54 protein-coding genes, 3 pseudogenes and 1 riboswitch (1 of these 58 running past the window's edge) are annotated in these 57,671 nt (G+C 39.6%); of the genes and pseudogenes, 39 read left to right on the top strand and 18 right to left on the bottom strand.

Translation table 11 applies throughout. From position 1 onward, the window contains the following. From ACQKMR_RS21430 to ACQKMR_RS21345, 18 genes and pseudogenes are all read left to right on the top strand, one after another. Window positions 1-1,048: the 3' portion of an adenine deaminase C-terminal domain-containing protein gene (locus tag ACQKMR_RS21430; protein WP_427699138.1), read on the top strand. It extends 698 nt beyond the left edge of the window; 1,048 of the gene's 1,746 nt are visible here — the last part of the coding sequence; its start codon lies beyond the left edge, outside the window; it ends in the stop codon at window positions 1,046-1,048. A 43-nt stretch (window positions 1,049-1,091) separates the two neighbouring features. After that, a complete protein-coding gene (locus tag ACQKMR_RS21425; RefSeq protein WP_427699137.1) occupies window positions 1,092-2,129 on the top strand; it encodes a DUF3048 domain-containing protein in 1,038 nt (345 codons plus the stop codon). Between the two features lie 27 nt (window positions 2,130-2,156). Continuing rightward, on the top strand, window positions 2,157-2,471 hold the full coding sequence (locus ACQKMR_RS21420) for a YerC/YecD family TrpR-related protein (protein ID WP_053344215.1): 315 nt from the start codon (window positions 2,157-2,159) through the stop codon (window positions 2,469-2,471). A gap of 234 nt (window positions 2,472-2,705) precedes the next feature. Next, window positions 2,706-3,389, top strand: a complete 684-nt coding sequence (locus ACQKMR_RS21415; protein ID WP_427699136.1) for a heptaprenylglyceryl phosphate synthase — start codon at window positions 2,706-2,708, stop codon at window positions 3,387-3,389. Window positions 3,390-3,466: 77 nt separating this feature from the next. After that, entirely contained in the window at window positions 3,467-5,716 is a 2,250-nt protein-coding gene (gene pcrA / locus ACQKMR_RS21410) for a DNA helicase PcrA (RefSeq protein WP_427699135.1), read from the top strand. 102 nt (window positions 5,717-5,818) lie between these two features. Beyond that, on the top strand, window positions 5,819-7,825 hold the full coding sequence (gene ligA, locus ACQKMR_RS21405; protein WP_427699134.1) for an NAD-dependent DNA ligase LigA: 2,007 nt from the start codon (window positions 5,819-5,821) through the stop codon (window positions 7,823-7,825). A gap of 11 nt (window positions 7,826-7,836) precedes the next feature. Next, window positions 7,837-9,006 (top strand): CamS family sex pheromone protein, encoded by a 1,170-nt coding sequence (locus tag ACQKMR_RS21400; RefSeq protein ID WP_427699133.1) that lies wholly within the window; start codon window positions 7,837-7,839, stop codon window positions 9,004-9,006. A 310-nt stretch (window positions 9,007-9,316) separates the two neighbouring features. After that, window positions 9,317-10,354, top strand: a pseudogene (locus tag ACQKMR_RS21395) (transposase). Window positions 10,355-10,549: 195 nt separating this feature from the next. Then, window positions 10,550-12,097, top strand: coding sequence for an L-glutamate gamma-semialdehyde dehydrogenase (gene pruA / locus ACQKMR_RS21390; RefSeq protein WP_427699132.1), 1,548 nt, complete (start codon window positions 10,550-10,552; stop codon window positions 12,095-12,097). 273 nt (window positions 12,098-12,370) lie between these two features. Beyond that, window positions 12,371-12,661, top strand: coding sequence for an Asp-tRNA(Asn)/Glu-tRNA(Gln) amidotransferase subunit GatC (gene gatC, locus ACQKMR_RS21385; protein ID WP_053344220.1), 291 nt, complete (start codon window positions 12,371-12,373; stop codon window positions 12,659-12,661). A gap of 12 nt (window positions 12,662-12,673) precedes the next feature. Then, on the top strand, window positions 12,674-14,134 hold the full coding sequence (gene gatA, locus ACQKMR_RS21380) for an Asp-tRNA(Asn)/Glu-tRNA(Gln) amidotransferase subunit GatA (protein WP_427699131.1): 1,461 nt from the start codon (window positions 12,674-12,676) through the stop codon (window positions 14,132-14,134). Between the two features lie 12 nt (window positions 14,135-14,146). After that, window positions 14,147-15,574, top strand: coding sequence for an Asp-tRNA(Asn)/Glu-tRNA(Gln) amidotransferase subunit GatB (gene gatB / locus ACQKMR_RS21375; RefSeq protein WP_427699130.1), 1,428 nt, complete (start codon window positions 14,147-14,149; stop codon window positions 15,572-15,574). A 182-nt stretch (window positions 15,575-15,756) separates the two neighbouring features. Further along, window positions 15,757-16,299, top strand: coding sequence for a sigma-70 family RNA polymerase sigma factor (locus ACQKMR_RS21370; protein WP_427699129.1), 543 nt, complete (start codon window positions 15,757-15,759; stop codon window positions 16,297-16,299). Then, the gene (locus tag ACQKMR_RS21365) at window positions 16,296-16,763 is read left to right on the top strand and encodes a hypothetical protein (protein ID WP_427699128.1); all 468 of its coding nucleotides are present in this window, start codon (window positions 16,296-16,298) and stop codon (window positions 16,761-16,763) included. Before ACQKMR_RS21370 ends, ACQKMR_RS21365 begins: the two co-directional genes overlap by 4 nt. Then, window positions 16,756-17,826: a hypothetical protein gene (locus ACQKMR_RS21360; RefSeq protein ID WP_427699127.1), complete on the top strand. Its 1,071-nt coding sequence runs from the start codon at window positions 16,756-16,758 to the stop codon at window positions 17,824-17,826. Before ACQKMR_RS21365 ends, ACQKMR_RS21360 begins: the two co-directional genes overlap by 8 nt. Next, a complete protein-coding gene (locus ACQKMR_RS21355) occupies window positions 17,823-18,752 on the top strand; it encodes a LiaF transmembrane domain-containing protein (protein WP_427699126.1) in 930 nt (309 codons plus the stop codon). Before ACQKMR_RS21360 ends, ACQKMR_RS21355 begins: the two co-directional genes overlap by 4 nt. Before the next feature lie 184 nt (window positions 18,753-18,936). Continuing rightward, window positions 18,937-19,851, top strand: coding sequence for a diacylglycerol kinase (locus ACQKMR_RS21350; protein ID WP_427699125.1), 915 nt, complete (start codon window positions 18,937-18,939; stop codon window positions 19,849-19,851). Window positions 19,852-19,914: 63 nt separating this feature from the next. Next, on the top strand, window positions 19,915-20,490 hold the full coding sequence (locus ACQKMR_RS21345) for a GNAT family N-acetyltransferase (protein WP_427699124.1): 576 nt from the start codon (window positions 19,915-19,917) through the stop codon (window positions 20,488-20,490). A gap of 75 nt (window positions 20,491-20,565) precedes the next feature. Here ACQKMR_RS21345 and ACQKMR_RS21340 read toward each other — a convergent pair whose 3' ends face one another. Beyond that, window positions 20,566-20,784: a methionine aminopeptidase gene (locus ACQKMR_RS21340; RefSeq protein WP_427699123.1), complete on the bottom strand. Its 219-nt coding sequence runs from the start codon at window positions 20,782-20,784 to the stop codon at window positions 20,566-20,568. 188 nt (window positions 20,785-20,972) lie between these two features. On the opposite strand from ACQKMR_RS21340, the gene rlmD reads away from it, so the two are divergent. After that, window positions 20,973-22,343: a 23S rRNA (uracil(1939)-C(5))-methyltransferase RlmD gene (rlmD, locus tag ACQKMR_RS21335; RefSeq protein WP_427699122.1), complete on the top strand. Its 1,371-nt coding sequence runs from the start codon at window positions 20,973-20,975 to the stop codon at window positions 22,341-22,343. Window positions 22,344-22,590: 247 nt separating this feature from the next. Then, window positions 22,591-23,148 (top strand): YitT family protein, encoded by a 558-nt coding sequence (locus ACQKMR_RS21330; RefSeq protein ID WP_427699121.1) that lies wholly within the window; start codon window positions 22,591-22,593, stop codon window positions 23,146-23,148. Window positions 23,149-23,158: 10 nt separating this feature from the next. On the opposite strand, the gene ACQKMR_RS21325 is transcribed toward ACQKMR_RS21330, so the two are convergent. The 7 genes from ACQKMR_RS21325 to ACQKMR_RS21295 all read right to left on the bottom strand — a co-directional run bounded on the left by ACQKMR_RS21325 (window position 23,159) and on the right by ACQKMR_RS21295 (window position 26,878). Beyond that, entirely contained in the window at window positions 23,159-24,019 is an 861-nt protein-coding gene (locus tag ACQKMR_RS21325; RefSeq protein ID WP_427699120.1) for a DUF421 domain-containing protein, read from the bottom strand. 30 nt (window positions 24,020-24,049) lie between these two features. Continuing rightward, window positions 24,050-24,256 (bottom strand): DUF1657 domain-containing protein, encoded by a 207-nt coding sequence (locus ACQKMR_RS21320; RefSeq protein ID WP_427699119.1) that lies wholly within the window; start codon window positions 24,254-24,256, stop codon window positions 24,050-24,052. Between the two features lie 12 nt (window positions 24,257-24,268). Continuing rightward, window positions 24,269-24,619, bottom strand: a complete 351-nt coding sequence (gene spoVAE, locus ACQKMR_RS21315; RefSeq protein WP_427699118.1) for a stage V sporulation protein AE — start codon at window positions 24,617-24,619, stop codon at window positions 24,269-24,271. Continuing rightward, on the bottom strand, window positions 24,616-25,635 hold the full coding sequence (gene spoVAD, locus ACQKMR_RS21310) for a stage V sporulation protein AD (RefSeq protein ID WP_427699117.1): 1,020 nt from the start codon (window positions 25,633-25,635) through the stop codon (window positions 24,616-24,618). The genes spoVAE and spoVAD overlap by 4 nt, the downstream gene beginning before the upstream one ends. After that, window positions 25,635-26,114, bottom strand: coding sequence for a stage V sporulation protein AC (gene spoVAC, locus ACQKMR_RS21305; RefSeq protein WP_427699116.1), 480 nt, complete (start codon window positions 26,112-26,114; stop codon window positions 25,635-25,637). The genes spoVAD and spoVAC overlap by 1 nt, the downstream gene beginning before the upstream one ends. 19 nt (window positions 26,115-26,133) lie before the next feature. Then, window positions 26,134-26,604: a YhcN/YlaJ family sporulation lipoprotein gene (locus ACQKMR_RS21300; protein ID WP_427699115.1), complete on the bottom strand. Its 471-nt coding sequence runs from the start codon at window positions 26,602-26,604 to the stop codon at window positions 26,134-26,136. A 70-nt stretch (window positions 26,605-26,674) separates the two neighbouring features. Beyond that, window positions 26,675-26,878: a DUF1657 domain-containing protein gene (locus ACQKMR_RS21295; RefSeq protein WP_340455010.1), complete on the bottom strand. Its 204-nt coding sequence runs from the start codon at window positions 26,876-26,878 to the stop codon at window positions 26,675-26,677. Between the two features lie 998 nt (window positions 26,879-27,876). Between ACQKMR_RS21295 and ACQKMR_RS21290 the strand changes: the two genes are divergently transcribed. The 3 genes from ACQKMR_RS21290 to ACQKMR_RS21280 all read left to right on the top strand — a co-directional run bounded on the left by ACQKMR_RS21290 (window position 27,877) and on the right by ACQKMR_RS21280 (window position 30,692). Beyond that, a complete protein-coding gene (locus tag ACQKMR_RS21290) occupies window positions 27,877-28,104 on the top strand; it encodes a hypothetical protein (RefSeq protein ID WP_427699114.1) in 228 nt (75 codons plus the stop codon). A 497-nt stretch (window positions 28,105-28,601) separates the two neighbouring features. Further along, entirely contained in the window at window positions 28,602-30,464 is a 1,863-nt protein-coding gene (locus tag ACQKMR_RS21285) for a hypothetical protein (protein ID WP_427699113.1), read from the top strand. 87 nt (window positions 30,465-30,551) lie between these two features. Then, window positions 30,552-30,692, top strand: a complete 141-nt coding sequence (locus tag ACQKMR_RS21280; protein ID WP_427699112.1) for a hypothetical protein — start codon at window positions 30,552-30,554, stop codon at window positions 30,690-30,692. 461 nt (window positions 30,693-31,153) lie between these two features. On the opposite strand, the gene ACQKMR_RS21275 is transcribed toward ACQKMR_RS21280, so the two are convergent. Next, the gene (locus tag ACQKMR_RS21275; RefSeq protein ID WP_427699111.1) at window positions 31,154-31,582 is read right to left on the bottom strand and encodes a hypothetical protein; all 429 of its coding nucleotides are present in this window, start codon (window positions 31,580-31,582) and stop codon (window positions 31,154-31,156) included. Between the two features lie 255 nt (window positions 31,583-31,837). On the opposite strand from ACQKMR_RS21275, the gene ACQKMR_RS21270 reads away from it, so the two are divergent. From ACQKMR_RS21270 to ACQKMR_RS21250, 5 genes and pseudogenes are all read left to right on the top strand, one after another. Beyond that, the gene (locus tag ACQKMR_RS21270) at window positions 31,838-32,494 is read left to right on the top strand and encodes a 5-bromo-4-chloroindolyl phosphate hydrolysis family protein (RefSeq protein ID WP_427699110.1); all 657 of its coding nucleotides are present in this window, start codon (window positions 31,838-31,840) and stop codon (window positions 32,492-32,494) included. Beyond that, on the top strand, window positions 32,491-33,663 hold the full coding sequence (locus ACQKMR_RS21265) for a toxic anion resistance protein (protein ID WP_427699109.1): 1,173 nt from the start codon (window positions 32,491-32,493) through the stop codon (window positions 33,661-33,663). Before ACQKMR_RS21270 ends, ACQKMR_RS21265 begins: the two co-directional genes overlap by 4 nt. Before the next feature lie 11 nt (window positions 33,664-33,674). Then, a complete protein-coding gene (locus tag ACQKMR_RS21260) occupies window positions 33,675-34,244 on the top strand; it encodes a nitroreductase family protein (protein WP_427699108.1) in 570 nt (189 codons plus the stop codon). A gap of 635 nt (window positions 34,245-34,879) precedes the next feature. After that, window positions 34,880-34,957 (top strand): annotated as a pseudogene (locus tag ACQKMR_RS21255) (SEC-C metal-binding domain-containing protein); the annotation flags it as partial. Between the two features lie 337 nt (window positions 34,958-35,294). Continuing rightward, a complete protein-coding gene (locus ACQKMR_RS21250) occupies window positions 35,295-36,293 on the top strand; it encodes a S8 family peptidase (protein WP_427699107.1) in 999 nt (332 codons plus the stop codon). A 47-nt stretch (window positions 36,294-36,340) separates the two neighbouring features. Here ACQKMR_RS21250 and ACQKMR_RS21245 read toward each other — a convergent pair whose 3' ends face one another. Together ACQKMR_RS21245 and ACQKMR_RS21240 are read right to left on the bottom strand one after the other, a co-directional pair. Next, window positions 36,341-37,003, bottom strand: coding sequence for a YcnI family protein (locus tag ACQKMR_RS21245; RefSeq protein WP_427699106.1), 663 nt, complete (start codon window positions 37,001-37,003; stop codon window positions 36,341-36,343). Between the two features lie 18 nt (window positions 37,004-37,021). Continuing rightward, window positions 37,022-38,653 carry a copper resistance protein CopC gene (locus ACQKMR_RS21240; protein WP_427699105.1) on the bottom strand — a complete coding sequence of 544 codons (1,632 nt, stop codon included), beginning with the start codon at window positions 38,651-38,653 and terminating at the stop codon, window positions 37,022-37,024. A 178-nt stretch (window positions 38,654-38,831) separates the two neighbouring features. Between ACQKMR_RS21240 and ACQKMR_RS21235 the strand changes: the two genes are divergently transcribed. Together ACQKMR_RS21235 and ACQKMR_RS21230 are read left to right on the top strand one after the other, a co-directional pair. Next, a complete protein-coding gene (locus tag ACQKMR_RS21235) occupies window positions 38,832-39,701 on the top strand; it encodes a VOC family protein (protein WP_427699104.1) in 870 nt (289 codons plus the stop codon). 116 nt (window positions 39,702-39,817) lie between these two features. Next, a complete protein-coding gene (locus tag ACQKMR_RS21230; RefSeq protein ID WP_427699103.1) occupies window positions 39,818-40,087 on the top strand; it encodes a hypothetical protein in 270 nt (89 codons plus the stop codon). A 17-nt stretch (window positions 40,088-40,104) separates the two neighbouring features. On the opposite strand, the gene ACQKMR_RS21225 is transcribed toward ACQKMR_RS21230, so the two are convergent. The 3 genes from ACQKMR_RS21225 to ACQKMR_RS21215 form a co-directional block, all read right to left on the bottom strand. Beyond that, a complete protein-coding gene (locus ACQKMR_RS21225; RefSeq protein ID WP_427699102.1) occupies window positions 40,105-41,730 on the bottom strand; it encodes a PAS domain S-box protein in 1,626 nt (541 codons plus the stop codon). Window positions 41,731-41,845: 115 nt separating this feature from the next. Further along, the gene (locus ACQKMR_RS21220) at window positions 41,846-42,502 is read right to left on the bottom strand and encodes a TVP38/TMEM64 family protein (protein ID WP_427699101.1); all 657 of its coding nucleotides are present in this window, start codon (window positions 42,500-42,502) and stop codon (window positions 41,846-41,848) included. Window positions 42,503-42,622: 120 nt separating this feature from the next. Continuing rightward, the gene (locus ACQKMR_RS21215) at window positions 42,623-43,108 is read right to left on the bottom strand and encodes a QueT transporter family protein (protein WP_427699100.1); all 486 of its coding nucleotides are present in this window, start codon (window positions 43,106-43,108) and stop codon (window positions 42,623-42,625) included. Between the two features lie 6 nt (window positions 43,109-43,114). Further along, window positions 43,115-43,159, bottom strand: a riboswitch (PreQ1 riboswitch). 168 nt (window positions 43,160-43,327) lie between these two features. Here ACQKMR_RS21215 and ACQKMR_RS21210 point away from each other — a divergent pair. Further along, window positions 43,328-43,849 carry a YbaK/EbsC family protein gene (locus tag ACQKMR_RS21210; protein ID WP_427699099.1) on the top strand — a complete coding sequence of 174 codons (522 nt, stop codon included), beginning with the start codon at window positions 43,328-43,330 and terminating at the stop codon, window positions 43,847-43,849. 263 nt (window positions 43,850-44,112) lie between these two features. Next, a complete protein-coding gene (locus ACQKMR_RS21205) occupies window positions 44,113-44,925 on the top strand; it encodes a hypothetical protein (RefSeq protein WP_427699098.1) in 813 nt (270 codons plus the stop codon). Window positions 44,926-45,141: 216 nt separating this feature from the next. On the opposite strand, the gene ACQKMR_RS21200 is transcribed toward ACQKMR_RS21205, so the two are convergent. Then, a complete protein-coding gene (locus tag ACQKMR_RS21200) occupies window positions 45,142-45,438 on the bottom strand; it encodes a DUF3892 domain-containing protein (RefSeq protein WP_427699097.1) in 297 nt (98 codons plus the stop codon). Window positions 45,439-45,716: 278 nt separating this feature from the next. Between ACQKMR_RS21200 and adhP the strand changes: the two genes are divergently transcribed. Then, window positions 45,717-46,730, top strand: a complete 1,014-nt coding sequence (adhP, locus tag ACQKMR_RS21195) for an alcohol dehydrogenase AdhP (RefSeq protein ID WP_053347932.1) — start codon at window positions 45,717-45,719, stop codon at window positions 46,728-46,730. 77 nt (window positions 46,731-46,807) lie between these two features. Here the strand turns inward: adhP and ACQKMR_RS21190 are convergent, their stop codons facing one another. From ACQKMR_RS21190 to ACQKMR_RS21180, 3 genes are read right to left on the bottom strand one after another with little or no spacing between them, the layout of a single operon-like run. Then, the gene (locus ACQKMR_RS21190; RefSeq protein ID WP_427699096.1) at window positions 46,808-48,235 is read right to left on the bottom strand and encodes a sigma-54-dependent transcriptional regulator; all 1,428 of its coding nucleotides are present in this window, start codon (window positions 48,233-48,235) and stop codon (window positions 46,808-46,810) included. Window positions 48,236-48,239: 4 nt separating this feature from the next. Further along, complete coding sequence (locus tag ACQKMR_RS21185) at window positions 48,240-49,856, bottom strand: ATP-binding protein (RefSeq protein WP_427699095.1); 1,617 nt, start codon at window positions 49,854-49,856, stop codon at window positions 48,240-48,242. A gap of 11 nt (window positions 49,857-49,867) precedes the next feature. Then, window positions 49,868-51,016: an iron-containing alcohol dehydrogenase gene (locus tag ACQKMR_RS21180; RefSeq protein WP_427699094.1), complete on the bottom strand. Its 1,149-nt coding sequence runs from the start codon at window positions 51,014-51,016 to the stop codon at window positions 49,868-49,870. A gap of 276 nt (window positions 51,017-51,292) precedes the next feature. On the opposite strand from ACQKMR_RS21180, the gene ACQKMR_RS21175 reads away from it, so the two are divergent. The 6 genes and pseudogenes from ACQKMR_RS21175 to ACQKMR_RS21150 all read left to right on the top strand — a co-directional run. Then, a complete protein-coding gene (locus tag ACQKMR_RS21175; protein ID WP_427699093.1) occupies window positions 51,293-52,699 on the top strand; it encodes a M28 family peptidase in 1,407 nt (468 codons plus the stop codon). 246 nt (window positions 52,700-52,945) lie between these two features. Continuing rightward, window positions 52,946-53,371: a YwqH-like family protein gene (locus ACQKMR_RS21170; protein ID WP_427699092.1), complete on the top strand. Its 426-nt coding sequence runs from the start codon at window positions 52,946-52,948 to the stop codon at window positions 53,369-53,371. Continuing rightward, on the top strand, window positions 53,371-53,661 hold the full coding sequence (locus tag ACQKMR_RS21165) for a YwqI/YxiC family protein (RefSeq protein ID WP_427699091.1): 291 nt from the start codon (window positions 53,371-53,373) through the stop codon (window positions 53,659-53,661). The genes ACQKMR_RS21170 and ACQKMR_RS21165 overlap by 1 nt, the downstream gene beginning before the upstream one ends. Further along, on the top strand, window positions 53,658-55,622 hold the full coding sequence (locus ACQKMR_RS21160) for a ribonuclease YeeF family protein (protein ID WP_427699090.1): 1,965 nt from the start codon (window positions 53,658-53,660) through the stop codon (window positions 55,620-55,622). Before ACQKMR_RS21165 ends, ACQKMR_RS21160 begins: the two co-directional genes overlap by 4 nt. 2 nt (window positions 55,623-55,624) lie before the next feature. Next, window positions 55,625-56,089 (top strand): hypothetical protein, encoded by a 465-nt coding sequence (locus tag ACQKMR_RS21155; RefSeq protein WP_427699149.1) that lies wholly within the window; start codon window positions 55,625-55,627, stop codon window positions 56,087-56,089. A 558-nt stretch (window positions 56,090-56,647) separates the two neighbouring features. Beyond that, window positions 56,648-57,357 (top strand): annotated as a pseudogene (locus ACQKMR_RS21150) (pre-toxin TG domain-containing protein); the annotation flags it as partial. Window positions 57,358-57,671 lie beyond the last annotated feature (314 nt).

The raw sequence follows: 57,671 nt of genomic DNA, 5'->3' as shown, positions 1-57,671 counted from the left end.
AATGACAGGCGATGAGGTCATGTCACGTCTGCTACAGGGTTATTATGTTTCACTAAGGCATTCTTCCATCCGACCGGATCTTCCTAAGATGATACAAGAAATACATGATCTGGGCATCGATCATTATGACAAATTTTTTTATACAACAGATGGATCACCTCCGTCTTTTTATGAGGGTGGTTTTATAGACTGTTTAATCAAAATAGCAATAGAGCAAGGTGTTCCGGTCATTGATGCTTATAATATGGCAACCATCAACATCGCCCGCTATTATAACATTGAATATCTTCATGGAAATATTGCTACTGGAAGGGTTGCCAACATTAATTTTCTAACCGATAAAGAGGAACCCGCACCAGTTTCTGTAATGGCAAAGGGGAAATGGGTAAAACGAGATGGTGAAGTAATTCCCGATTCACAGGAAATCAACTGGAGCGATTTTGATTTTAACCGGCTTGAGCTCGATTGGGATCTCAGTTTAAAGGAAGATTTTGAATTTTCTATGCCGTTTGGAATTGAACTGGTCAATAACGTAATCACGAAGCCATATTCACTTTCTAATGACGTTGGTCATGAAGAACTGACCTTTAAAGATGATGAATGCTTTTTCATGCTCATTGATCGTGAAGGTAAATGGCGTATTAATACGATACTAAAAGGCTTTGCCAATAAACTTTGTGGTTTTGCAGGTTCTTATACAAATACGGGTGACATAATCTTAATTGGTAAACGGAAACAGGATATGCATTTGGCATTTAACCGCCTGAAGGAAATTGGTGGTGGTATCGTTTTGACTGAACACGGCCAGGTGATACATGAACTGCCTTTAAAATTAAAAGGAATCATGTCCAATAAGGAGGTTCCTGAACTAATTAAAGAAGAGAACGAGTTGAAAAAGTTGCTTCGTGAAAGAGGTTATCGCTTCGCTGACCCGGTGTATACCCTTTCATTCTTTTCAACAACTCATCTTCCCTATATAAGGGTAACCCAGCGAGGAGTATATGATGTAATGAATAAAACTATACTCTTTCCTACTATAATGCGTTAAAATATAAGAGAAGAAATGGTTAAAAAATCAGGGGAGTGGAAAGATGAAATTTAAGAGAGTTCTTTTCATCATTATTGCTATTTTTCTGCTAGCAGGCTGTTCGACTAAAGAAGAACCTGTACTAGATGACAGTAAGCCGAAAGATGCAGCTGTCATTAAAAATACAGATGTTAAAAATGAGCCTTCCAACATGTTTCCACTTACTGGTGTAGCCACGAATGAAGATACCGAGCAAAGGGCTGTAGCTGTGATGATTAATAATCATCTAAAAGCGCGTCCACAATCTGGTCTCTCAGATGCAGACATAGTCTATGAATTGCTGGCGGAAGGCGACATAACCAGACTTTTAGCTGTTTATCAAAGTAAAATGCCGAACCAAATCGGACCGGTTCGGAGTGCAAGGGACTATTATATCGAAATGGCCAAAGGTTTGGACTGCATCTATGTGTGTCATGGGAATAGCCCCGAGGCAAAAACCATGCTGGACAAAGGATATATTGATAACTTGAACGGCTTATATTATGATGGTACTTTGTTTCAGCGCTCTACAGATCGAAATGCACCCCATAATTCCTACACTTCTTTTGATAATATTGAAAAGGGCGCGAAGGAAAAAGGATATGAGCTGACCGGTGCACCAGAGCCATTTACCTTCCTTACAGAGGAAGAGGCGGTTGGTCTGCAAGGGGAATCGGCTTTGGAAATTGAGATATCCTACGGATCGGCAGCGTTCAATGTTAAGTATGAATATGAAGGAACAGAAGAGAAATATAAACGTTATTCGAATGGTGAGCAAACAGTCGAGTATAAATCTGGCAAACCGATTTTACTGGATAATATATTCATCATTGAAGCCGATCATCAGATAGTTGACGATAAAGGACGCCGCAAAATTGATTTGAAAAGTGGCGGAAAAGGTTATTTACTTCAAAAGGGGAAGGCCAATGAAGTAGAATGGGTTAATAAGGATGGTCGAATTATACCAGTGAAAAACGATAAAGAAGTAGGGTTGATACCGGGGAAAACTTGGGTCAATATTATTCCGAATCAACCTGGTTTAGTAGAAGCCGTCTCATTTTGATACCCATGAAAATTGAGGGGGAGAAACATGCAAATTGATAAGTTAAGAGGGAAAGAAACGGATCAGCTGTTTAAGTCGATACTTTCCTTGCGCGATTTAGACGAATGCTATCGATTTTTTGATGACTTATGTACTGTCAATGAAATTTCATCATTAGCACAGCGCCTTGAAGTAGCCCGTATGCTTGAAGAAGGTAAAACCTATCATAAAATCGAAAACGAAACAGGAGCTAGCACGGCCACGATTTCTAGGGTTAAACGCTGTTTAAACTACGGAAATGATGCCTACACCATGGCTCTTAACCGTATAAAGGAAAACGTTGAAGAAACAACGGAATCTTAATGAATTCGATTTTTTATATTGTATGAATTAGAAAAAGCCGAGGAATTCGTTTCCTGGCTTTTTATTTTGAGCATAGCGTTTTCTATAGCAGCTGCCTTCCAGGCGTATCCGTGTTATATTGGATTTTAGATTCAGAGGTTTCCTGTTGGTAAACATTTTATCGACACTTCTCTTTTTTAATGAAAAATCTTAATGCTATAATGGTGTAATGGGAAGTGTGAATGGAGGATTATAATGTACGATTTTCGCGAGTGGAAACATGTTTTCAAACTCGATCCAAATAAAGAAATAAGCGATGAGGCGTTAGAAAAAGTCTGTGAATCTGGTACAGATGCAATTATGGTTGGAGGCACAGATGGAATTACGCTTGAGAATGTACTTCATTTAATGGCGCGAGTTAGGAGATATACAGTCCCATGTGTGATGGAGATTTCATCAGTTGAAACAGTGACGCCGGGATTCGATTTATATTTTATTCCGAGTGTCCTAAATAGCACCAATCCGGATTGGATGATGAGACTGCATCAGCAAGCAGTCAAAGAATACGGATACCTTTTGAATTGGGATGAAATTTTCGTAGAAGGATATTGCATCTTAAATCCTGAGTGTAAGGTAGCTCAATTGACGAAAGCCAATACGAATCTGGATATGGATGATGTGGGCGCTTATGCAATGATGTCAGAAAAGATGTTCAAACTTCCGGTTTTTTACCTTGAATACAGCGGTGCTTATGGCGATGTCCAGATGGTGGAAGCCGCGAAAGAGAGTTTGGAGAATACTGTGCTATTCTACGGCGGTGGGATTAAATCAGTAGAGCAGGCCAAAGAGATGTCGGAGTTTGCGGACGTTATCGTTGTTGGTAATGTAATCTATGAAGATTTGAAAACGGCGCTTGCAACAGTTGAGGCAGTAAAATGAAAATTTGACCAAAATGTAAATAGGGAAAAAATATAGTATACTAAAACGAAACGAATGTTCGTATAGGTGGTGTGATAATGCAATATTTAGCGGAAAAATTACTTATAGGTTTGAATGAACAGCAACAAAAAGCAGTAAAAGCAACAGATGGTCCACTCCTAATTATGGCTGGGGCAGGAAGTGGAAAGACGCGTGTGCTGACTCACCGTATTGCTTACTTGATGGTTGAGAAGGAAATAGCACCTTGGAATATCCTTGCAATCACGTTTACTAATAAAGCTGCACGTGAAATGAAAGAAAGAATCCGTACCATTCTGGGCGGTGCATCCGAAGATATCTGGATTTCAACGTTCCACTCGATGTGTGTCCGTATTTTGCGAAGAGATATTGATCGGATTGGATTTAATAGGAATTTCTCAATATTAGATACGACGGATCAGCAATCAGTCATTAAGCAAATTATGAAAGACCGTAATATGGATACAAAGAAATATGATTACCGGGCCATTTTAGGTAGTATCAGTTCAGCAAAAAATGAATTGGTCGGACCAGAAGAATACCTCAAAACTGCGTCAGATTATTTTACAAAAGTAACGGCAGATGTATATACAGAATACCAAAAGCGTTTGCGGAAAAATTCAGCCCTAGATTTTGATGATTTGATCATGATGACGATTCAATTGTTCCAACTTATACCGGAAGTGCTAGAATATTATCAACGAAAGTTTCAATACATTCATGTTGATGAGTATCAAGATACAAACCGGGCTCAATATATGCTTGTTAAACTGCTAGCTTCACGATTCCGTAATCTCTGTGTTGTAGGGGATTCAGATCAGTCGATCTATCGCTGGCGCGGTGCGGATATTGCGAATATCCTTTCATTTGAAAAAGATTATCCGAATGCCAATATGATTTTCCTTGAACAGAATTATCGTTCAACGAAAAAGATTCTTGAAGCGGCAAACAAGGTCATCGATAATAATCGAAACCGGAAGCCAAAGAATCTTTGGACCGAGAATGTAGATGGTAATAAGCTTTTCTATTACCGTGCAGACAATGAACAAGGGGAAGCACAATTTGTAGCTGGAAAGATAAATGAATTAGCTAAGGACGGCAGTAGAAAATATTCCGATATAGCAATCCTTTACAGAACAAATGCGCAATCACGGGTTATGGAGGAAGTGCTGCTTAAATCCAATATAAACTATGCAATCGTCGGCGGCACTAAGTTCTATGATCGTAAAGAGATTAAGGATTTACTTGCCTATCTTCGTCTAATTGCAAACCCTGATGATGACATCAGTCTTCGCCGTGTAATAAATGTACCCAAACGTGGCATTGGTGCAACTTCAATGGACAAAGTGGCAGATTATGCAGATCAATATGATCTTTCCATTTATAAAGCTCTTGAGTCCGTGGAAATGATTGGGATAAGCGGGAAGGCTACCAAAGCAGCAAGGGAATTCCACACGTTAATTACTAACTATACAAATCAGCAGGAGTACTTATCTGTGACGGAACTGGTGGAAGAAGTCATTAAAAAAACCGGTTACCGTGAGATGCTGCAAGCAGAAAAAACAATTGAATCACAAAGCCGTCTTGAAAATATAGATGAGTTTTTATCTGTAACGAAAGCATTCGAAAGTAACAGCGAGGACAAATCATTGATTGGCTTTTTAACTGACCTGGCGTTGGTTGCTGATATTGATCAACTAGATGAGAACTCCGAAGAAGCTACAAATACGGTAACGTTGATGACACTACATTCGGCGAAAGGTCTAGAATATCCGGTAGTCTTTTTACTTGGCCTTGAAGAAGGGGTTTTCCCTCATAGCCGCTCGCTCATGGATGAGGAGGAGATGGAAGAAGAACGCCGTCTTGCTTATGTGGGGATTACAAGGGCTGAAAATGAGTTGTTCATAAGTAATGCCCAAATGCGGACACTGTATGGACGGACGAGCATGAATCCAGTGTCACGTTTCATCGGTGAAATACCAGAGGAACTTCTTGAAGATCTTAAACCGAAACCGGCTCCTAGATCAAAGCAGACTCCATTCAGTTCTCCGGCTAGAACAGGGAACACTGCGATGGCTTCCACAAGAAAAATGCCTACCTTTGGGCGAGCTGTTTCTGCCCCATCTGCAACAGGCGGTGAAGAGATTGGTTGGGCCGTTGGTGACAAGGCTTCCCATAAAAAATGGGGGATTGGAACCGTGGTGAGTGTAAAAGGAGAAGGCGAAGGAAAAGAACTGGATATTGCATTCCCAAGTCCAATCGGCATTAAACGCCTATTGGCCAAATTTGCACCAATAGAAAAAGCCTAAGCTATGAATATGCGTCTACTGGTGAAGAATAGGGATATCTGACTTAGACACCGCTCTTCTAGATGAAGTGTGGTGGAGTCTTCTTTAGAAAGGATTGAACGTATGGACATACAAGCTGCAGAGAAGATTGTTCTTGAGCTGCAAACTTTATTGAACCAATATAGCTATGAATATTATGTGATGGACCAGCCATCCGTACCTGATGCTGAATATGATCGGCTTTTACGTGAATTAATTGAGTATGAAGAGAAATTTCCCGAGCTGAAAACAGCAGATTCTCCAACACAGCGGGTCGGTGGGGCCATCCTGGATATGTTCGAAAAAGTGGAGCATACGACACCGATGCTTAGCCTAGGTAATGCTTTCAATGAAAGTGACTTACGCGATTTCGACAGAAAGGTCCGACAGGCTGTAGGTGACGATTTTTCCTATGTATGTGAATTAAAAATAGATGGACTTGCCGTCACACTTCAATATGAAAATGGATATTTCGTAAGAGGAGCAACCCGAGGAGACGGAACAATTGGTGAAGATATTACAGAAAATCTGAAAACAATCAAGTCAATTCCATTGAAGGTTCGGGAGCCTATTGCCATAGAAGTGCGTGGTGAGGCATTCATGCCAAAAAAATCATTCGAATCTCTAAATAAGGCGAAGGAAGAACGCGGGGAAGAACCTTTTGCAAACCCTCGTAATGCAGCTGCTGGCTCTTTGAGACAACTTGACCCAAAACTTGCCGCGAAACGGAACTTAGATGTATACCTTTATTCGATTGCTGATTTAGGTGAAACAGGGGTCCGTTCTCATAGCGAGGGTCTAGATTTATTGGATGAACTAGGGTTTAAAACAAATAAGGAACGAAAAACCTGTACGAATATAGAAGAAGTTCTTGCCTATATTGAAGAATGGACTGCACAACGTCCAAACTTGGCCTACGATATCGATGGAATTGTCGTAAAAGTGGATTCACTTGAACAGCAGGATGAACTAGGCTTTACGGCAAAAAGTCCGCGATGGGCGATTGCCTACAAATTTCCAGCCGAAGAAGTCATCACAACATTACGAGCTATCGAGCTGAATGTTGGCCGTACGGGAGTGTTGACACCAACGGCTGTTTTGGATCCTGTCCGGGTAGCGGGAACGACTGTGCAACGAGCTTCGCTGCATAACGAAGATTTAATCCGTGAAAAGGACATCCGTATTGGAGATCAAGTGGTCGTGAAAAAAGCCGGCGATATCATTCCAGAGGTCGTCAATGTACTAGCAGAACGTCGAACGGGGGAAGAAGTCGAGTTCCAGATGCCGACTGAGTGCCCAGAATGTGATAGCGAGCTTGTCCGACTGGACGGGGAGGTCGCCTTACGATGCATCAACCCGAAATGTCCGGCACAAATCCGAGAGGGTTTGATTCACTTTGTATCACGGACAGCAATGAATATCGACAGTTTAGGTGAAAAAGTAATTAGCCAGTTATTTAAGGAAGCGCTCATACAGGATGTAGCTGATATTTATAAGCTTACATACGATCAAGTGATAGCATTGGAACGGATGGGAGATAAATCCGTCAATAAACTCCTTCAGGCAATCGAGGCTTCGAAAAGCAATTCGCTAGAAAAATTACTATTCGGGCTTGGTATCCGCCATGTTGGTTCGAAAGCAGCGAAGACCCTTGCGAGGGAATTCGGCACTATGGAAGCCTTAAGCAAGGCGAGCCGTGAAGAACTTACAGCAATTAATGAAATTGGAGAAAAAATGGCTGATTCCATCGTAGCGTATTTTGAATTGGAGGAAGTTCATGCACTGTTGAATGAGTTGGAAACAGCCGGTGTGAACCTTACCTATAAAGGGGCAAGAGCTGTTTCTATAGAAGAAATCGATTCCATTTTCGCTGGAAAAACAGTCGTTTTGACAGGGAAACTGCATCAGCTAACACGTAATGAAGCGAAAGAAAAATTAGAGGCGCTAGGAGCTAACGTTGCTGGAAGTGTCAGCAAGAAAACGGATTTGGTCGTGGCCGGTGAAGATGCTGGTTCCAAACTAGAAAAGGCAGAAAGCCTAGGCGTTCTCGTATGGGATGAAGAGAGACTGATTGAGGAACTAAAAAAATAAGAGGTGTAGTTATGAGGAAACACTCTATTTTGGGGATGATTCTTATACTACTTCTTGCTGGATGTGCACCTAGTTTTGAGGATAAGCAAGAGGTAGTTCAAGACTCCAAAAGTGATAAAGATACAGCAATTATTCCGAAGTATAAAATTTCGGAAGAATATTATCAAACGATTCTTCCGTTTGAGCCATCAAAAGCCCGCGGTTTGGTCGTTTCGAATTTAAATACTCGATATGATATCGAAGAGTTTGAAAATGGACTGATGCGGTTGGCCCAAACTCAATTTGACCCGAAAAATTACCTATTTCAAGAGGGGCAAATGCTCGACAGTTCCACGATATCATCCTGGTTGAACAGAGAATATACCGATAGTCAGTTGAAAGAAAAGGACATGAAAGCCTCAAAGAACCTTGGCTTGAATCCGGTTGATCCAGGTAAAGGTGACATTGCTAAGCGGAATGAAGAAAATCCGATCTATCTTGCCCATATTTTAGAACATAATTACTTGGTAAAAACAAAAGATAATTCAGTGAAGCTTGGCGGAGTTGTAATAGGTCTTGCGCTGAATTCAGTGCATTACTATCAAAAAGAGGCATACGGGGCAACCTATGAAAAGAAAATTGATAGTAAAGAACTAAAACAAGAAGGGGAGAAAATTGCTGCAGAAGTCTTAAAAAGGCTGCGTAAAATGGACAAGCTGAAAAATGTCCCGATTACGATTGCCTTATTCGAGCAAAATGAAAAGTCTTCAGTAGTCCCTGGGAATTTCATTTCCTATACCAATATCGATAAGAACTCTGACAATATTGGAAAATGGACAAACTTAAACGAAGAATACTTCCTATTTCCTTCGGCAAGTGCAGAAAAAAAATATCGGGATGACGTCAACACATTCACAAATTTTAAAGAGGATGTTGAAGAATATTTCCCTAACTTTAATGGAGTTATCGGCAGGGCATTTTATATGGATGACCAATTACAAAGCTTGAACATCGATATCCCTATCCAGTTTTATGGAAACTCGGAAGCGATTGGCTTTACACAATATGTAGCTGGTCTTGTAATGGAACGTTTCCCTAAATATATTGCCGTACAAGTATCGATCACTTCTGTAAATGGACCCGAAGCACTTATTGTTCGAGAGGCAAATCAAGATGAACCAACCGTGCATATATACGAATAAAAAAAGATGAAGCTTAACAAGCTTCATCTCAGACTGTAGACAAACTCGATAATAATTGAGTTTGTCTACAGTTTTTTTAGGTTTTTAAAATTTGACTGTTGATTTCCACTCCAGGCACTCGCTTTCCGCGGGTGGGCCGGGAGCCTCCTCGGCGCCATTGCGCCTGCGGGGTCTCCCTTGGACACACTTTCCCCGCAGGAGTCTCGTACCTTCCGTTCCAATCAACTTTGTTTTAACATTTAGATTGAACTCCTTTTTCCTACAGTCTTTTTAGTTTTAAAATAGAAGTATAAAACTTGAGGTGATAAGGATGCTTTCTAAACATGATTCTATTCAGCGATATCAACTTGAAATGATTGCTTTGGATCAACTGGTGCCAGCGAACCATTTGGTTCGTAAAATGGAGGCAGCCATTGACTTCACTTTCATTTATGATTTGGTGAAAGATATGTATTCAGAGGTAGGTCGCCCAAGTATCGATCCAGTTATTTTAGTTAAACTGACATTCATTCAATATACCTTCGGTATTCGTTCAATGCGTAAAACGATTGAAGAAGTTGAAACAAATATGGCCTACCGTTGGTTCTTAGGTTACGGTTTCTATGATAAAGTGCCGCACTTCTCAACATTCGGCAAAAATTATGAGCGACGCTTTAAAGATCCAGACCTGTTTGAACAGATATTCTATCGCATCTTAATGAAAGCTGCCGATAGAAAGTTAATAAGTGCAGAACACGTATTTGTCGATTCCACACATGTGAAATAGTGCGAATAAGCGGAAATTTGAAAAGAAATTCGTTCGCAAGGAAACACGTGTGGACATCAAGAAGAAATAAATCAAGACCGTGAAAACTATAATAAAAAACCTTTTCCCCCAGATAAACTTAATAAGGAAGAAACCAAAGAAATTAAACAAAGTACAACTGACCGTGAGAGTGGCTACTATGTCAAAGATGAACGAACAAAGCAGTTTGCCTATTCATTTCACGCGGCCACAGACCGCAACGGTTTTGTACTTGGAACGATTGTAACACCTGGAAATACGCATGATAGTCATATATTAGAGCCACTTGTTGAATAAGTGATTGAGAAAGTCGGAAAACCCGAAGCCGTTGCCGCAGATGCAAAAGAAAAGCATGGTATGCGTTGGACTACTTTAAGGGGACTTAAAAAATTGTCGATGCAGGCGATGCTCACTTTCGCTGCCATTAATTTAAAGAAGATGGCCAATTGGACATGGCAAGGTCCAAAAATGGCCAACTCTCTTAACCTTGGGCCAAAATTCAAAGGGAATCTCAAAAGGGGTTCGGAATTTTTTATTTCCGAGCCCCTTTTGTCTACAAACTGAGATGAAGCTTAACAAGCTTCATCTTTTTTATTTGGAACAATCCAGCCATGAGTAACCTTAACAAAATGGCTTTATGCTTGGCTATTATTCCTGAATACAATTATCTTATTTATACATAATTTGAAGAGTTTGACAGTTTTAGTTAGAATAAGATTGATAGTGTTGAAAAGTTATTTAAAACAGGGAGGGATTGTTTTGGTGCAATTGTATAAACATGAACCGTTTACGGATTTTTCTCAAGTGGCAAATAGCGAGGCGTATCAACAGGGGTTAGGCATGGTGAAAACATACTTAGGTCAGAATTATGATTTAGTCATTGGTGGAGAGAAAATCTCTACAGAAAATAAAATTATTTCTATTAATCCAGCTAAAAAAGAAGAAGTGATAGGCTATGTATCGAAAGCCAATCGTGATTTGGCTGAGAAGGCGGTTCAGGCAGCGGATGCGGCCTTTCAGACATGGCGTAAGGTAAAGCCTGAAGTAAGGGCAGATATACTGTTCAAAGCGGCAGCTATTGTCCGACGGAGGAAACATGAATTTTCGGCCTTGCTGACGAAAGAAGCTGGCAAGCCTTGGAATGAGGCAGATGGTGATACGGCTGAGGCTATCGATTTCTTAGAGTTTTATGCAAGGCAGATGCTCAAATTAAAAGACGGAATTCCTGTACAGAGCAGACCGAATGAAAATAATCGCTATGATTATATTCCACTAGGAGTGGGAATTATTATTTCCCCCTGGAATTTTCCTTTTGCTATTATGGCAGGAACGACTGTTGCAGCCATCGTAACGGGGAATACGGTTCTGTTAAAACCGGCTTCGACTACTCCAGTTATCGCAGCTAAATTTGTGGAGGTGATGGAGGAAGCAGGCCTGCCTAAGGGTGTATTGAACTTTGTTCCGGGGAGCGGTTCAGAAGTAGGCGATTATCTTATCGATCACCCCCGCACCCGCTTTGTTTCATTTACAGGATCTCGTGAAGTAGGTACGAGAATTTATGAACGTGCGGCAAAAGTGAATGAAGGCCAAATCTGGCTGAAGCGGGTGATTGCGGAAATGGGTGGCAAAGATACGATTGTTGTCGATAAGGATGCGGACCTTGAATTGGCTGCTCAATCGATCGTGAATTCGGCTTTCGGTTTTTCCGGGCAAAAGTGTTCAGCTTGTTCAAGGGCTGTCATTGTAGCAGAGGCATATGATCAGGTGCTAGAGCGTGCTTTAGAGCTGACAAAGGAATTGTCCGTTGGAAATCCAGAGGATGGTGCAAACTTTATGGGACCGGTCATCGATGATCAAGCTTATAAAAAAATCATGGAATACATTGAAATTGGGAAACAAGAAGGCCGTTTAGCTTTGGGTGGTAAGGGTGATGATACGACTGGTTATTTCATTGAACCAACGATCATTGCCGACCTTGATCCGTATGCCCGGCTCATGCAAGAAGAGGTTTTCGGCCCAGTTGTTGCTTTTTCGAAAGCAAAAGACTTTGATGAAGCGATTGAGATTGCAAATAATACGGATTATGGCCTGACGGGAGCAGTGATTACGAATAATCGTGAACATATGGAAAAAGCACGTGACGATTTTCATGTGGGAAATCTCTACTTCAACCGTGGATGTACAGGCGCAATTGTAGGATATCAGCCGTTTGGAGGCTTTAATATGTCAGGTACAGACTCAAAAGCAGGAGGACCTGATTATCTTGTTCTTCATATGCAAGGAAAAACGACTTCAGAAGCATATTAATGGAAATGTAATCCCTTCCTAGTTAGGAAGGGATTTTTGCAAGAATCGAGAACATTTGACTAATTTGACTCCTTCTTGGAATTCCCCCGGAAATTTCGGCAACTTTCTCATATTTCCCGGAAAATACTTCTTTTTCTTTAAGAAATATTTGAATTTCGACATGGTATCTCTTGTTGCTTTACTGTGCAATAGTTTGATATGATTTAAACGATGATTTTATGGAGAAAAGCGACTATTTTAGTCGATTTGGATATTTTTTCGGAGGTGAAGAGAATGTCACGAATTTCTATGGAACAAGTAAAACACGTTGCCCATTTGGCTCGTTTGGCAATTACGGAAGAAGAAGCAGAACAGTTTCAGAATCAGCTTGAACAAATGATTTCGTTTGCGGAGCAGTTGAATGAACTTGATACGGATCAGGTAAACCCGACTTCTCACGTTTTGGATATGAAAAATGTAATGCGCGAAGATGTTGCAAAACCAGGATTACCAGTAGAAGAAGTAGTTAAGAATGCACCGGATAGCAAAGAAGGATATATCCGTGTGCCAGCCATTATGGAATAAGGAGGGACAATGATGTCGTTGTTCGAACAAAAAGTTTCCGAGCTTCATCAACGTTTACATAATAAAGAGATCAGCGTTACTGATCTTGTTAACGAATCGTATAAGCAAATCGGACAGGTAGAAGACAAGGTGAAGGCATTTTTGACATTAGACGAAGAAAACGCCCGCAACCAAGCAAAACAATTGGATGACCAATTAGTAAAAGGCGAGGGTCGAGGCGCCCTGTTTGGCATGCCAATCGGTGTGAAGGATAATATTGTTACTAAAAATTTACGGACGACTTGTGGGAGCAAAATTTTGGAGAACTTCGATCCAATCTATGATGCAACCGTTGTTCAAAAATTACAGCAGGCAGAAACGGTGACAATTGGAAAATTGAACATGGATGAATTTGCGATGGGTTCTTCAAATGAGAACTCAGCATATCAGGCAACACGCAATCCATGGAATACGGATTATGTACCAGGTGGTTCTTCAGGTGGCTCAGCTGCATCTGTCGCTTCTGGTGAAGTCTTATTCTCATTAGGTTCTGACACAGGTGGATCGATTCGCCAACCAGCTGCATACTGCGGAGTTGTCGGTCTAAAGCCTACATATGGACGGGTTTCCCGTTTCGGACTTGTGGCGTTTGCTTCTTCATTAGACCAAATCGGTCCGGTGACAAGAACGGTTGAAGATAATGCATACCTTCTTGAAGCGATTTCAGGCGTCGATCCAATGGATTCCACATCTGCTAACTTGGACGTACCGAATTTTGTGAATTCATTAACAGGCGATGTTAAAGGGCTGAAAATTGCAGTTCCTAAAGAATACCTTGGTGAAGGTGTTGGGGAAGAAGCACGTAATTCTGTGCTTGAAGCTTTAAAAGTATTAGAAGGACTTGGAGCTGTATGGGAGGAAGTTTCCCTTCCGCATTCTAAATATGCCCTAGCAGCATATTATTTGCTTTCTTCATCAGAAGCATCGGCAAACCTTTCCCGTTTTGACGGCGTTCGCTTCGGTCACCGTACGGATAATGCAGAAACCCTAATTGAAATGTACAAGCAAACTCGTTCGGAAGGATTCGGTGACGAAGTAAAACGCCGTATCATGCTTGGAACTTTCTCCTTAAGCTCTGGTTACTATGATGCTTATTATAAAAAGGCTCAAAAAGTACGTACACTGATCAAAAAAGACTTTGAAGATGTATTTGAAAAATATGATGTAATCGTTGGACCGACAACACCTACACCAGCTTTCAAAATTGGTGAAAAAGTTGCCGATCCATTAACGATGTATGCGAATGATATTTTAACGATTCCAGTCAACCTTGCTGGGGTACCAGGTATTTCTGTACCTTGTGGTTTCGCTGCTAATGGGCTTCCACTTGGTTTGCAAATGATTGGTAAGCATTTTGATGAAAGCACGATTTACCGCGCTGCTCACGCATTTGAGCAAGCAACAGATTTTCATAAACAATTTCCTAAGCTGTAAGGGGTGAAAAAAATGGACTTTGAAACGGTAATTGGTCTAGAAGTACACGTAGAATTAAAAACAGATTCAAAAATTTTCTCATCGAGCCCGAACCAATTCGGTGCCTCTCCAAATAGCAATACGACTGCAATCGATCTTGGCTATCCAGGTGTATTGCCTGTCGTCAATAAAAAGGCTGTTGATTTTGCAATGAAAGCTGCTATCGCGCTAAATTGTGAAGTGGCAGAAATCACGAAATTTGACCGGAAAAACTATTTTTATCCAGACAATCCGAAAGCTTACCAGATTTCTCAATTCGATCAGCCAATCGGTGAACATGGCTGGATTGAAATCGAAGTTGGTGGCAAGAAAAAGAAAATCGGCATTACCCGTATTCATATGGAAGAAGATGCTGGTAAGCTGACACATAAAGGGAACTATTCACTTTGTGACTACAATCGCCAGGGTACGCCGCTTGTTGAGATCGTATCCGAGCCGGATATCACTTCTCCTGAAGAAGCGTATGCTTATCTGGAAAAATTGAAATCCATTATTCAATACACGGGTGTTTCCGATTGTAAAATGGAAGAAGGCTCACTTCGCTGTGATGCTAACATTTCCTTGAAACCAGTTGGGCAAAAAGAATTCGGTACGAAAACTGAATTGAAAAACTTGAACTCATTCAACTTCGTGCGTAAAGGGTTGGAGCATGAAGAAATCCGACAAGCTGAAGTATTGAATGAAGGCGGCGTAATCGAACAGGAAACACGTCGTTTCGATGAAGCTACAGGTAGAACAGTTCTAATGCGTATTAAAGAAGGCTCTGATGATTACCGCTATTTCCCGGAACCAGATTTATTGACAATCCATATCGACGAAGAATGGAAGGCACGCATTACTGCGGAGATTCCAGAACTTCCAGATGCACGAAAAAAACGTTACGTTGAAGAATTTGGTTTACCAGAGTATGATGCTGCTGTTTTAACGGTAACAAAGGAAATGGCTGATTTCTTTGAAGCAACGGTTGCTTCAGGTGCTGACGCTAAACTTGCATCGAACTGGATCATGGGTGAGGTTTCTGCTTTCTTAAATGCAGAAGGGAAAGAGCTTCATGATGTGGCGTTGACTGCTGAATCATTGGCAGGAATGATCAAACTGATTGAAGATGGTACAATTTCTTCTAAAATCGCGAAAAAGGTATTCAAAGAGTTGATCGAAAATGGTGGTAACGCAGAAACGATCGTTAAGGAAAAAGGACTTGTCCAAATTTCTGACGAAGGTGCATTACGAACAGCGGTTGAAGAAGCTTTGAATAATAACCCGCAATCAATTGAAGATTTTAAAGCTGGTAAACAAAAAGCAATCGGCTTCCTTGTCGGACAAATCATGAAAGCGACAAAAGGCCAAGCTAATCCACAACTTGTTAATAAAATTTTGGTTGAAGAAATCAATAAACGTTAATAATTGACCGTATCACTTTTCTAAGTGATGCGGTTTTCACATGGTTATAAAGAATTTTACGAGGAAATACTGGAACTTATGAGTTTGAAATTAATTTTATATTTTTTTTGGAGTTATCTGTAGGGGTAACTCCTTTTTGTGTCGTCTAATATATGAATGTTTAAATGAAAGGAGGGAGAGAAGTGACAGATGAGTTAGTGGAGAAGGTGAGAGGTGGAAATGATCATGCTTTCCGGATATTGATAGAAACGTATAAGGAGACGATTTTTAGAACCGTCTATTCCGTTTTACGCAATCAAAAGGATGCAGATGATGTCACCCAGGAAGTCTTTATCAAAATCTATACTTCTCTTCCTCAATATAAAAATCAAGGTTTTAAAACATGGATTACGCGTATTGCCGTCAATCATGCAATAGATTTGAAGAGAAAGAAAGAAAGGCAAAAGGAAGATTTACATGAAGAACAGCCCTCGGAAGCTCATTTAGGCTTATCAGATGATGTTGAGGCAGTATTTTTTCGAAATGAAAGGCGAAAACAAGTATTACGGAAGCTGAATGACCTTCCGGAGGGGTATCGTGACGTTGTGTATGGCTATTACATAAAAGAAAAAACATTCCAGCAAATTGCAGAGGAACAGCAGATTCAAGTCAAATCTGTTGAGGTAAAGCTATATCGGGCAAGGAATTGGATGAGAAAACATTGGAAAGAGGAGGATTTTTCATGAACCATGTTTCTGAAGCAGAGTGGATTACTTATTTGGCGGATGAGATGCCTGATGCTCTAAAAATAGAATATGAAAATCATTTATACTCCTGTGATGAGTGTTTAGCAGTCTATATGGAGGCTATGGAAAGAGCCGAATCTAGTCTGAACGTTGAAGATCTTGATATTGCAGATTCTGTTATGGACTCGATTGCTCAACTAAATAAAGTATCTTTTGAAGAGGCTAAGCAAATCAGAAAAGAAAAATCTCTTAGAACGATTACAAGGCATTACCTGATTGCTGCTGGTTTTACGATTCTATTAATGGCTGGCGGAGTTTTTCAATCCCTGACTGAATACGTTGATTCTGTGGAATCAAGTACTATAAAGGAAAATCAGACCTTAACTGATGATCTTATTGATAAAACGTTTAATTGGATGGACTCTATTGAAAAGAAAAATAAGGAGGGGTTTAGAAATGAATAAAAGTCCGATAATAGCTTTTTTGTTATCATTTCTGCCAGGTTTTGGTCATTTTTACATAGGTAGGAGATATAAAGGTTTATTTTATTTTCTGGCCACGCTTGGATTAGGGCTGGGAGGCTTTTTTCTTACATTGATTAGTCAAGTGGAAGCGTTTCTTGCCTTTTCTATTATAGGAATGGTGTTTTATTTTATCAGTATATTTGACTTGGTAGTTACCTCTCTAAGAAATCCTAAAAGCGAAACGGATGCAGGGGGAATGGTGGATCAGTCGGAAACAGAAAGATTCTATGTAATTGTCCTTTCATTCGTGCCTGGTCTCGGACATTTTCAGCTCGGCCTCATGAATCGGGGACTCATTTTTCTCATTGGCTTTTTAGGCCTTGGCATTATGGTGATGTTCATCAGTGTGATGACACAAATGGAGGGTCTGTTAATATTCATGGCTCTATTGCCGGTTATCTGGATTTACAGTTTTTTTGATTCTGTTCAACAGCTGAATAAAAAGCAACGGGGTGAGGAGCTTATTGATCGGACCGTGTTGGAAGATTTCGAGGAGAGACGGGAATCCGGGAAGAAGAGTAAATCGGTCGCGACTTTATTCGCCATTTTCCCTGGGGCAGGTCATTTATATTTAGGACTGCAAAAACGCGGAATCCAATTGATGGCCGGCTTTTTATTCGCCATTTATATATTGGATTTATTACGTTTAGGTTTCTTCTTTTTCCTTATTCCGATCATCTGGTTTTACAGTTTTTTCGATGGATTGCAAAAAGCGTCTAAAATGGGGGAAGGACCTGTTGAAGATACGCCTATTATTTCGGGAATTGTCAATCAGCAAAAATGGGTAGGACTTGGTTTGGTGGGTATAGGAATTTATTTCTTGGCAAGTAACATTATCGTTCCGGCAATTGCACCTCATTTAGACGAATGGGTTGGAAGCAACTTAGAATATTGGTTTAGAGATTATTTTCAAAAAGGACTCGTGTGTATCCTTCTTATAGCTGGAGGAATTAAATTGTTAGCTGGAAGTAAAAAAGCGAGAGACAAGGAGGAGACAAAATGAGAACATGGAGAGTCGGAACGATTTCAATGGGAGTCTCTCTGGTTGGTTTAGGTATGATTTTACTGATTTCTCAAATTACAAATATGAATATGACGACGATTCTTCTATCTTGGTGGCCGTTACTTTTTATAATTTTGGGAGTCGAAATTCTCTTCTATATCTATTTTTCCAGAAAAGAAAGTTCCTTTGTAAAATATGATATTCTTAGTGTTTTTTTCGTAGGATTGCTTGGAACGACGGGAATTGGTTTAATTCTGCTGACATCAAGTGGAATAATGGATCAAGTTAGGGCAGCCGTACAAAGCGAAGAAAAAACAGTGAATTTACCTGGGTTCAATGAAAAGGCTGGGAAAGAAATTCAGAGGGTCGTTCTAGATTCTGGATCATACCCATTGACGGTTGAAAGTGGGACCAATGAGGAAGTTTCTATATTCGGGACGTATGATGAACTTGCAACAGCAGATGCTGAATCCCGGTTGAAAAAGACGGAAGATTATTTAATGGTTGAGAGAAACGGTGATACCCTTTATATCAGCTTCAAGGATTTACCGGTTCAAAATGGTCTTTTAGGAGAAGGCAGGACGAATCTCAAGGCTACTCTTATTATCCCAGCAAAATTGAAATTAGAGATTAACGGACAAAGCACAGATCTTGTCTTAAAGCCAAGACAGCTTTTAAGTAATTGGAGTGTAAATGATAGCAGTTACCTTAGTGTATACCTTCAAGAAAATAGTGATATCAAGATTGAAGCAAGAGGTGTCGAGGAGCTCGAGGGACCTGAAAACAGCTGGAAAACGACCAAGGTAAAAGCAGAAGACACAAATGAAGAAGGCACTGAAAAAAAGAATGGTACACTAAAGTCTGGAAAAGGGAATCATATCTTAACGGTCTCCGATACGTATAGCGTGAATGTTCATTACCCATAAATTTAAACCATTTACTAGAATAAAATTGTAAAAAGCTTTATAATTTCCCTGATAAGATTTCTAGAAAAAAAGCCTATAAAGAATTGGGCCGATATGCGGTCCTCTTTTTTTCGAATATTGCTTTTCATGTAGTGAACGATTAATATGTAATTTATGGAATCAATTTGTATAAGGATGATGGGAAATGAAAAGAGCAAGGTTGATTTACAACCCGACATCAGGCCGGGAAGCCATTAAGAAGAGTTTACCAGGGGTGCTTGCAAAGCTTGAAGCAGCCGGATATGAGGCTTCTGCACATGCGACGACCGGTGCTGGTGATGCAACGAATGCAGCTAAAATTGCCATTGAACGCGGCTATGATATTGTCATTGCAGCAGGGGGCGACGGAACGATTTATGAGGTTGTTAATGGACTGGCCACTGCAGAAAAACGCCCAAAACTAGGAATTATTCCGACAGGAACGACGAATGATTTCGCGCGAGCGCTGCATTTACCGAAGTCAATCGAAGGGGCAGCTGAGATAATTGCCAGTGGACATACGATGCCAATCGATATTGGAAAAATGAATGATAAATATTTCATTAATATTGCTGGTGGGGGTCGATTGACGGAGTTGACCTACGACGTGCCAATCAAGCTGAAAACAATGCTTGGGCAGCTAGCTTACTACATTAAAGGGATTGAAATGCTGCCTTCTATCAAACCGACAGAAGTATCGATTGAATATGATGGAAAGCTTTTCGAAGGCGAGATTATGCTATTTTTAGTCGCCAATACAAATTCGGTCGGCGGCTTCGAAAAACTCGCTCCGGACGCATCCCTAAATGACGGCATGTTCACGTTACTTATTTTGAAAAAGGCCAATCTTGCTGATATTGTCCGAGTCGTAACTTTGGCAATGCGCGGCGAACATATACATGATAAAAATGTCATTTATGAAAAAGCAAATCGAATCAAAGTAACTGCAAAAAAAGACATGATGCTTAATTTGGACGGGGAATTTGGTGGCATGGCCCCAGCTGAATTCGTGAACCAGTACCGTCATTTTGATGTATTCATCCCGGAAGGAATATTGCCGGACGATCCAACAAATAAATAATGAAAAGAAGGTCACTAAAGTGGGTGACCTTTTAATTTTAATCTAGCAAGGAGAATGGGTAACGTGTACATTAGAAGAGCAACACCAGAAGACGCAGAAAAGGCAGCATTATTAACAAGGCTTGCAATAAAGGAAATAGCAGAGGCGTTAACCGGCGAAACAGAAGAAGAAACAATACTGGCTGTTCTTGCCGATTTTTTTAGAAAAAGTGGAAATCGAATGAGTTATGAAAATACGTTTGTTAGTGAACATAACGGGGAAGTATCTGGACTGATCATTGCCTATCATGGAAAAGATGCCAAAGGATTAGATGAACCAATAGTTGAAGAATTACGGCGTAAAATGAAAGATTCGAGCATTACACTCGACAAGGAAGCAGAGAGTGATGACTTTTATCTGGATACATTAAGTGTTGACCCGAATTTTCAAGGAAAAGGAATTGGAAGTGCACTGATTCAATATGTTGAGGAGTACGCTAAGGAAAAAGGCTACCCAAGGGTTTCCTTAGTCGTTGAAGATGTGAATGAAGGGGCAAAGCGTCTCTATAACAGGTTAGGATATAAAAAAATAAAAACTATTGAGATAAGTGGCTTTGAATTTGGATATATGGTAAAAAAATTAGAAGAACCCCTTGTTTAACAGGGGGTCCTTTTTTTGTGTTATTGATAGTTCGCTACTTCCACCATTCAATAAACTTTTCTTAATGGAATGTATCTACATTTGCTGTCCGTTCATCGCTGCCCAATCAGTATAAGTGCCGGTACCGTTGCAGCCGGGACAGTCGTGTATATCGGAAAAATGATATTCCGTTGGTACGAAGGAGCTGTATCCTCGCCCATAACAATCCGGACAGAGGCCCTTTTCCTCCATACTTACTCGATGTTTCTCTAGCCTGTTTGCATTCCAGGCCGATATAGAGTTAAACAAACCCATTTCCTCACCTCATCTATTTTTCCTTATTTTTCTTTTTTTACCTCGCTTTTATACATGAACTATGAAAAAAACGTAATTCCTTCTACTATTATTTTATGAAAATCATCGTAAATTGGTGAGTCGTTTTGTGGCAAGGCTCTGATTGTGGTAAAATACAGGCTAGCTTATAAAAGAAAAGAGAAGATGATATGAAAAAAACAGCACCCGTTGCTAAAAATGATATTATAGAGGTTTTATTCGAAGATTTAACGCACGAAGGAGCTGGAGTAGCTAAAGTTGATGGCTATCCGATTTTTGTTCAGAATGCCCTTCCTGGTGAAAAGGCAAAAGTTAAAGTAATGAAGACAAATAAAGGTTATGGCTTCGGACGTTTGATGGAGATTATAGAAAATAGTCCATATCGAGTAGAGGTTACAACTGAAGACTTTCATAAATACGGTGGCTGTCAGCTACAGCATATGAGCTATGAAGGACAGTTGGAATTCAAAGAAAAACAAGTACGTGAAGTGATGACGCGCATTGGAAAACTTGAGAATGCGAAGGTTCATCCGATAATTGGGATGGAGAACCCAACTCATTATCGTAACAAAGCGCAAGTACCTGTTGGTGAAAAGGACGGCAAGCTAATAGCGGGATTCTTTAAACCACGGACACATGAAATTGTAGAAACGAAAGAAAGTATTATCCAAAACGAAGTGATTAGTGAAGCTGTTCAAGTTGTAAAAGAAATCATCAGTAAACTTGGTATCCCTGCTTATAATGAAGAAACGCATAAAGGTGTATTGCGTCACATTATGGCTCGTTATGGCAAGCAAACAGGCGAATTAATGATAGTACTCGTTACAAGAACGAATAGTATCCCTTTCATCGAAACAATCGTGAAGGAAATTGTTGAACGCCTTCCACAGGTGAAATCAATCGTTCAAAACGTAAATTCGAAGAAAACAAATGTTATCTTGGGCGACAACATGACTTTGCTATGGGGAAACGAAGTGATCTATGATATGATCGGTGACGTGAAATTTGCGATTTCCGCAAAATCCTTTTATCAAATTAATCCTGATCAAACGAAGGTCCTTTATGATAAAGCACTTAATTATGCTGGACTAACGGGCGAAGAAACTGTGATTGATGCTTATTGTGGCATTGGTACCATTTCATTATTCTTAGCGCAAAAAGCGAAAAAAGTTATTGGTGTGGAAGTTGTATCAGAAGCGATTGAAGATGCACGCCGCAACGCTGAAATAAATGAAATCACAAATGCAGAATTTATCGTTGGTGATGCAGGAAACGTCATTGCTGAATGGTATCAAAAGGGTAATACGGCAGACGTCATCGTTGTTGATCCGCCTCGTAAAGGTTGTGAAGAATCTCTTTTAAACACAATCATTGAAATGAAACCGAAAAAGGTCGTTTATGTATCTTGTAACCCAGGAACCTTAGCACGGGACCTTCATATTTTAGAAGAAGGCGGATATAGAACAGTTGATATCCAACCTGTCGACATGTTCCCGATGACTACACACGTTGAAAATGTAGTGTTGTTAGAATTGAAATAATGATGAAAGGGCCCAGTCATTGGACTGGGCTTATTTTATATGAATTTATATAATAAGTGTCTTTGTTAGATTGAGAAGATGAAGCAGGACCCATAAAGGGCGCTGCTTTTTTATTGTGATGTCAAGAATTGTAGTAAGAGTACTGAGGGGAAATTTTTTTTTACATGTATATTCTTGACGTTCTAACTTGGACATATATTATGGAATATCGAAAGGGAGGTAAGGTGATTTTATTAATTTCCAAAAAGTGGTGGCCGTAATTGTTGGTAGCTTTTTGATCGGTATTGGAATTAATGGTTTTTTAGTTCCTTATCATTTAATAGATGGCGGTGTTATTGGAATTGCTCTTATTATTCATTATTTTTTGGGTTTTCAAACGGGGTTATCCATGTTAGTTCTTAGTATTCCTTTATTTATATATGCTTGGCACTATGAACGTCACTTTTTCTATAGCAGCATCCATGGATTACTTTTGACTTCTCTTTTTATGGATTGGTTGAGTCCATTAAAAAAGGCATTTTCTATTTCCATTCTCAGTAGTTCGTTAATTGGAGGAGCTATCATTGGGCTGGGCATAGGGCTTATGCTTCGATATGAGACAAGCAGCGGAGGAACAGATTTGTTAGCAAAATTCATTTCCAAATCTTCCTCCATAGATATTGCTATAGTTATTATTGTCATCGATACACTCATTATTACAGCTGCCGTCTTCATCTTAGGTATGAGAATTTTTCTTTTTTCATGTCTAACCATCGTCGTTATTGGAATAGTTACATCAGTTATGAAAGTGCCGAAAAAGATTTAACGCATACACCTTAATTTTTTAAAATATAGGCTACATCATCGATTGCTTGTTGCAGCTTTTCACTATTTTTGCTATACATCTCTTTAGCTGCCGTAGATTCAGTTCCAAGGGCAAATAACTCTAAGTCTGCTTGGCATTTTTTCAAAGTTGCTAGCATCAAAGGCTTTTCTTGTGGAGATGGCACTTTAATTTTATCATCAAAAAGATCCACGTTTAATTCACCATTGGAATTTGCTTGTCCAAGAAAGACATTCTCGATGGTTACGCCTAGCTTATCCAATTCGGTTTTTAACCAATTTCGGTTTAGGCCAATCGTGGAAAGTGGTTCATCAAGGATTTCTCCATCCATAATGACAGTCTGAGCCTCCTTGACTGAAGCAACGGCCAGGTTAAGATCTTTAGCAGTAAGCGGCTGGTTTTGTTTTTTTAACATGACGGAAAAATCACCGTTGGCCTCTAATAAGCCAAACTCGACTTCGGAAACATCAAAGACATCCTTTTTTCGAAGTAATCCCAACAATTCATCAGTTGTATACTTTTCCTTTTTTAAATTGGCCTCCATGACTTTTCCATCTTTAATAAAAATTGTTGCTTTCCCTTCGACTAAATCACGAACAATTTTGCTTTTCATGGAAAGTAATCCTGCAATGAAAGGAGCAAATGCAAAAACGAGAATGGAAAGAACACCATGTACAATATTTCCTTCAACCTTTGTGGCTAACTCTGCGCCAACATTCCCGATGGTTATGCCAGTGACGTATTCAAAAAAGGAAAGCTGAGATATTTGTTTTTTACCTAACCATTTTGTGATTAAAAAAAGAACAATTAAGAAAAATAGTGACCGTAAAACGATTTCTAACCATTCAGGCATTACTTAGCACCCCCTGCAATTCATAGGTATTTAAAACCCCTTATATTGTGGTTCTTCCCGTTCTAACTCACTCACTCGCTTTTGTACATCCTTCATCACATCATTCACGACTAACATTGTTTCATGCAGGGTACGTTTCAATTCATCATCTTGAGTTCGGAGCGCTAAGCTGGATAGTCCAGCTTCCACACCTTTTAGGCTCGCGACACATTGTTTTACTTCAGAAGCTACAGTCATGCTACATTCTCCTTATCCTTTAGGTCTAAAAATAATGGCTCCAATCATACCAAAAATGATCGCTGCTGATATCCCAGCACTAGTTACTTCAAACATTCCTGAGACCACACCAATTATTCCATGTTTTTCCGCTTCGGCCATTGCTCCGTGTACAAGAGAATTCCCGAAACTTGTAATGGGGACCGTTGCACCTGCACCAGCAAAATCAATAAATGGTTCATATAAACCAAAACCATCTAAAAGAGCTCCCACTACAACAAAGGTACTTAAAGTGTGTGCAGGCGTGAGTTTGAATACATCAAACATGATTTGCCCGATTACACAAATGGAGCCCCCGACGACAAAAGCCCAAAAGTAAATCATAATCGTGGTTCACCGCCATATTCAATTGATACGGCATGGGCAATGCATGGAATCGTCTCATTTTGTTGAAAGGAAAGGGGAGATAACAAGGCACCGGTAGCCACAACGAGCATTCGTTTTATTTCACCCTTTTTCATGCGATTCAATAAATGCCCGTATACAACAGTCGCCGAACATCCAGGTCCGCTTGCCCCAGAAAGGACCGGTTGACCATCCCTGTATATCATTAATCCGCAATCCTTATACTGGTCTTCCTGTATTGGGGTCCCGTGTTTTTTTAATATTTCTAATGAAACTTCATGTCCAATCTTTCCTAAATCTCCGGTTACTATTAAGTCATAATAGGAAGGGTCAATGTTTCGTTCTCTTAAATGGGTCTCAATTGTATCGACAGCTGCTGGGGCCATAGCTCCTCCCATATTAAAGGGATCGGTCAATCCCATGTCAATTATCCGGCCGATTGTGGCTGAAGTAACTCGAGGGCCTTCTCCGGAACTACTTAATAAGGCAACTCCTGCACCTGTAACGGTCCATTGGGCAGTGGGAGGTTTTTGACCGCCGTATTCAGTTGGGTAACGAAATTGCTTTTCAACTGCGGTGTTATGACTAGAAGCACCTGTTAACAGATAATCCGCTCCTTTAGTGTTAACAAGGTAAGCGCCGAGAGCCAGTCCCTCCATAGAGGTAGAACACGCTCCAAATAAGCCGAGATACGGTGTACCCAAAGTTCGACAGGCAAAACTTGTAGGCGTAATTTGATTAATGAGGTCTCCACCAAGGAAAAACTGAATCTGATCCTTTTGAAGTCCAGCCTTTTCAATTGCTTTTGTACTTGCTTCTTCTATGAGGACTTTGTGAGCCTTTTCATAGGAATCTTGATTTAGCCATAAATCGGAATGAAGTAGATCAAAATCATCTGCAAGCAATCCTTTAGCTTCAAATGGTCCCCCGACAGTTCCTGTGGAGAGTATGACAGGTTTTTGATCGAAAACCCATGTACGGTGACCCGTCAGCATTATAAACCACCCCATTGAAAAATAATTGTTTTTATCAGAGCAACAATAAATGCGGAAAAAACGCCGAACAAGATGACGGAGCCTGCCAATTTAAACATATTACCACCAACTCCTAAAACAAATCCTTCTGTTCGATGTTCAATAGCAGCTGATATGATAGCATTCCCGAATCCTGTAAGCGGTACTGCAGATCCAGCTCCACCAAATTGAGCGATTCGGTCATATACTCCAAATCCAGTAAGAAGCATAGCGATGAATATTAGCGTTCCTGCAGTGGGATTCCCAGCCGTTTGATCTGTGAAATCAAAGTAATGAATATAAAAATTTTGAATAAACTGCCCAATAAGGCAAATGATTCCACCAGTGATAAAAGCTTTAATGCAATTTAGTAGTACTGGTCTTTTTGTTTCCAATTGGGTTTGAAGTTGCTGATATTCTTGTTGGACAGGGGCTAATTTTTTCTTTTTATTATTGGACATGCTTGTATCACCTCTTCCATCACGCTTGTTCCTTAATTAAACTTTTGATTCTTTTGAAGTCTTTTTTCAGTGAATCCATCTTAGTCTTATCTTTCTCGAGCTTTTGTTCCAACTGGTCAAGTTCTAAAAACATCTTTTGGTCAGTCGAGATAAGAATTTTATAATCTGGGAACATGTTTTCTAAGTCTGATTGTGCTTGCTTTTTAATGTTCTTTAAACGGAAACGATCAAAATTATCTACTTTGACTGCCACTAACAATTCCTTATCGCTATTTACCGCTTTAACATCCGAAACCTCTTCCTCTGCTAATAGCTTATCTTTAGCCTGATTGGCCACGGATTGCTCTATTGGACTGCTAGTATGTACCTTTGAAATATTCAAGTTTTTATTATTATCTATTTGATTCGAATTTCCGGAACATCCTGAGACAAACCCGATAACGGTTATTAAAAAAAGGAATCTTTTTAATGTCTTCATTTTGTATTTCAAGGAATTTCCTCCTCAAATTAAAGATATAAAAAAAGGTTGGTTGCCTCAACCAACCTTTTTATATGATTTCTTATTGCTTATATTGTGGTTCTTCTTGCTCAATCTGATCAATACGAGGAGAAACGCTGTCAACAATTGATTGTGTTTGTTGAGCAGCTTGTTGATAAAGTTGTTTGGCTTGTTCGTTGTCTGTTGAAAGGGCAAAGGTCTCGAAGTTTGCTTGAGCACTTTTTAATCCAGCTAAAGTCGTTTTAACATCACTAATTACTGTCATGGTGTTACCTCCTTGGTTTTTTAACTGCCTTTTTAGAGTATCGAAATATCAATTTTTATATACCTACCAATATTATCTAGATCATGAAAAATAGTGATTTCAATCCCTTGTTAGCTTAAAAATCGAATGGTCTTGAGGATGAAATTTGATAATCATTATAAATAATTTTAATCGGCGTATTTCGAATTCTAATTATTTTATTGAGGAGGAGTATGCTTCTTCAGTATAAAAAGGTAGCAAACTCGACTGGCTAATACTTCAATTGAACAACCCGCTTTACTAAGACCCAGTCATCAGTACACGGCGAATGTGGCTTTAGCGTCTGAGGGAAACAGTTTCCTTTGAAAGGTCACTACCATTGTTTCGTCAAGAGATGGGGGGTATATTTAAATTGATGGTGTGCAGGGGAACTGAGCAGTTTTTTTGTGCAAAAAAGTAAAGGGATTGAGTTTAATTATTTAAGGGTTATTGTGCATATCTATATTTAATCAAACGATTGATTAATAGGGGGAAAAGTAAATAAGTATGGGGAGATAACTGCTTTCTTTCTTGTATGTAAGGGGAGCCAGATAACCAAACAAATAAGTGCATTGTACGATTCAATTAATTCAACTTAAGTTAAAAACTGCTATATTTTTTAAAGGTTTTTTTAAAGTTGACTCGATATAACATGATGGCGATCTTGGACGATTTGTATAATAAAGTGTTTTTTCAAATTTCATTGAAAGAAGTAATGGAAGTTTTGCAAGGAGTCAAGAGCAAACAAGAGTCGGAGATTGAATTAATTAAAACTAGGATACACAGATACGAGCAGAAGCGAAGAGCAGAGGAAGCGTGGTATCAATCGCTATCGCCATTTAAACCTGGATATCAGCTATCATGGTATCATGGCCACTCATACCTCTTCAGAGTTTATTAAGTCAGAGAATTACTTTAGGCAGGAAGAAGAGGTAAAAAGGTAAGATTTATCTTAGAATAAAGTAAGAGGTGATTTATAAATGGGTACATGCAATCTAAATCATTCCCAGCAAGATGTCAGATTGAAATTAGAGAGTCAAATGGGATTTTTACCAAAGGACTTAAGTGAGAAATTGATTCGCTTTCTAGAAAGCGAGAGTTCGCAGGAATCACTGAACGAATTGTTTCATCTTTTAAAGAAGTACGATTTGGCTTCTAAGGAAGAACAAGATGCAAGAAACGAAAAGTTAAATCATTTTATGAAATGATCGAGAAAGAACGGGAGTGCAAGAGTGGCTCCTGTTCTTTTTTGTTTCGATTTAAATATGTAATATTCCCCAAAATAAATAGTTAAACATTCTTTTTGAAAGGAGTGTGAAATGAGGATCTTGGGAGGGACTTTAGTAAAAATTCTTTAGTGATAAATTCATGGAGTATTTACATACTTATACAGAGGGTGCAGGGAAACTTACTCCTAGATATTATTGGACGTGTGTTTCGAGAAGTATTTAGTCAAAACAAGTAAAGGGTGGAGGTGATTAATCAATGGCCATTCATTATATTTGAAGGCAATAGATTTCCGAACATGAATATGAGAATTGTTTTCTAGAAATCTAGAATATTTTGATTCACAAGAATTTAATAAGATGGGTAATGGTGCCTGTTATTTTCCAAAAATATGAAATTATTGACGTGTATTGTTTATGATCTAATTTTTAGGGTTTTATGTGTTAAGTGAGTAGGAAAAGGGAGAGAAACCTAAAAAATGAAAAATTGTAAATCATGTGGTAAGCCAGTGAATGAAGATTCTAAACTTTGCCCATCATGTGGCGCTTCTATAGGTGAAAAACAAATAACAGAAATAGAAATGGCTGCTTCCGAAATGAGGCAAGAGCAAATCGAGGAAAAGTCCTCAAAAAAGCCATTCAAGAAAAAAACGTTAATTATTACGGCAGTATTAGTATGTATCATCATTTCTGTTTCAGTTGCAGCTATTATTCATAAATCCCCGAAAGAGCTGTATCTTCTGGCTGAATACAAAACGTATCAGAATTCCAAAGAGGAATGGGTCAATAGGTATGGCAATTCAATTGAATTCCAAGAGAAAATGATGAAGCAACCTTCAAGTTCAGAAATGACCCTTAGTGGAAATGTCGAAATGGATTCATTAGGAAATGATCCAGACTTTGAAAAGTTTCAAGAATTATTGAGGAAGGTATCTCTTACTGCCAATACTGAACAAGATCCTATAAGCAAACAAGGTCACTACAAATTAGCCTTGAATGTTGAAAAGGAGAATGCGTTGGATATGGAAATGTTCCAATCCAAAGATAAACTCGGTTTGAAGGTTCCGGTGTTATATGAAAAATTCTTTTATTTGAATTTTGATGAATATGGAGAGTTCATGCGTAGGACTGATCCCTCATATGACGGACCTGACAACTTAGAAGTATCTGACCTTGAATGGCAGGACCTGAAATTAACGGAGAAGGAACAGGAATATATTCAAAAACGGTATGGAATATTCTTGATGGACCGATTAGAGGTTGAAAACTTTAAGGTAAAAAAAGGCGTGGAATATAAGCATGAAGGCGAGACGGTGAAGTTAAGGGAAGTGACTCTTAAGCTATCTGCATCGGAAACTAAAAACCTTTTAAATGATTTTATGGATCAATTAATTGAAGATAATAAGCTTCATAACATGATAGTCAATCGGGCACAAAAAGTGGCGAAGGCTTCTGCGATGGCAGAAGACGTAGAGGTGCTTGATACAAAAGAAATGAAACAACAATTAGTTAATGGGTTAAAAGATGCAAAGATAGAAATGAAGGATATCAGTTTTCCAAATGGGTTTTCTTCTACATTACTAATTGACAAAAGTGAGCAAATTATCGACCGTAAAGTAACAATGGATGTAGGCGGCAACTCAAGGGTTAATATAGAAATGAACAGTAAAAATATTCCTTATGGGAATGATCAGATATTTGAATATTTTAGCGTTGCATTATCTCCTGAAAAAGATGAGGATTCCCAGGTTATGTTCCAAGTTACAAATGATGTGGCTGTTAATAAAAATAAGCGTTCTGAAAATCTTATGGCTTCCTTTATGTATGAAGAGTACGGGGAAACTGAGGAAATCAAGTTTACGATGAAGAGTGATATTATCGGAGAAAAAGGTGGTAAGCAGAGCATCACTAGGAATTCTAACCTGAACATCGCTGGTGGTGATTTCTCTGATATGCCATCTGACTTTAAGGGAGCAATTAAACAAATGAGCGATCTTAACCTAAAGAAAGACTATTCCAATGTGAAATTTGAAGTAAAGCTTGGACTAGAGGATGATTTGGATTCAGGAACGGTTACAGTCAAGCTAGATTCTAAGACGAAGCTAAAGGATAAAGTGGATCTGCCAGATTTGGAGCTTGATTCCGGTGAAGGGTTAAGCGTAGTGAACATTTCTGAAAATGAGATGTATAAAATTCAGAAAGAAGTAGGAACAAATTTAATGGAGCTTGGTGTCAAATACGGGCTCATTCCAGAAGATATGTATCAGTTCGATATTTACGATGAAGCTAGTTATGACGGTTATTATGAATTTGAAGACAATCATTCGGATGATAAGTTTTAGGTAGGGTGTGTTTACATGAGAAACAATATGATTTTTACTTCCTTTTATTTAAAGGTACTATAAAAAAATAGGAAGGCAGCCGCAGGAGTGTGGCTGACTCCTATTTTCTTTTTATTGGGCGCAGCAGTCATTGAAAACCACTTACTGAAAGAAGAGAGCCGAGTACATGAATATCCTACTGTCGAAACGAAGTTGGTTATCGAACAGCTTACTTATAACCCACATTAAAATGGGATTATGACAACGTTGGAGGTTGATCAAAAAGAGGCAGAAGAGCTGCTCCAAAGCAACAAGATACCGCAATTATATACATACCGAAGGATTTTATTCATGATGTTACCAAAGGACTCATCACGAAGGTTTTGGTTACTGGGAATAGTCAACGGACGCTTTATCCCAGCTAGTCCGACATCGTAATGGAAAGTGTTGCTGATTTTACCTCTGCCGCGCAGAGTGGAATTAATACCATCAATTATTTCATGGAAACATCAGGATTTTCTGAAAGTGACCAAAAGAAGCAGTTCAAACGGGATATCTTATCTTTTTTGCTGCTGTGCTAGGTTTAAACCTCTTAATCAATCGTTTGATTAATTCACATTGCTGATTATCATGTCCTTTTGATGAAAGAGCACTTAGTGAAAACCTAAAAAATAGCAGAGGCCCATAATGAGCTCCTGCTGTTTTTTTTCCTAAAAGCCATCATCTGTAGCGGAGAATGGTATACTCAAGTTCCTTTCCACGACCCGTAGTCTTTGATTAAGTCTGTTCAATCTGTTCGTATGACGCTGATCATTTTGACTTAGCCTAGTTATTTCCTGGTTAACACGGTTCACTTCTCGATCCACCCGCGTAATCTCTGGGTTAAGTCGAGTGATTTCTCTCGTTTGTTGCTCATTTTGACGCTCAAGCTCCCGAACTCTTCTTTCAAATTGTTGAGTTTGCGGCGGCTGTCTTTCAAAATCAAACTTCTCGGGCAAATGGCTATATGAATCGTCTTGAATCTGTTGAAAATGCCAATCTTGCTGTGGAACATATTCATATCGTTCGGGTTGTTGGAAATATGGGTTGAAATTATTTCCATTTTGTTGTGGAAAAGGATAAAAACCGTGTAAATTCATAGTTAGCTCTCCTTTGTAAATGGGATAGATACCCTATAACTTATGTGAGTTTTAGTAAAGCGATGAGGCAATATCCTAAAAGGAGTATGATGAAGAGGGTCATTTGCCAATGAAAATATAAATTCATCGCTAAATTTGCAGAAACCATCCTGTTCCTATATCGTTTAAGTAGAAGAAAATTTTTTTCCATCTTGAAACCAATCACTGTGATAATCGTATATATAGAAAAGAGTGTAAGTCAGGAGTGTATTGAAAATGAATCGCTTTCTTGCCGATGTTGTTCCAATATTGATTGCAATTCCAATGGTTTTGCCGGTTTGGCTGATTAGCTATTTTGCATTGAATCAATCATTTTTTCTTTCTGTTGTTTTTTCTTTAGTTGGAGGAGGCCTCGCATACTGGTTAAGTTCCGTCTACTTTTCCTCACGATTCCTCAAAAAACATGAATTGACAAGAAAAGAATATCAATATATAAAGAAAAATTTAAGTGAAGCAAAACCGAAAATATGGCGAGTGCAAAAGGCACTAATTTCAGTCAGGCATATCTCTTCTTTTAAACAGAGGAAGGATATGATAAAGATGATCAGGAAAATATATAGTCTTACCAAAAAAGAACCGAAGCGGTTTTACCAGGCGGAACAATTTTATTATTCCCATCTGGATTCAGCTACGGAGTTGGCAGAGAAATATGTTTTTTTATCACAGCAGCCCAGAAAGAATAAGGAGCTCGAACTATCTTTAACAGAAACACGTAAAACTTTAAAGGATCTTACTAAAACAATAGAAAAGGATTTATATAAAGTAATTGCCGATGATATTGATAACCTCAACTTTGAATTGGACGTTGCTAAGCAAACCATTAAAACTAGAAAAGAGTCACAAGTAATCGATGAAAGCAGGAGGTTAAAATGAATAATAATGATCCAAACCTGTTAAATAATACGACTAACGCAAATTTAATTGATGATCTTTTAGCTAATCCATTTGACGAGGTGCAGCAGTTGGAGAAGCTTTCTCCTCAGGAAGCGAAGCCGGTCAAACTGATTGATGTCATTCCAGAAGAAAACCGGGCAAAGGCCTACCAGCTTGCCGAACAAATTGACCCAACAAATCATCAGGCGATGATTTCCTATGGTACACCAGCTCAATCAAAGCTCTTGACCTTTTCAAATTCGATGCTTGAGCATGTACAAAAAAAGGATGTAGGTGAAGTGGGCGACATTATCAGTGATTTAATGAAGAAGTTAAACGATCTGAGCCCGGATGAGCTTAAACAGGATAAGCCCTCGTTTTTTGCTCGTATGTTCGGGAAGTTGACAGGTTCTGTACAGGAAGTACTTTCTAAATATCAAAAAACAGGGGCTCAAATAGATCGAATCAGTGTAAAACTCGATCGGAGCAAGAATATCCTGCTATCGGATATCGTAATCCTTGAAAAGCTTTATGAAACAAATAAGGAATATTTTCAAGCGTTAAATGTCTACATTGCAGCGGGGGAAATTAAACTTGAAGAAATCCACGAGAAAACAATTCCAGAGCTAAAGAAGTCTGCGGAATTAAGCAATGATCAAATGAAGTTTCAAGAAGTCAATGATATGCGCCAATTTGCCGAACGATTAGATAAAAGGCTGCATGATTTGAAATTGAGTCGTGAAATTACCATTCAAAGCGCGCCACAAATTAGGCTGATACAAAACACAAATCAGGCGCTTGTCGAGAAAATCCAATCTTCAATCATGACAGCCATTCCACTTTGGAAAAATCAGGTTGCAATTGCATTGACCTTGATCAGGCAGCGTCATGCTGTAGAGGCTCAAAAGCAAGTTTCCAAAACGACAAATGATTTGCTATTAAAAAACTCGGAAATGCTGAAAACAAATACTATTGAAACGGCTAAGGAAAATGAGCGAGGACTAGTCGATATTGAAACATTAAAGAACACCCAAGCAAATTTAATTTCCACGCTTGAAGAAACAATGCGAATTCAAGAAGAAGGCAGGCATAAGCGTCGACATGCTGAACAGGAACTGGCCGCGATGGAGAATGAACTAAAGCAGAAACTTTTAGAGATAAAGGGATAAGGAGAGATTACATGGAAACTATTGAAGCTATAAAAACGAGAAGGAGTATTGGGGTTGTTAAACAAGATCCGGTACCAAAAGAATTGATTGAACAAATAATTGAAGCTGGAACATATGCACCTAATCATCATCGGACAGAGCCTTGGCGTTTTTTTGTACTAACAGGAGAAGGAAGAAATAAACTAGGTCAGGTCTTTGAAGAGATAACAAGAATTGAAAATGCAGATGATACTCCGGAGAGTTTAATAAGTAAGATGGAAAGACAAAAAAAGAATCCCTTAAGGGCTCCTGTCATCATTGCAGTGGGCATAGAGCCTAGTGATAAGAATAATGTCCTCGTTTCCGAAGAATATGCGGCAGTGAACAGTGCCGTTCAAAATATGCTTCTTGCGGCTCATTCTCTAGGCCTTGGGGCAGTATGGAGAACTGGTAAAATCACTTATCATACGAAGGTACGGGAATTTTTCAACTTATCCTCAAAAGGAGAAGTACTAGCATTCATTTACTTGGGTTATCCCGATATGGAGCCAAAACCGGCTAAAAAAACACCGATTGATGAATTGACTACTTGGATCGAATGAAAAATTAAGGGAAAGTAAATATAGGAGCAGTTGCCTCAGTATAAACACACTGCGGCAGCTGTTTTTTTGTTCGATAAGATTTCTTTAATAGGCTTTTATCATATAGGATTTTGGCTTTCTTATGCTTCGTTTCAAGTGACGATTGAGGATTTAGGTTGTACAATACATAGGTGAATAAATTTTGATGAATTAGGATGTGTCTATAGATGAGAACGATTGATCCATTTGAGATTCTAGATGGAAAAGCGATTAAATATTTGGATGTTTTTGGCGTTGAGGATGGAATTGCTTTAAAGAGTAAGTATGAAGATAAAACGTATTGGATATATGATTATTATTGCATGCATCAGACATGTGATTGCCAGGAAGTGTACCTTGAATTCGTGGAGGAGCGCAAGACCACCAGTCAGGCCGGACAGCATTTTGGAGTTCGGGTTTCATTCCGAGATAATCAATTCGCCCTAGAGGATTATAATATTTCAAAGCAAAAGGCGATGGATATTGCTGAAGACACGTTAAAGTACAGTAAAGACGTAATGGAACTGTTTAAGAAGCGCTATCAGCAAATGAAGGAAAAAGGCACACAAATTATCATGGAGAGTGCAAAAGCGGCTAAAATGCCTCATGTTCATACAGAGCCAGTCATCGGAAGAAATGAGCCATGTCCATGTGGCAGCGGGAAAAAATACAAAAAATGCTGCGGTGCGGCTTAAGTTCATTTAAGGGAGGTTGACTCGATTCGGAGTCGCTTCTTTTTTTTGAAATCTAACATGGAAAAATAGAATTTCATAAATAAAAATTTTCTTATAGTATTACAGGAACATTTGTTCTATAATTAATGTACCAGATAATGACAAGGAAAAGAAATAAAAAGTAGTTATTTAGACGGAATTTTCAAAAAACTTCTTTTTTATTTTCTAAAATCTGGTATATATAAGAGAGAAGAGTTTTTTGATCTCATCTCTTTCAACGGTAGACGGCAACCAGACGGGATAGATGTTCCCCCACTGATGGCAGTTTAACTTATTGAACGAAGGAAGGGGTAATCAAATGACAAGAGAAAAAAGATTAATACCTTACAAAGTTCTTGAAGTAATGGACACGGTTAAAGAAAAAATTCCTGAGGGTGTAGAGCTTGTGAAAGCCCCGGCAATTTGGGAAAAAAGCAATTATGGTGAAGGCGTGGTCGTTGCCGTCATCGATACAGGGATTGATAAGGAGCATCCAGACCTCAAAGAACGAATTATTGGTGGAAAGGATTTTACCAATACCGGGGATTATCAAGATGATAACGGGCATGGAACACATGTCAGCGGTACGGTTTTGGCTGCCATTAATAATGTTGGTGTAGTAGGAGTGGCTCCGAAAGCAAGTATTTTAGCATTGAAAGCCTTAAATGGAAAAGGACAAGGCGAAATGAATTGGATTAATGGAGCCCTAGAGTATGCGATTAATTGGAAGGGGCCTAATGAAGAAAAGGTTTCAGTTATTTCACTTTCTCTAGGCGGTCCTCCGGATGAGGCGGAACATAAGCTCATTCAAAGAGCACTTCAGAAAGATATCCTTGTTGTTTGTGCAGCTGGAAATAGTGGGGATGGCCGTTATGATACGGACGAATTGGATTATCCAGGGGCGTATCCCGAGGTAGTGGAAGTCGGAGCAGTGGATTTAAGCAGAAATATGGCGGATTTTTCAAATACAAATGATGAAATTGACTTGGTAGCGCCAGGGGTTGATATTCTCTCTACGTATCCAGGAAATAAATATGCTAGGCTGAGCGGAACGTCTATGGCTACGCCTCATGTAAGCGGCGCGGCAGCTCTCTTAAAAGTGATTGGTGAAAAGGAATTTGGCCGTAAGCTAACTGAAGCGGAATTATATGCACAGTTAGTGAAAAATACGGAAGATCTGGGAATAAGCAAAAAAGCACAAGGAAATGGACTGCTAAACTTAACAATAGCGGAACAAAGAGTTGAAAAATCCATTAAGATTACCATAGAATCAGAAAATCTGCAGTTACCAAGTAAAACGATGGTCATGGAATATTAGAAGTGAAAAAAGGTGCCCCAGGATTCTTGAGGCACCTTCCATAATGATTATTTTTTATTTTTCCTTAGAGCTGCAAAAAGCGCTACAATGGAAAGAATTAGTGATATGGCAGCCAGAGTGATGATCAACGTTTGATTGCTATCACCTTCTGTTGTTACGGAATCCTTTGCATTGTCAGTAGTTTTGGAATTATTAGTGTCTGCTTCATTTTTGTGACCATGGTCCGTAGATTCTGCAGCAGCCTTGGGCGCTACCGAAATTTCAGTTACAGAATGCGGTAGGTTGGAGCTTTCATCTCCGCTCCATTCAACAATTTCACCATCTTCATAATATTGAAAGGCATCCCAAGCTACATTTGTTTCTTCTTTAGGGTTTTGAGCAACGAATAAAAATTGCTGGAATTGTCCAGCGGATATTCCTTCATCGGTCGCTACCCATGTTACCGTTTTTACATGACCTTCTTTGTCACCTTCAGTTGTTACTTTCCACCCTGGTACAGGCTGATAGCTTTCAAAAGTAATGCCTTCCGGTATCTTTAAAGTCACCTTGGTGGTGGCAGTTTCTTTTTCAACGGGTACTTTAAGCGTATAAGTTTCCCAAGCCTCAGGTGCAGATGAACTAGGTTTAACAGTAACGTGTGCATTCGCAGAACCGGAAAAAATGAATAGTGCAGCAAATGTAGAGATAAGAAGCTTTGAAATGTTTTTCATTTGAATTAGTCCCTTCTGTTATGAATTTCCTACTAATATTGTAAAATCAGCATCAATTGAATCTAGACTCTCAGTTAATCCATGTACCTGAATCTTCCACTTTCCTGACATGGTTAGAATCGACTTTGATGTATACGTACCTGTATTATCTTCCTGAAGTTGAAGCTTTATTTCTCCTTCGCTAGTATCTACAGGCTCCATTATGATTGTAAGCTGTTCAATTTCGGTATATGGCATGCCTTCATCATTGGATATGTTTACTTGGATTCGATTCTCACCGACTTCATTGGGAGTTACCATTAATGTGACCTCATTATTTTCTTCAGTCATCAAAGTTTTCTCAATTGGCCCAGGAGAAGACATAGAAGTTTGGACATTTGTTAATAGAGCCGCAACAAGGAGAACAACGATTCCTACACCGAACTCTACTCCCACACTATAACCAAGTTTTTTCTCTTGCTTTTTCCCCTTGAAAAAATGAAATGCTCCCAAAATGATCATAATAAACATAAGACTAATTTTCCATAGTAATAATTGTCCGTATGTCGTATTTAATAATGAATGGATAGTAGGGACATGCTGTAAACTGCTATATATTCCGCTAACAATCAGTATGATTACAAACAGAAATGCCCATCTGGAAAACCTTTGAATGATTGACCAGTAAAATGTTTTCTTATCTTCTATCTGCCGATCAGCAAGCCCAGGCAATATCACCAATAAAGCCATAAGGCCGCCCAGCCATAAAGCCATGGACAATAAATGGAGGAAATCCATCAAAACGGCCAGAACCTGATTAGGAACAGCTGCCGTATGTCCTGTTGAAGCCTTACAAACCATCAAGCTGGCTATTATGATGAAAGAAAGGAAGGGTAGTGATTTATTCAGGGAGTTCTCCAGCATAAAGTAAATAACTAAAAATAGAAGAAGCAATATTAGAATTTCAACGATCCAGATGGTTCCAAAGTTTGTAGCATTCAATACTTCTTTTATATAACTCACATTAAATGCATCAGTCCAACCTACGCCAGCGTCAATCGTCACCTTTAAAGGCAGACTGAAGAAGATGGAAAATGCTAAACCTGCATATGAAAGCCAAAGGTATAGACGGGCTCTTCTGCTGGCTTCAAAAAGGCGAGAATCCTTCATTAACGATAATTGGAAAAAAAGGATTCCGGTAAGGGCTGCAAAAGATATGTATTGAAAACTTTGCAGGAAAACGTTGATGGAATTCGGAAAACCTGCATTCATTTCGGAACTTTCTTGGTCTGATACTGCAGCTGAGTCTCCAAATTGAAAGGGAATCGTACCTTCAATGGGGTGGCCATCACTTGAAACCACTCTCCATTTAATGTAATAAATACCTTCATCGATAGATCCTTTCCATCTAGCTTCAAGTATTTTTTCACTTTTTTCTGAGATTTTGCTGTCTTGAATTTGAATTTTGCTCCCATCTTGGCTGAAAACTTCAAGCGAATGGAAAGCTGGTTGTATATCTTCACTGAATTGAATGCTAATTTTTTCAGGAAGGGTATCCATTGCTTCATTTGGACTAGGATTAGAACTTATAACAGAAGCATGACCAGAAGCCGTTACTGGATATAAAAGCAAACTGAATAGGCTGATAACCAGCCATAGATAATTCTTCATATTGGTGCGCAATCACCCTTTCATACGATTATGCAAGCTCAGTATAAAATAAAAATGTGAAAAAACAGTGAAAAAAATATACTTATATAAGGAAATTAAGAAATACCTGAAAGATATAAAATAACTATTATAAATTAACCTACTTAAAGTAAATAAAATGAAAAGAGGAAAGAAAAAAATGAAATTTCAAAGTTATCCCAACACCTATGTCGGCTATGTACATATCATTATAGAGGATTTATCGCGTAGTTTACAATTTTATAAGGAAATTATTGGATTCGAAGTACTTGAGCAATCAGCTAATAAAGCAGTGTTAACAGTAGATGGAAAGACACCACTCTTGATTTTGGAACAACCAGATGGTGTAACACCGAAGCAACCGAGGACAACTGGTTTATATCATTTTGCGCTTTTAGTACCGTGCAGAGCTGATCTGGCTAAGATATTACTGCACTTGATTCAAAGCCAATATCCGCTGCAAGGAGCTTCTGATCACTATGTAAGTGAGGCCCTTTATTTAGGGGACCCTGACGGAAATGGAATTGAAATATATAGTGATAGGTCGGAAGAAACCTGGAAGTGGCAGAATGGTCAAGTTGAAATGGGTACGGTGGCCCTTGATGCAGAAGGACTATTAGCAGAAAATGATGAAGCACCTTGGACAGGTCTGCCAAGTGAAACCGTAATGGGCCACATTCATCTACACGTTGCAGACATTGGTGCAACCGAAGAGTTTTATACAAAAGGACTAGGTTTTAATATTGTTGTACGATATGGAGGGCAAGCCCTATTTGTCTCGACTGGTAACTACCATCATCACATTGGCCTTAATACATGGAATGGAGTCGGGGCTCCTGCTCCGGAGCCAACAAGTGTTGGACTGAAATCGTTCACGCTGATATTACCGAGTGAAGAAGCACGAAAAAACACAGTGGATCGATTACAGCAATTAGGATCATTCATAAACGAGAAGAAAAAAGCTGTTGTAACAAAGGATCCATCAGGAAATGTCATCCATTTAGTCGTTCACACATTAAGAAATAATTAAGGTTTCTTTATTAACCTGACGATACCACATTTGCAGGAATATAGGGGGGAGGCGTTGTTAAAGAAAAGGTTTAAAGAAAAAGGTATGAAGGTGATCTTGGTCGGTTCTCTGGTGGAATGAATGAGGAAGAAACTGTGGATGATGCCAAAGCTGCAAAAGAGGCAGAGGTTGAAGCAACACAAATGAGTACATCTAGTAAAACCGAAAAAGTTAAATCAAATAACACAGGTAGCCAGATGATGTCGATGGATAATCAATCAACAGAATCCATTTCATTTTTGGGGAAAATAAAGAAATTCGTTCTCTCTCTTTTTTTACATTACAAAGGGACTGCTTCAAAAATTCTGGGGTCTTTTTTTAAAACTACAAAAAAGGACAAGATTTAATAGGCTTGTCCTAAGCTTTATATTGGTAAAATAATTTTGACTTCGGTTCCATGATTTAGCTCGCTGTTAAAAAGAACCTTTCCTTTGTGCGCCTCAATAATTCGGCAACTAACGGTCAATCCTAGACCGGTTCCTCTTTCTTTAGATGAATAAAAAGGTTCTCCTAGATGTTTCATACGGTTTTTTTCGATTCCACTTCCATTATCCTTGATGGTAATGGAAAGGGTATTGTCTATTTGCTCGAAATCAATCCAAATGTGATCGGCGGAGGCCTCCATAGAGTTCTTAATCATGTTTATAAACACTTGTTTGAGCTGATTTGCCTCACAAGAGAGAAGCGGGATTTCATTTTTTACATCTATTGATATTTTGGTGGAATATGAGTCTGCCTCTGGTTTAAGCAAGGTTTTGACTTCATCCATCAGTTCAATAATTTGATGTTTACTGAATGGGAGTTCCTGAGGTTTTGCAAGAACAAGTAATTCGCTTACGATTAGATTGATTCGGTCTAATTCACTGAGCATAATAGTGTAGTATTGTTCAAAGGGATGGTCGCTCTTTTTAAGTAACTGGACGAATCCTTTTAAAGAAGTTAATGGGTTACGTACTTCGTGTGCTACACTGGCAGCAAGTTCACCTACTATTGACAACTTTTCGGTTCTTCTTAAGCGTGCTTCAGTTTCTCTGATTTGAGTCACATCTTTAGCATAGGTAATAATTCCGACTAATTCATTTCCAATAAGCATTGGGACAAATGTACATGAAAGTAAAAGAGACTTCCCGTTTTTCGTGAGAAATTCTATATCTTTTCCTTTTTTTATCCCCTTTTGGTTTTCCACGACGTATTGACAGGATGTACGAATCAGTTCTTCATCTTCTGCGGAAAAGTTTAACTCAATAAATGAGGAGCCTTCGATTTCTTCTTGATGAAAGCCTGTAACTGTTTCAAACCTTGGATTGACGGTGGTAATTATTCCGGTTAAATCAAGCATGAGCATCGGATAAGGGTTGTGTTCGAACAATGATTTATAGCGTTGTTCACTCTCAAATAATTGATTTTCTGCGACAACTCTTTCAGAAATATCCCTGCCAATGACCACTAAGCCTTTTCGGGAACCATCTTCAAAGAACAAAGGAACTTTGATGGTATCAAAGGTCTTATAATTGCCGTTGGGAAGCGGGATGTTTTCCTCACACCGGGTAATCTCCTTTTTTATCCATGTTTCTTCATCTGAAATTTCACAATAGATTAACGACTCTTTATAAAATTCGGAGTATTCTGCGAGCTCGCTGTCTTTTTTTCCCTTATAGTCTACATGTTCCAGTTGAAATAATTGCAGACCAAAGGTGTTGGATTCAAGCCATCGGCCATCTCCATCCTTGAAGTTAACGAAGTCTACCATTGAATTGATGAGCGTGCGACGACGCTGTTCCTCTTCTTTTAATTGTTTGAATTTTTCTCTTTTAGCCAAATAAAGAAATAAAATCAAGCCTATTGATAAAAGAAAAACAATTCCTTCTGCTCTTTGAAGTTGAATAAAGACCTCTTTGTTTTCTATATTCGTAGTTAAAATGTAGTCGAATACGACTAGTGTAAGAATCCCAAATAGGATATATAGTACTAAAATGGAGCGTTTGGACATGGAGATTCTCCCTGATTTACGACATTTCAAAGGTTAAAAATACATACACATTTTAACAAACTATCAGAGAAAAATATATGCAGAATCATAAATAAAAAAACAGGAGCCCTAACGGTCACCTGTTTTTCCTGAAGAAGGTTACTTTCTTTTTCTTCTTAAAGCGTTTATAGATAAGGAAAAATAGTAAGAAGAGGATGGCGAGTACAGCTAGTGTATATTGGTTCATTTCCACAGATAGGAGGCCATAAGGGATTAACGATAGAAAGAAAAAGTATATAAAATTGCCGAGTGCGGTCGCTAATAAAAAGTCCTTGAAGGTTACAGAACTGACTCCAGCTGCCAAGTTGATTAAACTTGTTGGTATGAGCGGGAAAATTCTTCCAGTAAACACGTACATAAAGCCATGCTCTACAACGGATTCTTTCCATTTTGGGCCCATTTTCTTTAAGAGGAGTGCCTGAAACCAGTGCCTGGCTGCATAAAAAATGAATCCTGAAGCAACGACACTTGTAACCCAACTCCATAGGTACCCATAGATGAATCCAAATATCGTGACATTGATGGTTAGAAGTAAAATTAAGGGTATAATGGTAAAAGAATTTTGGACAATCATCAACACAAATGTCACAACAAAAGTAAGCAAAAGGTTTTCTGTCAATATGGTTATAACTGAATCCAAATCACTTTCCCAAACCATAGTGAATAATTCTGCATTGGAAACGATAAATATTACTATTACCAGTAGACCGATTAAGGTCATTATTTTTTTCAAAAGGGCACCACCATTCTAACTAATAGTTTATCATCTTCATGTTCAATGGTGAAAAAAGAGCTACCGCATGAAGCAGATAGCTCTTTTCCATTATAGTGGGTTCAAGAAGCGAAGATTCCTTTAAAGCCACTTTTCAAACTGAATTCTTTTATTCATTCCATAAATAAGTGGCGCACCAACCAAAAGGACGATGAACTCACCGACAGCCGTGGTCATCCAGCTTAACCAGAATGGAAAACCCAGGGCAAGGTTCAGTTCGATTGCAATTAAAAACATGGTGAATGTGAAAAAGATAATCGTAACGATCATCCGTCCTTTAATGCTCTTTATGAAGCGTGAGGCAAAAATGACAAGCAATAAGGCAAGCAGAGATTGCCCAACCCCGAATATCAAGTCATATGGCACCATCGGCGAAAAGAGCAGATTCGATATGAAGACGCCGCCCACGATACCGTAGATATATTTTTTATTAAATACAATCAGATGATTCAATATTTCCGGAACCCGAAATTGATATATTCCAAATGAAATTGGTTGAAACACCAATGAGACCACCACATATAAGGCGGCCAATAACCCGCTTATCACGAGTGTACGAACATTCATTTTACTCTCTCCCTAGTTTTTTATCGTGGGATGGTTACGAACCACGTTTAGGCTTTTGCCCGAAGATTAATAGTATCCCATGTAAGCTTGTTTCGTCAATTTGTAAAGAATGGTTTTAAAATAATGAGTTTTCAAGCTGTGGATGTCTAAAAGGATTTTGATTTATTGCAATAAATGATGATATTATTTTTACATGTACTTCAAAGGAGTGGATAAAATATGTCGATCGAGAGTGTCAAGAGCCATTTTAAAAAATGGGACCGGGAAGGCGATGTAATGGAGTTCGAAACATCGAGTGCTACCGTGATTGAGGCAGCAGAAACCATCGGCGTTACCCCTGCGCGGATTGCTAAGACTCTTTCCTTTAAGGGGGCAGGTGAAAATGCGATTTTGGTTGTAGCGGCTGGGGACGCAAAAGTGGATAATAAGAAATTTCGCCAGATGTTCGGCTTCAAGGCAAGAATGTTGTCAGCTGAGGATGTGCTTGAACAGACCGGTCATGCCATTGGAGGAGTCTGCCCGTTTGGGTTGGCAAATGACCTAGATGTTTTCCTTGATGTGTCGATGAAGCGCTTTGAGTCATTATTCCCAGCATGCGGAAGTGCGAACTCTGCAATAGAACTCAAACTCGCTGAATTATTTGATTATTCAGGAGCAAAGGATTGGGTGGATGTTTGTAAGGGGTGGGGAGAAGAGCAGAATGAGGAAGCAGCAGTAGGTAAGGCAGTTGATGGATTTTGATTTATCGTACCGAAAAGAACCACATAGAATGGAAATGAGTCCACTTGGGTGGACTTTATTTGTTGATAACGAGAAACATTACCTGTTCTCTTTTTATTACAGGGTTTTTAGTTGTAAGCTTTTAACTTGTTCCGAATAGGTTTGCTCCCATTTTCTTCTGAAAAGTTGACCGCAGATGTAAATTAACGGTCTAATTAGGGGAGGTTTGTTCAACATGGCGGATAGGCAAATCGTTCAGAAAGTTCGTAAGTGGAGGGTAAAAGATGTTCAATGAAAGCTATAAAAAAAACAATAGCAGTTATCTCAGTCTTAAAACTCTTTATGAAGAAAATATCACGGTTAAGAGCATCGCCCAAGAGCTTGAGTTTTGCCATAAAAACGATTTAGCACTGGAGATACAAAAAGAATTGGAAAAAAAGAATTTCGATATATTGGCTGTGGAGGATCAAGGGGAAATTATCGGATATATCGAAAGGCAAGAACTTGGTGAAGGCAGGATTGCGGAGTATTTGAAATCTTTTACACCAAGAGAATTGGTTTCGGATTCAACCCCTTTGATTCAACTTCTCCATATTTTTAAGGATAAAACGAGGGTGTTCGTGTTAGAGAATAATTCAATTAAAAAGTTGATTACCCACGCTGATCTTCAAAAGCCTCCAATCAGAATGCTAATATTTGGCTATATTACACTTTTGGAAATGAGGATGAGCGATATCATCATGGATAAATTCGGGGATGACAGTTGGTATCCAATGATCAGCGGAGATCGTTTAGAAAAGGCTACCGAATTATATATGAGGAGAATCGATAAAAATGAGGATATCAATTTAATAGAGTGTCTGCAAATCAGTGATAAATTTGATATCATTCATAAAGATCAGGAATTGAGGTTCTTCTTCCAAATTCCTTCAAAAAGTAAAGGAAAGAAAGATGCGAATGCCATCCGGAAATTACGGGATAAGATTTCTCATGCTAATGAACTTGGGTTGGACATGTCCTGGATAGAAATCATCGAAGTGGTGGAATCCTGTGGCCAACTGCTCGAAATCTCTGAATCCTATCGGTATGAAAAATAAAATGATGGTGAGAGACATCTTAGGTAGACCATACTTCAAATAACTCTGCAATTTTAAAACAGAGCTGTACCGCATCTTCAAGGCGAAAAGACCATGTAGCAGGATGGGCATGTAAGCTTAACTGGAATTAAGGAGAACCAGCTACTATGCTGGTTCCTTTTTGTTTACCCCCCTGACAGAAAAAAACGCCCATACGTGAGGCAGCTTTTTTAATAGTCAGAACTCCGGTAGTTCATCCAGGTTATTTTCCTTTACCCCATCGGGCTCACTCCGCAATATGTCACGGCCATATTTATGGAAGACATCAACATTGGCGAGGTTGCCTGCCTTAGCTTCCGAAAGAGCGGTGGGATAATCAAGCTCCCGCCCCGAGTTTGTTTTGATGGCAATAATATTGTCATCTTCATTTTTTCGTACTGCGATAATTTCTTCTTTTCCAGTAGTATCATGTTGGTTTACTTGTGGCGTTCCCTGCTGTTTGTAGGATTCATATGCTTGTTCAAATTGGTCCATGCTTGGACACCTCCTATTTATAGGGTGAGCTATTTGGTCAGCAATATACAAACCAGGTTTCGTCCAGATTGAGCCGCATTTTTGTCAAAGTGGGCCGACTTTTCGGCATTTCTTTGTGAAAAGACTGTTGTCCGGGCTTTATTCTTCTGGCATGGCACTTGCATCATAAATAAGTGGAAGTGAGAAATATCCACTTAAAAAAGGGAGGAATATGAATCATGAATGTAAAACAAGGGGCAAGTACTGCGGATGCAAAAAAAATACAAGACGTTAAGACAATGAAGGCAGCGGTCGTCAATGAATTTAATCAAGAGCTTGAGATTAAAGATGTACCAATCCCTGAATTAGAATATGGTGAGATATTAGTGAAAATTAAAGCATGTGGTGTGTGTCATACCGATTTACATGCGGTACATGGTGATTGGCCGGTAAAACCGAAGTTGCCGCTTATTCCTGGACATGAGGGTGTAGGCATTATTGAGAAGGTGGCAGAAGGCGTTACTACATTGAAGGTTGGTGACCGCGTTGGGATTCCATGGCTTTACTCGGCATGTGGCGATTGTGAATACTGTCTGACTGGACGGGAAACGCTTTGTCTGGATCAATTGAATGCAGGATATTCTGTGGATGGCGGTTATGCGGAATATTGCAAAGCGCCAGCTAAATATGTGGTCAAGGTTCCTGAGGGGCTTGACTTTGCGGAAGTTTCACCGATTTTCTGTGCTGGTGTAACGACTTATAAAGCGCTTAAAGTGTCAGAAGCTAAACCTGGAGATTGGGTAGCAATCTATGGAATTGGTGGATTGGGTCATGTTGCTCTTCAATACGCGAAAGCTATGGGCTTTAATGTCATTGCTGTTGATATACAAGATGATAAGCTTGATCTGGCTACAGAATTAGGAGCAGATTTCACGGTTAATGGTCTTAAGAGTGATCCTGTCCAAGCCATTAAGGAAAAAGTTGGTGGAGTACAGGCAGCCATTTCTGTAGCGGTTACGAAAAAAGCTTTCGAACAGGCTTACAGTTCAGTTAAAAGGGGTGGAACATTGGTCGTTGTCGGGTTGCCGAATGACGAACTTCCAATTCCAATTTTTGATACTGTACTAAATGGGGTAACTGTAAAAGGGTCAATCGTTGGTACAAGAAAAGATTTACAGGAAGCTGTTCAATTTGCGGCTGATGGAAAAGTAAGGACGAATATTGAAACGAGAACGCTTGATGAAATCAATGATGTGTTTCAAATGATGGAAAAGGGCGAAATCAACGGACGAATCGTATTAACTTTAGAATAGAAATAAATAAACGAGGGGGTCCTAAAATCGGGCACCCTCGTTTGTACTCGGTAGCTTATAAGAATTCTATAATTAGATTATGTCTGATTCTTCTCATTTAATATATATCGCAATTTTCTCAGAGAGATCTGTAAACGCTTGGCGGCTTCATTTCGGTTTCCGTAGGTTTTTTGCAGTGCCTGCATGACGAGTTCTTTGCCAATTGTGGATTCGAGTTGTTTGATTTCCATAAGGATTTCCTCGAGCATTAGTTCATCTTTCTCATTAAAGTCGGCAACCAGCTTTTTACGCCATTCTTCGAGATGATTTTCAGTCGACTGCGCGTTAGGCGGGTCTTTTTTTATTGGAATAACCTGGTTAGTAGATAGAAGGATATCATTTGCCGTGATTTCCTGTTTATGGTCAGTAAGAGTGAGAGTTCGCATGATAACATTAGAGAGTTCACGTATATTACCGGGCCAGTCGTATCGCCGTAATTTTTCAATAGCTTCATTTGAAAAGGAGATATCTGCCTGCCCAGTTCTTTCAACCAAATGTCGGACAAGGAGAGGAATATCTTCTTTTCTGTTACGCAAGGCGGGGATATCAAGAGTGACGACGTTCAGTCGATAAAATAGGTCTTCCCGGAATTTGTTTTTTTCAACTGCCTGCTGCAGATTTTCATTGGAGGCGGCTACTAAGCGGGCATTTGTTCTTAATGTCCCGCTGCTTCCGACACGCATAAATTCCCGTGTTTCCAAAACTCGAAGCAATTTGACTTGTATGGCCGGACTCGCCTCGGCAATTTCATCGAGGAAAAGGGTGCCATTCCCTGCAATTTCAAAGAAACCTTTTCGTTGTTGGGTTGCTCCGGTGAAGGCCCCTTTTTCATGCCCAAATAATTCGCTTTCGAGAAGGGATTCCGAGATTGCTCCACAATTGATACCAATAAAGGGCTCGTGGCTTCGTGTGCTTGCTGAGTGAATGAAACGGGAAAGTACTTCTTTGCCACTCCCTGTTTCTCCCTCGATCAAGACATTGACGGATTTTTGAGCCACTTTGAAAGCCATTTCAATCAGTTCCTTCATTAATAAACTTTCCCCGACAATGAGACCTGACTCTTTGGCAAGGTTATGGATAAAGTGTTGATTCAAATCGTCGTTTTCATTCAATAGGTTGTCAAGTTGCTTTTCTAATACTTCAATATCTACAAAGGGTTTTTCCATATAATCACTCGCACCAAGTTTCATTGCCTCGACAGCGGTCTTGACGGTGCTATATCCGGTCATAATCAGTGCCTTGCAACGCGGTTGTTTTTGTTTCAGATGCTGCAGGAGAGAAAGGCCATTACAATCTGGAAGCTTTAGGTCTATCATTGCGGCATCAAAGCGCTGCTGATTAAAATCTATTTGGTGAAATTCCTTTCCACTGTTCACGACCTGTACGTGATATCCTTTCATCGTAAAAAGGCGGGATAAAAAGGTACCAACTTCTTTCTCATCGTCTACCACAAGTAAATGAATCATCTCATCATCTCCTTTCATCTTCTGGCTGCAAGGGAAGCCTCAGGAAAAATACACTACCTTGTCTAGGTGTGCTTAATACATCAATTTTGCCACCATGGTCTTTCGCAATGCCAAGGCTCACAGATAACCCTAGGCCTGTACCTTTTTCACGGTCCTTAGTCGTATGAAAAGGATGAAAAATGAGCGGCAGCCGCTCTGTTTCAATCCCAGCCCCGTTATCAGCAATCTTCACCACCATGAATTCTTCTTCAGAATAGGTATGAATCGTAATGGATTTTTCCGATATATCACAATCATCCAATGCATCCTTGGCATTTAATAGCAAGTTGATGATGATTTGTTCTATCTGGGGCTGGCTTCCCTTTATGAAAGGAAGATCTTCCTGAAGGGAAAGATGGAGGGAAATTTGTTTCTTCCCTAGCTGAAACTTCAGAAGATTCATTACCTGATGTATGGCCTCATTAATAGAGTAATAGTGGAATCTATATTCATCTTGACGGGAAAAGGTAAGCAAGCTTTTCACAATTTGCCTGCACCGGTCGCCGCAATTTTTAATATCGGTTAGAAGCATATAATCTTCATTGTCTGGTAGAGTGTTCCGTAATAAAAGCTGTGAGTTTCCAAGAATCGCCGTTAATGGGCTATTCAATTCATGGGCAACTCCAGCTGCCATTTCGCCGATGGCTCCGAGCTTGCCGGCATGTAACAATTGAGCTTCCATCTGTCTTCTCTCGGTGACATTTTTATAATAAGCAATGACTCCATAGACCTGTTGATCCTTATTTTGGATCGGATAGGCATGCATTTCCAAAATCGCTTCAGGCTGAAGCAAAATTTCTTGAAACCCTGGCTTATCCTGTACAAAGGTATCTTGAATCAGAGTCTGAGATTTCTCAATTAAAGGACTTAGGTCAAAAAAAGCTCTGGCTGCATCATTAGATTGGTAGACCTCACCTTGGCGATCAAAGACGATGATCATATCTTCAACGGCCTTGAAGGTATCCTCCCATTCTTGTTTGGAATGGAGAACTTCCTTATAAAGCTGGGCATTTTCCAAAGTCAGTGCAAGCTGGTTGGAAAGTTGCTCAAGAAAATCCAACTCATCTTTATGCCATGTTTTCTTTTTCTTCCTGCCGAAGGTCCAAACCCCTATTTTTTTATTTTTCCCATACAGGGGCACCAAAAGAAGCGTTTCAATCTCAAGAGATATCAGTCTTTTTTTTTCCGGGAAGTCTGGTAGCATTTTGATTTCCACCTGAATGGATTGTTCGTCTTTCAAGGCAGAAGAGAAGTCTTGAAAAGGGTGTAATACGTTTTTGGAATCAATTTCAAGTTCACATTGGCCATTAGGACAAATATGGAGAAGAGTTGGTTCTTGTTCGTATAAAATGACAAAATGACTGTCATCGAATGTAATTAGGTGCTTGAGTTTTGAAATAACATTTCGGAGAATTTCTTGAATATCCATGTCTATATTCATGTTTTTAGTAATATCGTTCATAATTTCAAGCTGCATATTTTTCTTCTTCAACTGATCCACGGTTTTTTTAAGTTCCGTGTAATATGTTTTTTTCGAAGACTTAACGCCTGTCATTAAATCGATCAACTCAGATTTGTTCATGTTTTCACCTCTTATAGGGCTTTAAGGAGCAACTGCCTAATCTGTTCTAATGACATATCCCGAGGGTTCGTAATCATGCAGGCATCCTCGAGGGCGGTCATTCCTATTGTATCAATCATATCTTTGGTAATGCCCACGTCACCTAGGCTCCTGGGTGTCCCGATATCCTGGGACAAGTCCCTTACAAAGTGTACCGCAGCGGTGCCGGCTTGCTGCTCAGTTAAAGCTCTCGTATCAATCCCCATGATCTCTGCTATTTGGCTGAATCGCTTCGGGGCCGCAATTCGGTTGAAGTCCATGACATGGGGGAGAAGGATAGCATTGATTTCACCATGCGGAAGCAGGTACTTTCCACCAATGGCATGTGAAATTGCATGGGCTGCTCCCAATATGGCATTGGAAAAGGCAAGACCAGCTTGCAGGCTGGCCATCGCCATCGCTTCTTTTGCTTCCTCATTATGCTTGGATGCAACGGAAGGGCGCAGGTAACGGGAAACAATGGACAAGGCGTTTTTTGCTTGTACATCAGTCAAAGGGGTTGCAGCGATAGAAACATAGGATTCAATGGCATGTGTCAAAACATCCATTCCAGTAGCTGCGGTCAAATCTGCTTCCAATGTCGTTAAAGTACCCGGGTCAACAATCGCAATATCAGGAACAAGTGATTTTGAAATGATCGTCATTTTTTTCTCAAGGAACGAATCGACAATCACAGAAAACTGTGAGACTTCCGAACCCGATCCGGCAGTGGTCATGATCATCACCATAGGGGAGAGCGGAGAATGGATTTTATCAACGCCTTCATAGTCACTGATGGTTCCACCATTCGTTGCCAAAAGTGCTATCCCTTTTGCCACATCCAAGGCACTGCCTCCCCCCACACCTATGATGGCGTCGCATTCATGATCATTAAAAAATAAACAACCGGCTTCGATCTCCCTGTCTTTCGGATTGGTCGTCGTTTCAATGAAGGTAGCAAAAGCCAGCCCCGCATTTTGGCAGGACTCCATGACAATATCTAGCCAACCAGCATTGGCTACACCGGAATCACTAACTATCAGTGTCTTTTTGGCACCCAACCGCAAGCAAGCCTCGCCAGCTTGTTCAATCGAACCTTTTCCAAAAATAACTTCCGGCATCACAAATTTAGTTATCGACATCTTCGCGCCTTCTTCCCTGATTAAAGTCATTTTCTCTTTGTACTATTTTCCCGAAGAAAGGCGAAAATCCTGTTTGAATCCCAGGAATTTTTATATAATGTGACAAATTATTAAATAAAATAAAGCTTTTGGCGCGGGCTAAATCCCCTACTAATTTCTTTGATTTGTAAATTCGGTACTTTAGGCATGGATTAATAGGGATAAACCTACCTAGTTAGAATTTTCTGTATATTTTAAAATAATGGAGTGAATCTATTAAAAACTGGGAGGCAATCTATGAAAAAACAATTTCTATCCTTATCATTAGTCGCAGCATTAACAATCGGAGCAGCCGGGACCACTACTACTGCTTTAGCAACACCGAATTCTTCTCCAGTACATAATGCGCCGTCCACAGACAAGCAAATCGTTAAAAGGATCGATGTCGACAAAATCTACAAGAATATTGAATACCTCTCACAAACACCTCGAGTAGCCGGTACAGAATCTGAGTATAAGGCCGTCCAGTTCATCAAAAAGCAGTTTAAATCTTATGGCTATAAAGCCGATATTGAAGAGTTCAGCTTTTTATCCTATACAGACCCAAATCTGGTCGAGCTGTCCGTTGACGGATTTGATGGGGAAATCCAATCAAACCATTTAACCTATTCAGTAAATGGTGATCTATCCGGTGAAATGGTATACGCCGGTTTAGGAACGAAGGAAGAGCTTGAAAAAGCGGGTGTTACTGGGAAGATCGCCCTTATTCAAAGAGGCAGCTTCACTTTTGCAGAGAAAGTATTGAATGCAGCAGAAAAAGGGGCAGCAGGTGTCATCCTATTCAATAATGCAGATGGGGAATTAAATGGGACCCTTGGAGGAGCTAATGATCAGTATATTCCATCTGTCACGATAACGAAAAAGGATGGAGAAGCCCTGCTTGAAAAATTGAATGCTGGAGTTAAACTGACCGCATCATTAAAAATTGAAGGGGCTTATACCGGAGAAAAAACCTCTTATAACGTGGTGGCAACGAAAAAAGCAACCAAGACCATTAAAGCTAAGCAGAGCGATATCATTTATATCACAGGCCATCATGATTCCGTCGCCGGGGCACCTGGAGCGAATGACGATGCATCAGGCACGTCCGTCACACTTGAACTTGCACGTGTACTGAAGAATCTTCCTACAGATACGGAAATTCGCTTCGTAACCTTTGGGGCCGAGGAAAATGGATTGCTTGGTTCACAGAATTATGTGGAGAATCTCTCTGATGATGAGATCAAGCGGACGATTGCCAACTTCAACCTGGATATGGTAGGAAGCAGGGACGCTGGAGATTTGGTTATTTTGACTAATGATGGAGAAATGAACCTTGTAACCGAGCTGGCTCAGGAATCAAGTACAAGACTGAATGGTGAGCCGACTCCATATGGACAAGGCGGGCGAAGTGACCATGTATCTTTCGCTGAGGCTGGGATTCCCGCAGCTTTATTCATACACAGTCCATCAGAACCTTGGTATCATACTCCTGATGATAGCATTGATAAAATCTCAAAAGAAAAGCTTCAAGATGTTGCTGAAATTGTCGGCACCGCTGTCTATGACCAAGCTAAAATCGAAGCTAAAAAACCTGATCCAAATCATAAAAAAGGGAAAAAGGTTAAAGCTCCGCATTTATTTGACGAAAAGGAATTCAGATAATGCAGTAAAATGAGTATGAATATTTAGAGGGTGCAGCCTGCACTCTCTTTTTATGTTCATAAATGGAAATACAGGGGTAAAAAGTCTAATCTAGAATTGGTGTGTATGGGATGAATTCCCTAATTACCTAGCATAAATAGCTTATTTATCCCTATTTAACTCTAAGACTATAATCCTTATAATAAAAAATATGAAAAATATGACAGTCTACATAATGAGAATAGTATGTTTGAGGTGATTTTTTAAGTGTATGCAAATTCATTGAGTAAAATTCACTCAGCCCTCTCAAGTAAAATGTCCGATGTGAATGAAAAAATTAATCGTTTGGAGCAGGCAAAAAGACAAATCAAAGAAGAACAGAATGCTTGTCTGGGGGAAATTGCTAAAATTAAAAATCCGGACTTGGCAAAAAGCTGGACGGGAAACCGTGCAGAAGACTTTCAAGATGCCCGCAGTGATGCATACAAGGCAATGTCTACGATCATTCATGATGATTATGACGACTACCAAGAAAAAATCGACGGTAAGATTACGATGCTGAATATAGAGAAAAAAGCTCTGAGTGCAGCAGGCACCATAGCCCATGAAGCGGATGTCCTTTTAGGTAAAGGAGAAGCCGTTATAGATCAATTGGAAAGTAAAATATCATATTTAAAAGGGTGGTTGTTTTAATGACGACAATCAAACTGAATCATCCTGCCGTAACGAAGCAAGTTGATCAGGTGAAGACGGTGCTTGGTACAGTCAAGCTTGGAAATCTGCCGGCAGGCGAGCTTGGCAACAATAAATTGGAATTCACCTCGAAGTGGATCGATCGGGAAATGAACCTGGAGAAGGTTTTCGAGCAATATATCAAAATCGTCCAGAAAAATGTGGAAGACACCCGTGCTAATATTGACTTATTAAAAGAACAGGATGAAGCCATCGCCCATACGTCTTCACATGGGTATCAGCCGCGATGAAAATATACGAAGCCAAGACATTGAATGCCGCAACCAAGTCGCGCGCCAAGCAGTATGAAGAACTAAAGAAGGAAGTCGCAGCCCTGAAAAAGGAGTTTCAGGGTATCATCGGCCTGGATAACGAGTTTCAAGGAGCCGGTGCCGCGGCCATCAAAAGCTTCTATGAAGCACAAATCGATGTGGCGGACGCCTGGATGGAACTATTCACTACCCAGATCAGTTTTTTGGAAGGCATTCCTGCTAGTCTAGAAGAAGCTGACCTCTCCGGAAATACGGTGGTCGAGGTTCCCTTTTTAGATGGCGAAGTCTCGAATGGCGTTAACCAAGCGAAGTCGCTTGTCGATGAACAAGCGAGCGATCTCCAAAGGATCCTGAACAGCATTGATGATATCCTTCCTCTTCATATGTTTGACCAAAAGGAATTTAATGAAAAAATCACGCTGGCCGGACAGAGACTGGAAGACACCGTGACAAAGGTCGAGAATGTCGACCGGCAATTGGTGGAGGAATATGATGTCTCCGTCGGGCAGGAAAACGTGGCGGTCGGCCTCTTCCGCGCCTTGCTTGATGCTACCAAACAGGACGGCAACGTTTCGCCGATGACTTTCAACCAAACGGCATTTAAAAATAGTGAAGTCTATCAAGTGAAGGATGAAGTAGCCGGTCAGATGAAAGACTATCAGACCTTCAAAAAGCAACAAGCCGAAGCCAAGAAAATCGAACGCGAAATGGAAGAGCTCGAAAACCGCCCATGGTATGAAAAGGCCTGGGATGTGACAAAAACCTTTACAGGGGAATTCACGGGATATTATGATTCAATCAGGGCATCAACCGGAGTCGATCCAGTAACGGGCCGCAAGCTGTCCGAAGCCGAAAGAATCGCCGCCGGCGCCATGGCCGCCGCTGGATTCATCCCCGTCGTCGGCTGGGCCGGCCGGGCTATCAAAGGCGGCAGCGCCATCTACAAAACGGCCAAAGGACTTAACGCAGCGAACCACGCGCTTGATGCCTATAAAACAACAAAAGGCTTTAGCCTCCTCCAGAAAACTGAATACGGGATATACGGACTACTCGCAGCCAACGGCCTCGGCGAAGCGGCCACCGGCAAAGACATGTTCGGCAACCAGCTAACTGAGGAACAGCGCCAGAACGGGCTGATGATGGCACTCGGAATCGGTGGGGTGGCTGGTGCAGCCAAAGTTGCTGATAAAATAGCAAGTGGTACAAAGTTCGTCCCTTACAGTAAGGAATTTGCGCAAAGGCAGGTACAGAAGGTTCAAGCTACAATAACAGACATAGCGAGATCAGGAAAAACCACGTTAAAAAATATAGGTGAAGAAATAGGTAAAAAAGAGGTTCCTAAACGCATAAGTGTAGAACAAGTTTCCCTCGCAGGAGGACCAAGTCTTCGCCAAGTTATGATCGAAAAGCAGACAGTGAAGGAAGCCTATCAGAGATTTACGGTTAAGGATAGCAAAGTAGAGAATGTTTCAGGGGAGAATATTCCTAAGGGTACGGGTGAAGTTACACCTAAAAAGAAAACTGTACCGGATTGGCTTAAAGAGCGATGGGAAGCAGGTAATAATTTTAATAAGGAAAATCGTCCTCGTTACCCTTATAATGAGGTAGAGTTGGAAGCAAAAGAAGTAGGCGGCAAAAAGTACGTAGTTGACTCATATGCACCCAATAAGGAAATAGTATCGAGAAAATTCACTCAACTTAGTGAAGTGCAAGAAAAGACAGCTAAGAGTTACTTAAATGAAATTACAAAAAAGTATCCTTCAGGCTCTAAAATATCAAATGGTCCTTTTAATCCAAACGCTCTCAAAGGAGGGCGACTTAAAGGTGAATTAATATTAGAAGTACCAGTTCAAAATAAACCAATTCCGCAAACAATTCTTGATGAAGCAACAAAAAACAGAATTATTATTAAGGATAATAATGGGAAGGTGTATAATTGACTATGAAAGTTTATTATTGTGACGAGTGGTCAGATATCAAAAAAAAGCCTTGGAACATTCTTGATGAACGTACTGCATACACATACCATCAAAAACATGAACCATATACGGCGGTATTAACTGAAGATGAAAAACCTAAATATATTGTAAATGTAACAAATGAATGGGTTTCGGTAAGTTTTTATGATGATTTCACTCGTAAGTATCTAAATTATGACTTTGAAGTTATGAATGATGGTAAGATTTTTTTAAGAACAGCAATGTATTGGGAATATGATGAAGAAACTGATAAGGAAGTAAGTAGCTTGATTTTGGGATTTCGAGAAGATGGCTATATAGCAATGGAAAAGAGAGACTTTAAAACCGGTTCAGTCGAGGAACGCGAGATTAGCGATACTCTTGAAAGAAACTGGGACGTATTTCCTGATTTTGGTCAGTACATTCATTTATGCAGAGAGGAAAGATAACGAATTTAGAGCACTCTCCAGTGCCGAAGCTAGCTATATGAAAGGTTGTCATATATCAGTAACACATAAGGCAAGTGAACTAAAGATAATTAAAATATTGAGTTAGACAAAAAGAAAAATGATACGTTTAAAAATAGAGACTCCATGAAGGTAATACCATCATGGAGTTTTATTTTAATGCAATGATAACGAAAATAGAAAGAGAATTGGGCGAGATGACATTTTACATGGCGATGAAAATAAACACATGGAATTTATATTAAACTAACGAGCTCGTACAAACTCGTAAGTTTTAACATAACACTTGTCACGACATATAATAGGTGTCAAACTGTTACAATAAAACTTATAAATTTTATGCTACTTAAAAACATATGAACTTAAAGCACTTGATTGTCTACTAAAGGCAACAAGTGCTTTTTTGTGTTTTAAGATAGAAATGAGAGGGCACATTATAATTTTATAAGTGCACGAGGGTATTAAATTTTTATAGATTGTAATGGCTGTGAATAGTATGACGATAGTAGAGCAAAAAATAAAGGGTTGTGTTATTTTTTGGATACCACAAAAACCTTTACAGGGGAATTCACGGAATATTATGATTCAGTCAGGGCCTCAACCGGGGTCGATCCAGTAACGGGCCGCAAGCTGTCCGAAGCCGAAAGAATCGCCGCCGGTGCCATGGTAAGTCGCTGGATTCATCCCCGTCGTCGGCTGGGGCCAGCCGGGCGATCAAAGGCAGCAGCGCCCTATACTAAACCGCCGAAGGACTCACTGCATCGAACGGCCTCGGCGAAGCGGCCACCGGCAAAGACATGTTCGGCAACCAGCTAACTGAGGAACAGCGCCAGAACGGGCTGATGATGGCAATAGGAATCGGCTGTGTGGCAGGAGCTGCTAAGTATGTAGACAAATTAACAGAAGGCTTTTCTAAGAGTGGGTCCGGGATTACAGGTAGAGTATCTAATGCAAATACAAGTCGAATAGATTACTTGCATGATAAATATGGTAAATTCACTTCAGAAGAATTAAATCATAGAAATAATTTACGTGGTGCTGTAGCAGAAGAAGTTGCCAGATTAGATAAATCAGGACTATCCAAAAGAGAAATGGGTCCAGCGATTGCAGGAACCCTTGATAAAACAACAGGAAAATATTATTTTGGAATTAATAATATTTTTGGTGATAATCCAGAAACCATACATCCATTTATTAAGGATAGAATAGATAATATGCCGATTAATGTTAAAGATGATTATAAAAGTACAAACCTCTTACAGAGATATTTTGATTGGTTAACTTTTTCAAGTTAATTAAAGAAGTCAACATTTATATTATGAATAAGTCTATCTTCCGAAATAATATACTAAAACACACTGGGGGCTTTAGTTCTATAAAGCTAATATTGCTTATTTAGCCTTTATAAATACCGCACAGTCCAAAGAAAAATACACTACGCTTATGGAACTAACCTGCCCCGATAGTTGCATAAGAAACTCCTATGGCGGCGCTCCTCGCCGCCACCATCTACTACGAAAATCTAAACTCAAAAATAGAGTCTAACCCATTAACCCCTTGACGA

The organism is Peribacillus sp. NPDC096540, assembly GCF_050278525.1.
Classification (GTDB): Bacteria; Bacillota; Bacilli; order Bacillales; family DSM-1321; genus Peribacillus.
Note: the sequence above shows the minus strand (reverse complement) of the source record. Positions and strands in the feature narration are given on the sequence as shown.

Bases quoted from the DNA above. Each gene is read 5' to 3' on its own strand.
- ACQKMR_RS21165 (WP_427699091.1), top strand. From the start codon at position 53,371: ATGACGACAATCAAACTGAATCATCCTGCCGTAACGAAGCAAGTTGAT.
- gatB (WP_427699130.1), top strand. From the start codon at position 14,147: ATGGACTTTGAAACGGTAATTGGTCTAGAAGTACACGTAGAATTAAAA.
- ACQKMR_RS21250 (WP_427699107.1), top strand. From the start codon at position 35,295: ATGACAAGAGAAAAAAGATTAATACCTTACAAAGTTCTTGAAGTAATG.
- ACQKMR_RS21215 (WP_427699100.1), bottom strand. From the start codon at position 43,108: ATGAATGTTCGTACACTCGTGATAAGCGGGTTATTGGCCGCCTTATAT.
- ACQKMR_RS21235 (WP_427699104.1), top strand. From the start codon at position 38,832: ATGAAATTTCAAAGTTATCCCAACACCTATGTCGGCTATGTACATATC.
- ACQKMR_RS21245 (WP_427699106.1), bottom strand. From the start codon at position 37,003: ATGAAAAACATTTCAAAGCTTCTTATCTCTACATTTGCTGCACTATTC.
- spoVAD (WP_427699117.1), bottom strand. From the start codon at position 25,635: ATGCTGACGGGTCACCGTACATGGGTTTTCGATCAAAAACCTGTCATA.
- ACQKMR_RS21185 (WP_427699095.1), bottom strand. From the start codon at position 49,856: ATGAACAAATCTGAGTTGATCGATTTAATGACAGGCGTTAAGTCTTCG.
- ACQKMR_RS21295 (WP_340455010.1), bottom strand. From the start codon at position 26,878: ATGACAGTAATTAGTGATGTTAAAACGACTTTAGCTGGATTAAAAAGT.
- spoVAC (WP_427699116.1), bottom strand. From the start codon at position 26,114: ATGTCCAATAATAAAAAGAAAAAATTAGCCCCTGTCCAACAAGAATAT.
- rlmD (WP_427699122.1), top strand. From the start codon at position 20,973: ATGAAAAAAACAGCACCCGTTGCTAAAAATGATATTATAGAGGTTTTA.
- ACQKMR_RS21160 (WP_427699090.1), top strand. From the start codon at position 53,658: ATGAAAATATACGAAGCCAAGACATTGAATGCCGCAACCAAGTCGCGC.
- ACQKMR_RS21320 (WP_427699119.1), bottom strand. From the start codon at position 24,256: ATGACTGTAGCTTCTGAAGTAAAACAATGTGTCGCGAGCCTAAAAGGT.
- gatC (WP_053344220.1), top strand. From the start codon at position 12,371: ATGTCACGAATTTCTATGGAACAAGTAAAACACGTTGCCCATTTGGCT.
- gatA (WP_427699131.1), top strand. From the start codon at position 12,674: ATGTCGTTGTTCGAACAAAAAGTTTCCGAGCTTCATCAACGTTTACAT.
- ACQKMR_RS21360 (WP_427699127.1), top strand. From the start codon at position 16,756: ATGAATAAAAGTCCGATAATAGCTTTTTTGTTATCATTTCTGCCAGGT.
- pcrA (WP_427699135.1), top strand. From the start codon at position 3,467: ATGCAATATTTAGCGGAAAAATTACTTATAGGTTTGAATGAACAGCAA.
- ACQKMR_RS21425 (WP_427699137.1), top strand. From the start codon at position 1,092: ATGAAATTTAAGAGAGTTCTTTTCATCATTATTGCTATTTTTCTGCTA.
- ACQKMR_RS21155 (WP_427699149.1), top strand. From the start codon at position 55,625: ATGAAAGTTTATTATTGTGACGAGTGGTCAGATATCAAAAAAAAGCCT.
- ACQKMR_RS21420 (WP_053344215.1), top strand. From the start codon at position 2,157: ATGCAAATTGATAAGTTAAGAGGGAAAGAAACGGATCAGCTGTTTAAG.
- ACQKMR_RS21225 (WP_427699102.1), bottom strand. From the start codon at position 41,730: ATGTCCAAACGCTCCATTTTAGTACTATATATCCTATTTGGGATTCTT.
- ACQKMR_RS21200 (WP_427699097.1), bottom strand. From the start codon at position 45,438: ATGGACCAATTTGAACAAGCATATGAATCCTACAAACAGCAGGGAACG.
- ligA (WP_427699134.1), top strand. From the start codon at position 5,819: ATGGACATACAAGCTGCAGAGAAGATTGTTCTTGAGCTGCAAACTTTA.
- ACQKMR_RS21275 (WP_427699111.1), bottom strand. From the start codon at position 31,582: ATGAATTTACACGGTTTTTATCCTTTTCCACAACAAAATGGAAATAAT.
- ACQKMR_RS21415 (WP_427699136.1), top strand. From the start codon at position 2,706: ATGTACGATTTTCGCGAGTGGAAACATGTTTTCAAACTCGATCCAAAT.
- ACQKMR_RS21190 (WP_427699096.1), bottom strand. From the start codon at position 48,235: ATGATTCATTTACTTGTGGTAGACGATGAGAAAGAAGTTGGTACCTTT.
- adhP (WP_053347932.1), top strand. From the start codon at position 45,717: ATGAAGGCAGCGGTCGTCAATGAATTTAATCAAGAGCTTGAGATTAAA.
- ACQKMR_RS21180 (WP_427699094.1), bottom strand. From the start codon at position 51,016: ATGTCGATAACTAAATTTGTGATGCCGGAAGTTATTTTTGGAAAAGGT.
- ACQKMR_RS21350 (WP_427699125.1), top strand. From the start codon at position 18,937: ATGAAAAGAGCAAGGTTGATTTACAACCCGACATCAGGCCGGGAAGCC.
- ACQKMR_RS21175 (WP_427699093.1), top strand. From the start codon at position 51,293: ATGAAAAAACAATTTCTATCCTTATCATTAGTCGCAGCATTAACAATC.
- ACQKMR_RS21365 (WP_427699128.1), top strand. From the start codon at position 16,296: ATGAACCATGTTTCTGAAGCAGAGTGGATTACTTATTTGGCGGATGAG.
- ACQKMR_RS21340 (WP_427699123.1), bottom strand. From the start codon at position 20,784: ATGGGTTTGTTTAACTCTATATCGGCCTGGAATGCAAACAGGCTAGAG.
- ACQKMR_RS21210 (WP_427699099.1), top strand. From the start codon at position 43,328: ATGTCGATCGAGAGTGTCAAGAGCCATTTTAAAAAATGGGACCGGGAA.
- ACQKMR_RS21230 (WP_427699103.1), top strand. From the start codon at position 39,818: ATGAATGAGGAAGAAACTGTGGATGATGCCAAAGCTGCAAAAGAGGCA.
- ACQKMR_RS21270 (WP_427699110.1), top strand. From the start codon at position 31,838: ATGAATCGCTTTCTTGCCGATGTTGTTCCAATATTGATTGCAATTCCA.
- ACQKMR_RS21260 (WP_427699108.1), top strand. From the start codon at position 33,675: ATGGAAACTATTGAAGCTATAAAAACGAGAAGGAGTATTGGGGTTGTT.
- ACQKMR_RS21285 (WP_427699113.1), top strand. From the start codon at position 28,602: ATGAAAAATTGTAAATCATGTGGTAAGCCAGTGAATGAAGATTCTAAA.
- ACQKMR_RS21325 (WP_427699120.1), bottom strand. From the start codon at position 24,019: ATGCCTGAATGGTTAGAAATCGTTTTACGGTCACTATTTTTCTTAATT.
- ACQKMR_RS21265 (WP_427699109.1), top strand. From the start codon at position 32,491: ATGAATAATAATGATCCAAACCTGTTAAATAATACGACTAACGCAAAT.
- spoVAE (WP_427699118.1), bottom strand. From the start codon at position 24,619: ATGATTTACTTTTGGGCTTTTGTCGTCGGGGGCTCCATTTGTGTAATC.
- ACQKMR_RS21240 (WP_427699105.1), bottom strand. From the start codon at position 38,653: ATGAAGAATTATCTATGGCTGGTTATCAGCCTATTCAGTTTGCTTTTA.
- ACQKMR_RS21355 (WP_427699126.1), top strand. From the start codon at position 17,823: ATGAGAACATGGAGAGTCGGAACGATTTCAATGGGAGTCTCTCTGGTT.
- ACQKMR_RS21205 (WP_427699098.1), top strand. From the start codon at position 44,113: ATGTTCAATGAAAGCTATAAAAAAAACAATAGCAGTTATCTCAGTCTT.
- ACQKMR_RS21290 (WP_427699114.1), top strand. From the start codon at position 27,877: ATGGGTACATGCAATCTAAATCATTCCCAGCAAGATGTCAGATTGAAA.
- ACQKMR_RS21400 (WP_427699133.1), top strand. From the start codon at position 7,837: ATGAGGAAACACTCTATTTTGGGGATGATTCTTATACTACTTCTTGCT.